Raw genomic sequence first — 40,570 nt, 5'->3', positions numbered from 1 at the left:
CCCCCGCCACGGCGGCGGCCGAGGTCCGCGGGTTCGTCGACGCGCACAGCCACCTGTTCTCCTACGAGGCCTTCGGCGGGCTGCTGATGTGCGGGCGGCCCTTCCACGCGCGGGGCCCGGAGAAGGCCCTGACCGACTGCGCCGACCACCACCCGAACGGCGAGCTGGCCTGGTACGAGAACCTCACCCGCACCGGCTCGCCGGCCGGCACCCACGACCCGGTCGGCTGGCTGGCCCACCTTCCGCGACTGGCCGGCGCATGACTCCCTGACCCACCAGCAGGCGTACCACACGTGGGTGGAACGCGCCTGGCGCGGCGGGCTGCGCATCATGATCAACCACCTGGTCGCCAACCGGCAACTCTGCGTGATCTACCCGTTGAAGCGGACCGCCTGCGACGAGATGGCCTCGATCCGGCGGCAGGCCGAGCGGGCCCGCGGGTTGCAGGACCACATCGACGCCGAGCACGGAGGCCCGGGGCGGGGCTGGTTCCGCATCGTGCGCGACCCCGCCGAGGCCAGGCAGGTCGTCGAGGCCGGCAAGCTCGCCGTCGTCCTCGGCATCGAGACCTCCGAGCCGTTCGGCTGCCGCACCCTGCTCGGCATCCCCCGCTGCACCGAAGCGCAGATCGACCGAGGGCTCGACGAGGTGCACGCGCTCGGCGTGCGCAGCATGTTCGTCTGCCACAAGTACGACAACGCGTTGTGCGGCGTACGCTTCGACTCGGGCATCCAGGGCACCATCGTCAACCTGGGCAACCTGCTCAGCGGCGGCTCGTTCTGGCAGGCCCGCACCTGCACGGGCCCGGCGCACGACAACCCGATCGACCCGGGCGGCGTCCTGCCCGATCCGATCGCCGGCCTGCTCCCGCCCGGCGTCTCCCTGCCGCTCTATCCGCCCGCCCCGCACTGCAACACCAGGGGACTGACCGCGCTCGGCGAGCACATGATCAGGGGCATGATCGAGCGCGGCATGCTGGTCGAGATCGACCACATGAGCGTGAAGGCCACCGGGCGCGCGCTCGACCTGCTCGAAGCCGCCCGGTACCCGGGCGTGATCTCCTCCCACAGCTGGACCGACCCGCACTATTTCGAGCGGGTCTACGCACTCGGCGGCATGATCACCCAGTACGGGCACGACTCCGAGCACTTCGTCGCCGAGTGGGCCCGCACCGAGCCGCTCAGACGGCAGCACGGGATCGCGGGCTACGGCTACGGCCTGGACGTCAACGGGATGGGGCGGCTGTCGGGGCCGAGGGCCGGCAACGCGGCCGACCTCGTGACGTACCCGTTCACGTCTCACGTCCTTCGACGGCGGCGACAGCCTCGACCGGCTGCGCACCGGCGAGCGGGTCTGGGACGTCAACACCGACGGGGTCGCCAACTACGGCCTGGTGCCGGACTGGATCGAGGACATGCGGATCATCGCCGGCGACGAGATCGTGCGGGACATGGCGGCGGGAGCCGAAGCGTACCTGCGGATGTGGGAGGCGGCGAATTCCGGTCGATCAACGACCTGAAATATCAGTACAATCCCGGCCTTATGAGGCTGACACAAGTGTTCACTCCCGTGCTCGCCACGGCGCTCGGCGCCGTGCTCACCGCCGGGTTGGTCACCGGATGCCAGCCCGGGGGGCCATCGTCGCCGCAAGCCGAGAAAGAGAACGCGCCCACCCGGTCCGAGCAGGTCAAGCAGACGACCACGCCGGCCACCGTCCCCCCTGACCAGGTCCTGGCCGGCCGGGAAGGGACACTGGACGGCCACACGTTCAAGGTGGAGATCGTCCAGCTGATCCGCAGGGAGCGGTTCGCCGACCTCACCTTCACCGCCACGGTGACCAAGGACGGCGGCGGACTCGGGTGGCAGGTGAACAACGCCTTCTCGGCCGTTCCCCAGCAGAACCCGACCGTGGACGGCGTCTACCTGGTCGACGTCAAGAACGCCAAGAAGCACCTCGTGGCGAAGGACAGCGAGGACAAGTGCGTGTGCAGCCGGATCGGGGCGCTGTTCCTCAAGCAGGACCAGAGCGCCGTCTTCTCCGCCACGTTCGCCGCGCCGCCCGCGGACGTGGGCTCGGTGGACGTGCACATTCCCAACGTGGGGACCTTGGCGAATGTACCGATCAGCTAGCGCGCTGGCCCTGTCGCTGCTCGTGGCGCTCACACCTGCCCCCTCACCCTCGGCGCCCGTCCAGGTGCCCGTGGAAGGAGGGCAGCCCGCCACCGCGCCGGTGCTCGACATCAGCGGCAAGATCCTCGACATCAGCGGTAAGATCCTCGACATCTCCGAGCGGATCTCCAACCTCGACGAGTCGGTGACCGACGAGACCAGCGGCAGGGAACGTACGATCACGGTGGCCGCCGACGTGCTGTTCGCCTTCGACAAGGCCACGCTGACCGGCAAGGCCGCGAGCCGGCTTGAGCAGGCGGCCGAGCTGCTCAAGGCCGAGGCGGCGGGCGAGCCGGTGACGATCGACGGCTACACCGACGCCAAGGGCTCCGGCTCCTACAACCTGGAGTTGTCGCGCAAGCGGGCGGAGGCGGTGCGCGACGCGCTCGGCAAGCTGGCGCCGGGAACCGGCTTCACCGTGACCGGCCACGGCGAGGCCGACCCGGTCGCACCCAACGCCCTGCCCGACGGGGGCGACAACCCCAAGGGCCGCGCCAAGAACCGCAGGGTGGAGATCGGCTTCACCCGCTGAACCCGGCTCACATCCCCGCGGTGAGCCGGGCCACCACCCGCATCTTGTTCATCGCGTCCAGCGCCGCCACCTTGTACGACTCGGCCAGCGTCGGGTAGTTGAACACCGCGTTGACCAGATAGTCGACCGTGCCGCCGCAGCCCATGACCGTCTGCCCGATGTGCACCAGCTCCGTCGCCCCCGTGCCGAACACGTGCACCCCGAGCAGCCGCCGGTCCTCCGGCGAGACGAGCAGCTTCAGCATGCCGTACGAGTCGCCGATGATCTGGCCCCTGGCCAGCTCGCGGTAGCGGGAGATGCCCACCTCGAACGGCACCTTCTCGCGGGTCAGCTCGTCCTCCGACCTCCCGACGAAGCTGATCTCGGGGATGGTGTAGATCCCGATGGGCGGCAGGTCCTCCATGTCGCCGACCGGCTCGCCGCACGCGTGCTGGGCGGCCAGCCGGCCCTGCTCCATGGACGTGGCCGCGAGGGCGGGGAAGCCGATCACGTCGCCGACCGCGTAGATGTGCGGCACCTCCGTGGCGTAGTCGCCGTCCACCGAGATCCGGCCGCGGTCGTCGGCGGTCAGGCCCGCGGCCTCCAGGCACAGCTCGGCCGTCTTGCCCTGGCGGCCGGCGGAGTACATCACGCAGTCGGCCGGGATCTTCTTGCCGCTCTCCAGCAGGGTGAGCGCGCCGCCGGGACGCCGCTCGACGGCGGCGACGTTCTCGCCGAACCTGAAGGTCACCGCCAGGTCGCGCAGATGGTATTTCAGCGCCTCCACGATCTCCAGGTCGCAGAACTCCAGCATGCGGTCGCGCCGCTCGATCACCGTCACCTTCGTGCCGAGCGCGGCGAACATGGAGGCGTACTCGATGCCGATCACCCCGGCGCCCACCACGACGAGCGTCTCCGGCACCCGGTCGAGGTGGAGGATGGCGTCGGAGTCGATGACCGTCCTGTCGTCGAACTCGACGCTCGACGGCCGGGCCGGCGACGTGCCGGTGGCGATCACGATCTTCTCGGCGGTGATCTTCGTCTCCTTGCCCTCCTCGTGGACGACGCCGATCGTGTGCGCGTCGAGGAAGCGGCCCGTGCCCTGCAGCACCGTCACCTTGTTGCGGGCCAGCTGGCTGCGGATGACCTGGATCTCCCTGCCGATCACGTGCTGCGTGCGCATGCCGAGGTCGGCGACGGTGATCTCCTCCTTGACGCGGTAGCTGGCGCCGTACAGCTCGCGCTGGTTGAGGCCCGTGAGGTAGAGCACCGCCTCGCGCAGCGTCTTCGACGGGATCGTGCCGGTGTTGATGCACACGCCGCCGATCATGTGCCGCTTCTCGACTATCGCTACGTTCTTGCCTAGTTTCGCCGCCGCGATCGCGGCCTTCTGCCCACCCGGCCCGGAACCCAGGACCACCACATCGAAATCCGCCACACCGACCAGTCTGGGGGTGGGGCAGCGGTGGGAAAAGCCCTTCCTGCAAGACTTCGTCGTATGATGCGCGCATTCTGCCAGGTAGACGTCTTCACCGCCGTTCCCTACCGCGGCAATCCGCTGGCCGTGGTGCTCGACGGGGAAGGGCTGAGCACCGAGGAGATGCGGCGCTTCGCCGCGTGGACCAACCTGTCCGAGACCACCTTCCTGCTGCCGCCGGCCGCTCCGGAGGCCGACTACCGGGTACGGATCTTCACCCCGACCGGCGAGCTGCCCTTCGCCGGGCACCCCACGCTCGGCACCTGCCACGCCTGGCTGGAGGCCGGGGGAGTACCGCGCGAGGACGGCGGGATCACGCAGGAGTGCGAAGCGGGGCTCATCCGGTTGCGCAGGACGGACGCCGGGCTCGAATTCCAGGCGCCGCCGCTGCTGCGCTCCGGCCCCGTGGAGGACGAGCTCGTCGAGCGGCTGGCCGAGGCCCTGCGGATCCCCAGGGACGACATGGTCGACGTCGAGTGGGCCGACAACGGACCCGGATGGGTGGCGGTGCTGCTCGCCGACGCCGAGGCCGTCCTCGCGGTCCGGCCCGGCCCGGTGCCGCACGACGTCGGCGTGGTGGGGCCGTACCCGGAGGGCTCGCCGTGCGCCTTCGAGCTACGGGCCTTCACCCCGGTCCACGGCACCACCGTGGAGGACCCCGTCACGGGCAGCCTGAACGCGTCGGTGGCGCAGTGGCTGCTGCGGACCGGCCGGGCCACGGCGCCGTACGTGGCGAGCCAGGGCACCGCGCTCGGACGCGCCGGACGGGTGCACGTCTCCACCGGCGAGCGGGGCGAGGTCTGGGTGGGCGGCGCGGTCGTCACCTGCGTCAGCGGGCGGGTCGTGTTGTGAACCTGACCTCGTCACCCGGCCTCAGCTGCGCGGCCACCGCCAGGTCGGCCGCCGTCACGACGGCGATCACCGGGTAGCCGCCCGTCGGGGGATGGTCGGCGAGGAAGACGATCGGCTGCCCGCTCGGAGGCACCTGCACGGCCCCGGCGACCATGCCCTCGCTCGGCAGCTCGCCCTCCTTGGCGCGTACCAGCTCGGGGCCGTTCAGCCGCACCCCGACGCGGTTGCTGTCCTGGCTCACGACGTACGGCCCCGCACACAGCGCCGCCGGCGCCTCGGGCGTGAACCAGTCGTCGCGCGGCCCCTGCAGCACGCGCAGCACGGCGGGCCTCGGCCCGGGCAGGGGCGCGAGGTCGGCGACGATGCCGCCCTCCGGCGGGCCGACCGGCAGCAGCGTCCCGGCCCGCAGCGGTTCGGGGCCGAGCCCCGACAGCGAGTCGGTCGATCGGCTGCCGAGCACCGGCGCGACGGCGATCCCCCCGCGCACGGCCAGATAGGTGCGCAGCCCCCACGCGGGTGTGCCCAGCCGCAGCTCCGCGCCCGCGGGCACCCAGAACGGCACCCCCATACCGGCCCGCGCGCCGGCCCGCGCGCCCGCACTCCCGGCGTCCTCCCGCCGGCCCGCCGCGGGCCGGCCTGGGGCGACCGTCGCCGTCAGCGGGGCTCCGGCCAGCGCCACCCATCCGCCGTCGTGGAAGCGGACCCATGCCCCGCCGAACGTCAGCTCGATCCCCGCCAGGCCCTCCGCGTTGCCCACGAGCCGGTTGGCCAGCCGCAGGCTCGGCGCGTCGGCCGCCCCCGAGCGGGGCACGCCGAGGTGGGCGTGACCGGGCCGCCCGAGATCCTGCACGGTCGCGTACGGACCGGGCGCCAGCACCTCGATCATCACGTGCCCGTGGCCTCACTCCGTCCGGCGGGCATGGTCGCCATCTGCCACCCTCTTCCTCACCTGGCCCTGGTCGCCGTCCTCCCGCCACCCGTCCTCAGGACGGCGGGGCCTCCTCGCGTACGAACCGCACGCGCATGCCCGGCCGGAACAGCGACGGAGGGTCGGCCGTGACGTCCCACACTCGCACGGACGTGCGCCCGAGCAGCCGCCACCCGCCGGGCGACGCGGTCGGATAGACCGCGGAGTAGGGGCCCGCGATCGCCACGGACCCGGCGGGCACCGACGTGCGCGGCGTGTCGAGCCTGGGCGTCTCCAGTACGGGGTCGAGCCCGGTGAGGTAGGCGAACCCGGGGGCGAACCCCAGCCACCCCACCACCAGCTCGCGCTCGCAGTGCCGGGCGACCACCTCGTCCGTGCCGATGCCGGCCAGCGCCGCCACGGAGCCGAGGTCGGCGCCGTCGTAGACCACGGGGATCGTCACGACGGGCCCCTCGGCCGCCCCGGCGCGGGCCTTGCCGCGTTCCTCGGCGACGACCATGGCCAGCCGGTCGCGCAGCCGCGCCTGATCCGCGCCCGGTGCCACCACGAGCACGGTCGCGGGCCCCGGCACGATCTCCGCCACGCCGGCGGGCCGGTCCGCCCGCAGCGCCGCGTCCAGCCGGTGCGACAACTCCAGCGAGCCCGTCTCCACGAGCAATCCGTGCTCCCCGGCCCTGCGGATCACGTGAACGCCTGCAGGACGACGCCGGCCGCCAGCAGCGCGTCGCGGACTCCCTGGGCCAGACGGACCGCGTCAGGCGTGTCTCCGTGGACACAGATGGAACGGGCGGCCAGCGGGACGGAACTCCCGTCGGAGGCCGTCACCGAGCCCTCCACGGCCATCTGGCGGGCACGGGCCGCCACCACGACCGCGTCGTGGATGACCGCGTCCGGCTCCCTGCGCGGCACCAGCATCCCCGTGGGGGTGTAGGCGCGGTCGGCGAACGCCTCGCTCACCGTCGGCACGCCCGCGACCGCCGCCACGCCGTGCACGACCGAGCCGGGCAGCGTCAGCACCGGCAGCGAGGGGTCGTAGTCGGCCACCGCGTCGATCACCGCCCCGGCCTGCACCTCGTCGCGGCAGATCCGGTTGTAGAGGGCGCCGTGGGGTTTGACGTAGGACACCCGGCCGCCCATCGCCCTGGCGATGCCGTCGACGGCCGCGAGCTGGTAGAGCACCTCGGCGCAGAGCTCCTCCGGCTCGAGGTCCATCTCCCTGCGCCCGAAGTGCGCCCGGTCGCGGTAGGACACCTGTGCCCCGATCGCCACGCCGCGGTCGACGGCCGCCGCGCACGTGCGCCGGATGGTCACCGGGTCACCCGCGTGGAAACCGCAGGCCACGTTGGCGCTCGTGACGATGTCGAGCAGCGCCAGGTCGTCGCCGAGCTGCCAGATGCCGTAGCCCTCGCCGAGATCCGCGTTGAGGTCGATCACCATGGCACCATCATGGCGCTTCACGGCTCGCGCGGTGCGACGAACAAGGTCTGAGTAGCAGTCCCGACCTCGCCATTCTCGTCATAAAGGGTCGAACGGGTCAGCCCGCGACCGGCCGGGCCGAGCACGGTGGCCGACTCCATGCAGATCCACTCCGTTTCGGGCGACCGGAACAGGGAGATCGTCAGGTCCACGTTCACGAACAGGTGCGTGGCGAAGTCGATGGCGAGGCTGATGCCGTTGCCGCTGTCGGCGAACACCGCCAGGCGCTCCAGCGGGGTGATCTCCTCGCCCTCGACCAACGGCACGCCGACCCGGCCCCAGACCGTGGCCGGGCCGGGGGCCAGGGGGCTGCCGGTGACGAAACGCCAGTCGAGCGCCCTGCCGTACCCGAAGCCGGAGGTCAGCCACGAGCGCGCGTGCTCCTGCGAAGGGGGCGGGACCGGCGCCGGCGGTTTGCCCGCAGGCGTGGCGGGCGTGCCGGCCTCCCGGATGCGCCAGGCGCTCGCCCTGGCGAACTCGCGGCCACCGGAGCTGACGCTGGCCGACAGGCACTGCACGCGCTTGCCGTCACGGGCCACCCCTGTCTCGATCCGCAGCTCGGCCACGGGCACGGGCGCGAACACGTCGACCACCAGCCTCGACAGCTGCAGCCCCGGCCGCGGGGCCGTGCGCGCCAGCTCGTGCACGATCAGGGCGGTGACGGGCCCCATGTGCTGGGAGCCGGGATCCCACGGGCCCTGGGTGTGCTCCGAGGCGCGGTAACGGCCTTCGCCGGTGCGGCTGTACATTGCCATAGAACGAAATTCTATGGCGAGCTAGATCTCGTCGGGAATGTCGGCGATGTCGTCGAGAGCCGCCGCGAGCTCCTCCGGGTCGCCGCCGATCCGCTCGGCGATCTCGATCAGCACGTGGAGCACGTCGTGGCGGTCGTGCCCGAGGTCGAGCAGGCGCTGCGCGGCCTCCCACAACTGCGGCGGATCGCCCTCCCACAGCCGGGTGGCGATCTCCTCGTGCCAGGCCAGGTGCTCCTGGTCGATGGTGCCGCCGTGGTCGATCTCGAGCAGCGTGCGGCGGTCGCCCTCGTCGGCGGGGTTGAGGTGGTCGAGGTCGATGTCGCCGTGCGTGCCCTGCAGGAAGGGAAAGGCGAAGACCCGCCTGGCCAGCGCCGACAGGTCGCCGTCCGGCAGCAGGCGCTCCAGCAGCGGCCGGTCGAGGCCGAACGACGTCGGGTCGCGGTAGGCCTCGGGGAACTTGCCGATGGCCTCCCACACCGCGTCGAGCGTGGCCTTCAGCCCCTGCTCGGGCAGCGCCGTGCGCTGGGCGGCGAAGCGCACCCAGGCCGCCAGCACGTGCGGCATCGCCTCCTGCTCCGCCACGCTCAGCATCACCTTGCGCGGCAGCCAGTCGAGCAGGAACGTCTCGCACTTGGTGGGGCTGACCCGCAGCGGCCGGTTGAAGTCCTGCTCGCAGCCGTAGTCGATGATGTGGTCGGCGCAGCGCGAGGCGGCCGAGGGGTCGGACAGGTGCTCGGCCGCGTCGGAGGCCAGGAACTCCGCCGCCAGCATGGCCCGCCGCTCCCTGCTGTAGGGGGCCTCGATGTGCAGTGGCGCCGGCCGTTTGCGCCCGGGCGGCAGCGCCTTCAACCGGGCCCTGGCGAACGCGTGGTAGGCGCTGTAGCTGTCGCTCACCGGCGGCGGGGTCTTCGGCTCCTTCGTGGCCTTCATCGCCGACTCCAGCAGGGCCCTCGCCTGCTCCGGCTGGATCTCCTCGAACAGCAGCATCGGATTGCCCGCCGCCTCGGCCCTGGCCTGCTCAAGCAGCTTGTCGACCTGCGAGGAGACCCAGGCGTCGCGGGTCATGCCGCTCATGTTGTAGTCGACGACCATGACGAGCGCGTGACGGTCGGCCGGGGTCTGGCCGTCGTTCCACCGGTAGGAGAAGGTGCAGATCACCGTGTCCTGGTCGCCGTAGGCGTCGCGGGAGACGTAGCAACCCGCCGGTTTCACCGCGCCCACCCGGTCGGCCCAGCCCGGCCTGGCCACCCCCGACTCCATCATGGCGAGCGCCGCGCCCTCGGCCTTGGCGCCCTGGCGGGCCGTGCCGAGGTAGGCCAGGCACATCAGGAGGGTCAGCGAGGCCGGCGTGCCGGCCTTGGCCGCGTAGTCGACCAGCCCTTCACCGAGAACCTGCTCCACGTCGCCGCCCCTGACCCGCCGGCCCCACCAGGCCCCGATCATGTCGGAGACCATCAGCTCCGCGTCCAGGGGAGTGCGGACGGCCAGCAGCTCCCGAGCCGCCTTCACCATCTCCTTGAACACGTCGTCGGGCGGAGTGCTCTCCCGGGGATCTCGTCGGTGTCGGCGCACGCCCTCACTCTCTCGTATTCCAGGCGCGAACGGTGCGGAGAACACGGCCCGGTGACCTCGATGTTATCGGAGGGTCATGCCGGTGACCCGCCTCCGGCGTCCTGCGGCAACGCCGCAGGACGCTCGCGACGGCACGTCAGCGGGAGTTCCGCGGTGGAGGCGCGGAGTTCACGATCGCGAGCAGGTGCTCGCGGGCGATGCGTTCCACGATCTCCGGGGTCGCGGCGACACCCAGATGCTGCGCACACGCGCACACGTCGGCCACGCAGCGGTCGATCGTGTCCACGGGTACGGTCAGGAACTCTTCGGCCAGCCTGAGACTGACCGGTTCGCGCAGGAACCGTGTGGCCAGAGCGAGCATAGGAGTGAGATTCCTCTGGATGCCCAGGGGCAAACCCCTAGGAACGTCTGCAGGGCGACTTGCGCTCTCATTCCACCCTTTCTCGGACGGGTGTCAAGCCTCCACGACGCCTGTGTTCACTTCACCCGGGGCCCTTTCATGCGAAGCTGTCTCCATGCGCATCCAGCTCGCCCAGCGGAGCGAGGCAGACGAGCTCCTCGGCCGCAGCCCGCTCGCCCTGCTCGTCGGCATGCTGCTCGACCAGCAGGTCCCCATGGAGTGGGCGTTCACGGGGCCCTACACCATCTCGCAGCGGCTCGGGCACGACCTCACCGCCGAGGAGCTCACCTCCTACGATCCGGAGGAGTTCGCCGCGCTGCTGGCGCAGCAGCCGGCCGTGCACCGCTATCCCAAGGCGATGGCCGGGCGCATCCAGCAGCTCGCGGCCCACCTGGTCGAGCACTACGACGGCCGGCCCGAAAGGATCTGGGAAGAGGCCGCCGACGGCAAGGACGTGTTCAAACGACTGAACGCCCTTCCGGGATACGGCAAGCAGAAGGCCCAGATCTTCTTGGCATTGCTGGGCAAGCAGCTGGGGGTGCAGCCGTCAGGCTGGCGGGAGGCGGCCGGGCCCTACGGCGAGGAGGGTGCACAAAGGTCGGTCGCCGACGTGGTCGACGCCGACAGCCTGAGCCGGGTGCGCGCCGCCAAGCAAGAGGCCAAGCGCGCGGCCAAGGCCCGATAGCCGTGGCGGGCAAGTGTCCCGGCGATCGGGCGCGGTAACCTGATCTTGCTGCGCAAAGTGGAGCGACTTTGACAGGATGCGTAGACCCTAGAGGCGACCGGGCACGGGCAGGGGCTTCCGTCCGCGCGTGCCCATCGCCGATGATGTACTGCAGGATCCGGTCGCCCGGAGCTGCGCTACGCCGATACACGACTATGGAGATGTGCCGCGTGGGAGACCCTGGCACGCGACGGAGGTGCGGACCATGAGCGCCGAGACCTCCGTTCCCCGTCCCCGGGAGTCGGATGTGGACATCTCAGACTCCGCCCTCTTCAAGGGCATGCTCTCGGAGGCGGAGTTCGCCTTCGCGTTCTTCGATGCCGACGGCCGCGTCCAGCGGGTCAACGACGTCTTCAGCGACGTCGTCGGCGTGCCCGCGGAGCGCATGGCGGGCCGGCAGCCCGTCGAGGTGCTGGCCGCCGACCTGAGCCAGATCATCACGCACGCCGTGCAGGCCGTCATCGAGGGCGACGCGCCCGTCACCGAGGGCCGCGTACGCGTGCGGTCGGCCGAGGGCGACACCCGGCAGTGGTCGCTGTCGTTCTCGCCGGTCCACGACGACGCCGGCGAGCTGCGGGCGATCGCCCTGATCGGGCTCGACGTGACCGAGAGCCGCCAGACCGAGGAGGCGCTGCGCCGCAGCGAGGAGCGCTACCGCTCGCTGGTCGAGGCGCAGTCCCAGCTGGTGTGGATCACCTCGCCCACGGGCGCGGTCGTCGAGGACGCGCCGCAGTGGCGCGCCATCACCGGCCAGGGCCTGGAGGAATACCTCGCCAACGGCTGGCTGGACGTCGTGCATCCGGACGAGGTCCAGCAGACCGAGGAGGCCTGGAGGGAGGCGCTGCGCGGCCGCACCATGTTCGAGTGGAACTACCGCGTGCGCACCCGGGCCAGCGGCTACCGCCACTTCGAGGTGCGGGCCGTGCCGATCATCCGCCACGGCCGGGTCGTCGAGTGGGTCGGCGCCAACACCGACGTCACGCCGCAGCGCGAGGCCGAGGAGATGCGCGGCAGGCTGACCGACCAGCTCGGCGCGGCCGCCCTGCGCACGGCCCGGCTGCAGGGCGCCACCGCGATACTCGCCGAGGCGCTGACGGTCGAGCAGGTGGTGCAGGTCATCATCGACGTGGGCCGCACCGCCCTGGCCGCCGACCGCTCGGCGGTGGCGCTCCTCGACACCGACAGGGCCGCGCTCAAGCTGATCAACGGTGAGGGCGTGCCCGAGGCGTCCGGCCCGTCCGGCGAGGAGATCCCGCTGTCCAGCTCCAGCGTGATGACCATGGCGGTCAACAGCCGCAGGCCGGTCTTCGCGGAGTCTCCCGAGTCGCTGAGGGCCCAGCTGCTGGAGGCCGGCGGCGACGAGGAAGTCCTCGGCAACTACCTCGCCAACAGCGACGAGCGCGCCTGGGTGGGGCTGCCGCTGCTGGCGGCCGGACGGGCTTTGGGAGCGCTCCGATTCTCCTTCACCAGGCCCCAGAAGATCTCCCAGGAGGACGGCGTCTTCCTGGAGGCCCTGGCCGGCCAGTGCGCGCTCGCGGTCGAGCGGGCCACGCTGTTCGAGCGTGAGCACCGCACCGCCGAGACGCTGCAGCGCAGCCTGCTGCCCGACCGCCTGCCGGTCGTCAAAGGCCTCGTGCTGGCCCAGCGCTTCCGCTCGGGCAGCCGCCACGTCCAGGTCGGCGGCGACTGGTACGACGCGTTCGTGCTGCAGGACGGGCGTGTCGCCGCGGTGGTCGGCGACGTCATGGGCAAGGGCGTCAAAGCAGCCGCCGGCATGGGCCGCATCCGCAACGCCATGCGGGCGCTGGCGCTGACCAACCCGCCGCCCGCGGCCGTGCTCACCGGCCTCGACCGGGTCTTCGAGGCCACGGAAGAGGAGGAGCAGGTCACGACCCTGGCCTACATGGTCGTCGAGCCCGTCACCGGCGAGGGCACGCTGGCCATGGCGGGACATCCGCCGCCCGTGCTGGTTTCGCCACAGGGCACGGCGATCCTGTGCGACGCCGAGCCCGGCACTCCGCTAGGCTGGCCGACCAGCCGCAGGCAGTTCCGGTTCGTGGTGCCGCCCGGCCATACCGCCGTGCTCTACTCCGACGGACTCGTGGAGAACAGGAAGCGCGGGCTGGATGCCGGTCTCGCAGAGATTTGCAGTGTTGTGACCGAAGCGCCGCCTGAGGTCGTGAGCAGTCCGCATATGTTGCTGGACTTCCTGGTTGACCGGATGTTGTCTGGATATGAACAAGATGATGACGTTACCGCGCTAGCAATTCACGTGCCGCCAGCCACGAAGAGTGACTGAATGAATCAGTCATAACGGTTGCTTTCGGGTATCGGTGCCCCGCTTACGTACGCACTACTGTCTCGGTCGGCCTAGGGTGGAGGTCAACCGCCGGGAGGTGGCCGTATGGAGTGCGGGGTCGTGCCACAATGCTGTGCAGGTCCGTCGCGGTCCGCACGGCCTCACCGATCTCCGAGAGAGGCAACAGCCCCCCAGCGGGCATCTGGGTCCATTGTCGCCACGCGTTCGTTCGAGAGGTGTTCGTGTCGCCTGCAAGTTCGACTCGCTCGAAGCCACAAGAGCTGAACGAGCCCGTCATTCAGCGACTGCTCGAGCGTGGGCGCTCGCAGGGTTTCCTCGAGTCTGAGGATGTCCGTCAGGCCTTCGAGGAGGCGGACATCCCCATGTCGCACGCCGCCGCGTTCTTGCGGAACCTCAGCAAAGAGGGCGTGACCGTGGTGGTGACCGCCGCGGATTCGGCTGCGCCGAAGAAGTCTCGTGGTCCAGCAAAGCGCCGCACCGCCGCCCCCGTCAAGACCAAGACGGCGGCGGCCGCCAAAGAGCAGCAGCCCGAGACCGTGACCGCGGTCGTGGGCACCGCTGAAGCCGAGCCGGCCGCCAAGAAGGCGGCCCCTGCCAAGAAGGCCGCTCCGGCGGCGAAGAAGGCCGCGGCCGCCGCCGCCGCCAAGAAGGCCGAGCCGAAGGGCGCTGGGCCTGCCGAGACCAAGCCGAAGGCATCCGACGCCCCGCGGGCCGACGGGGACGACGAGGACATCGAGCTCGACGGCGACGTGGAGCTGGACGAACTCGAGGACATCGAAGTCGACGACGAGGAGATCGTCGCCGAGGGAGACTCCGACGCGGAGGGTGACTCCGACTCCGACGACGAAACCGAGGAGCCCAAGGCCGCCGAGGCCACTGTGGAGAAGACCGAGGAAGAAGTCCTCATCCTCTCCGACGACGACGATGACGCCCCCGTGGCGCAGGTCGCCGCCGCCGGTGCCACCGCCGACCCGGTGAAGGACTACCTCAAGCAGATCGGCAAGGTCCCCCTGCTCAACGCCGAGCAGGAGGTCGAGCTGGCCAAGCGCATCGAGGCCGGCCTGTTCGCCGAGGAGCAGCTCGGCGGCGGCGAGTCCGAAGGGCTGCCCGTCGACGTCAAGGCCGAGCTGGAGTGGATCGCCGAGGACGGCCGTCGCGCCAAGAACCACCTGCTGGAGGCCAACCTCCGGCTCGTGGTCTCGCTGGCCAAGCGCTACACCGGCCGCGGCATGCTGTTCCTCGACCTGATCCAGGAAGGCAACCTGGGCCTGATCAGGGCCGTCGAGAAGTTCGACTACACCAAGGGCTACAAGTTCTCCACCTACGCCACGTGGTGGATCCGGCAGGCGATCACGCGCGCCATGGCCGACCAGGCGCGGACCATCCGCATCCCGGTCCACATGGTCGAAGTGATCAACAAGCTGGCCCGGGTTCAGCGGCAGATGCTGCAGGACCTCGGCCGCGAGCCCACGCCGGAAGAGCTGGCCCGCGAGCTCGACATGACGCCCGAGAAGGTCGTCGAGGTCCAGAAATACGGCCGCGAGCCCATCTCCCTCCACACCCCGCTGGGCGAGGAGGGCGACAGCGAGTTCGGCGACCTCATCGAAGACTCCGAGGCCATCGTCCCGGCCGACGCCGTCAGCTTCACGCTGCTCCAGGAGCAGCTGCACTCCGTTCTCGACACGCTGTCGGAGCGGGAAGCGGGCGTCGTGTCGATGCGCTTCGGGCTCACCGACGGCCAGCCGAAGACCCTCGACGAGATCGGCAAGGTTTACGGGGTCACCCGTGAGCGCATCCGCCAGATCGAGTCGAAGACCATGTCCAAGCTGCGCCACCCGTCACGCTCCCAGGTCCTGCGCGACTACCTGGACTGACGCGACCGCATCCGCACACCCCGCCGCCCCACCCGGACCCGTCCGGGCGGGGCGGCGGCGTTTCCTCGGGGCGTGCGGCCCGCAATCCGAGGGCCCAGGTGTCTCTGAGGTGTGTGGTACGCATCTCCCGGCCGCCCGGCATGCAAGCTTCGTCCGGCCGCTCCATGTGCACGTTGTTAAGCGCCTGGTTCGCCTGGCATGTACACCCCCTAGCACCTGGCCCGGGCCGGCATGCACGTCGTGCAGTCAAGTGGTCGCTCGCTGTACATGCCTTGTGGGCGCTTGGTTCGCCTGGCATGTACATCTTGCAGTCGCCTGGCCGCCCGGTGTGCACACCCCGTAGGCACCGGCCTCCCGGTATACACACCTGTAGGCAACCGGCCCGCCCCGGCATGCACGCCATGTAGTCACGTGGTCGCCGGGCATACACACCCCGTACACATCCGGCCGCCCCGGGTCGGGTCGGGTGGTCGGAGGAGGTGGTCACGTGACGTGCACGTCCAGTGTCCAAGGGCGGCCGGCTCGGGTGGGCGGTACCGCTTCGACGCGGTAGCCGAGCGTGTCGAGCACCTTGGCCAGCTCTTCAGGGCTGGTGGGCGTGGTGCCCTCCCGCAGGAGCGCACGGGCGATCTCGCCTCTGGTCGCCTTGGCCATGTGGCTGACGACCTTGCCGTCCCTGAACACCCGGACCGTCGCCGAACGTCCGCCGGGCTGCCAGGCGCTCGCGTAGGTCGCCGACCGCAGATCCACCACCAGCCCCGGAACGCCGTCCAGCACCTTCGAGATCCGCGGCCGCCAGAACGTGCCCAGACCGCCGAGCGGAGGCAGGTTGACCCCCATGGACAGCCGGTAGGGCGGAATCCGGTCTGTGATCCGTACCACACCCCAGAGGCCGGAGAAGATCAGCACGGACTGCTCAGCCCGGCTCCATGCCTCATCGTCCAGAGTGCGCAGCCCGAGATTGTCGTACAACACGCCGGTGTAGAGGTCGGCGGCGGGCAACGTGGGAGCCGTCCTCAGCGCGAGGTTTCTGGCCAGTTCGCCCGCAAGTCCAGGCGTCAGGCCGAGCACGCCGATGGCGTCACGGCGCTTGGACGCGCGCACGAGCGCGTTCGTCACCCGCTTGCGGGAGCCGTCCAGGGCGGGGAACGACAACTCGCCGACCGGCGGGCCGCTGCCTTCCGCCGCCTTCCCCTCCGACGGCGGCAACAGAATCATCACAGTGCCCAGCCTAGGGGGAGGCTTCATTCTTTACGGCAGGCCAGGCCGCCCCCAGCCGCCGACCGTGGCTGGGCTCCGTCCAGGGAGACGCTCACCAGGTGGAGACGGCTGAGCGCCGCAACGGCGCCTGCTGGGCCGTCCGCTTCGCTGAATCGATGACCGTCGTCCGCCCTGTGGCGGTTGCCTGGAGATCCGTGGTTTTGTCCCGTCCGCGTTCCGGCCCATGTGGGCGGGGGTGGTTAGGCTGCGCGGGTGGAGTTCGACCTGCTGGTGCATGAGGCCTGGCCTGCCTACGAGCAGCGTGTACACGACGGGTGGGTGCTGCGGTACGCCGGGGGCGTGACCAAGCGGGCCAACTCCGTGCTCCCGCTGCACGCCCCTGCCGATCTCGGCGCCGCCATCGAGGCCGCTGAGGCGTTCTACGACACGCGCGGGCAGCGCTGTGTCTTCTCGCTGGGCCTCAAGGCCGCGCCCGGCCTGGACGAGGAGCTGGAGCGGAGAGGATATGAGCCGGCCGACCCTACCGTGATCATGACCGGGACGCCGGGATATGAGCCCGCGTACAAGGTGCGGATCGAGAATCGGCCGTGGCGGGGCTGGCTGGAGACGTGGTGGGCCGTGGACGGGCGTTACGGCGCGGGCCTCGAGGACGCGGAGCGCATCTGCACCGGGGTGCCTGCCTTGTATGCGGCGTACGAGGAGGACGGTGTGGCGCTGTCCGTCGGGCGGGGTGTGCCGCAGGGAGACACGCTGGGCGTCTACTGCATGGCCACGTTGCCCGGCGCCCGGCGGCGGGGGCTGGCGCGGGCGGTGCTGCGGGCCCTGGTGCGGTACGCGGGCACGGGCTCCGCCTACCTCGTCACCACCGCCAGGAACGAGGGAGCGCAGGCCCTGTATCGGGGCGAAGGGTTCGAGATCGCGGGAAGGTATCACTACCGGATGGCCGGAGCACCGGTCCGGCAGCGGACGTGACCGGCCGGTCCGCGCGAACCGTGCGACGACGCGGCCCTGTGAGAGGAGAAGGAGATCACGCTGATGAGGGCCGACGGCTTTCGCGCACTGTCTGTTCGAGCGGGGAGTGCGGCGGATGTGGAGCACCTCGTGAACCTTGACCCGGTCGCGGGATCCGACGGTGGTGAGCGGCACGCCGCCATCCAGCGTTGGTGTCGCGACGGTGCCGTCCTCGTGGCGGAGACGCCGGCCGGGCTCGCCGGCTACTGCGTGGTGGAGTACACCTTCTTCGAGCGGGGTTTCGTGACGATGCTCATGGTGGCCGAGCCCGCCCGGGGCCACGGCGTCGGCGAGCGGCTCCTGCGTGCCGCGGCAGCCTCATGCAGGACGGACAAGCTGTTCACCTCGACGAACCTGTCCAACCATCCCATGCAGCGACTGCTGCAACGGATCGGCTGGCGGTCGGTGGGGATGGTGCACGGTCTCGACGACGGTGATCCTGAGGTGTTCTACCTGTGCACGTCCGCCGGAGCTGCGGAGTAAGCCGGAACAGGTGGCGGCCGTCGCCCGGCTCCTCATGGCCCCGGACAGATCGGTATGGGGGGCACGTACGGATGAGACCGGGTGGGTGGCCGGCGTGGACGAGCATGGGGGGCCGCGATACTCGGCGTCGAGCCCCACCTGACGGCAGACTGGCCGGGAGCGCTGCTGACAGCCGGCAAGGCTGCAACGCCCGCTGGTTCGAGGACGACCCGGCCCTCCGCGGGGTCGCGTTGCTGCGGCCCTCGATGCGCAACGGACCCGGCCGGGCAGGTGAACGCCTGCTCGAACGGGTCCGGCAGGTCGTCGAGCCGGTCGACACCCTTGAAGGACGGCTCGGCCTGGAACGCCACGGCGGACGCCCCGTAGTGGGTGTCTCGTTCCGCGTCGCACAGCGCATCCTGGCCATGGCCGCCGCGATCTGGCACAACCACCGCACCGGCCAGCCCCTCACGCGATCCCTGATCGCATACGGCCATCAGGAATCACTCGTCCAGGCGGCGGCGCCCGCGGCCGTGAACGCAGCGCGGCGACCCCGGGCGTGCCCAGGGTCGCCGCGCTGCTATGCGCTATGTGGTTATCTCATCACGACCAGCGCCGGTCAGCGCTCGTCGTTAGGGGCAACTGTTGGGGTTTCGCTGAGTCGAGCCGACTCGTCCAGGATGTCGGCACCCTTTTCGCGCAGTGCTGCGATGTGCTGACGCCCATGATGGGCGCAGAACAACAGCTCCCCACCCACAGGCAGGGTCGCGCGAATGTAGGCCTGGGCACCGCAGCGGTCGCAGCGGTCGAGGGCCGTCAGCGGCTTAACGGGGGCGAGAGCTCCAGTCACGTATCGCCTTTCGGGTCACCCCCGCCGAAGCGAGGATCTGGCGTCAGTCACTTGGAACAACATCTAACCGGACGTGGACGTTCCCAACCGCCCCCTCTCTACGCCCAGAGCGGAATGTGTCCGAAAGTAATGATGATCAGCCGGTTGGTAACACCAAACGCGGCTCCATGGCAAGCTTGTACGCGCGCGTGCGGGAAGAACGGTAAGCTACGCACACGTGTTCGATCCCTAGACCCGGAGGAGCTGGAGTGACGCTAGTGGAGGCGGGTTACACGGCTCGTCACCTGTCGGTGCTTGAGGGCCTCGAGGCCGTCCGCAAGCGGCCCGGCATGTATATCGGGTCCACCGACAGCCGCGGGCTCATGCACTGCCTCTGGGAGATCGTGGACAACAGCGTCGACGAGGCGCTCGCGGGTCACTGCAACCGGATCGAGGTCGAGCTCTACGCCGACGGCTCCATCGAGGTGCGCGACAACGGCCGCGGCATCCCGGTGGACATCGAGCCCAAGAGCGGCCTGGCCGGCGTGGAGCTCGTCTACACGAAGCTGCACGCGGGCGGGAAGTTCGGCGGCGGCTCCTACGCCGCGTCCGGCGGCCTGCACGGCGTCGGCGCCTCCGTGGTCAACGCCCTGTCCTCACGGCTCGACGTGAAGGTCGACCTCGACGGCAGGGTGCACGAGATCAGCTTCCGCCGCGGTGTCCCCGGTGTCTTCGACGGAGAAGGGCCGACGGCCAAGTTCAAGAAGAAGTCCGGGCTGCGCATCGGCGAGAAGCTGCCGAAGAAGGTCACCGGCACGCGCGTGCGCTTCTGGGCCGACAAGCAGATCTTCCTGCCGGACGCCGAGGTCTCCCTCGACGAGATCCACGTGCGGCTGCGCCAGACCGCGTTCCTGGTGCCGGGGCTGACCCTGGCGGTCTATGACAGCAGGCACGAGGAGCGCATCGAGGAGGAGTTCCGCTTCGACGGCGGCATCTCCGAGTTCACCGAGTTCCTGGCCCGCGACGAGGCCGTCTGCGACGTGCTGCGCCTGCAGGGCTCCGGCCACTTCCACGAGACCGTGCCGGTCCTCGACGACCAGGGCCACATGACGCCCACGCAGGTGGAGCGCGAGCTGCTCGTCGACGTGGCGGTCCGCTGGGGCAAGGGTTACGAGTCGACCGTGCGGTCGTTCGTCAACGTCATCGCCACCCCCAAAGGCGGCACCCACCTGACCGGTTTCGAGCGCGGGCTGGTGCGCACGGTCAACGAGGTGCTGCGCGAGACGCGCCTGCTGAAGAACGGCGACGACCCGGTGACGAAGGACGACATCTCCGAGGGCCTGACCGGGGTGGTCGCCGTCCTCGTCCCCGAGCCCCAGTTCGAGGGCCAGACCAAGGAGGTGCTCGGCACCTCCGCGGCCACCCGCATCGTCTCCCACGTGGTCTCTCGCGAGCTCAGGGAGCTGTTCACCAACCCGCCGCGCGGCTACAAGCAGCCGCTCAGGGCCGTTCTGGAGAAGATCGTCGCGGCGGCCAAGGCCCGCATCGCCGCCCGTGAGCACCGCGACAACCAGCGGCGCAAGAGCGCGCTGGAAAGCTCCGCGCTCCCGGCCAAGCTGGTCGACTGCCGCAGCGACGACGTCGACCGCAGCGAGTTGTTCATCGTCGAGGGCGACTCGGCGCTGGGCACGGCCAAACTGGCCCGCGACTCGGAGTTCCAGGCACTGCTGCCGATCAGAGGCAAGATCCTCAACGTGCAGAAGGCCTCCGTGAGCGACATGCTCAAAAACGCCGAGTGCGCCGCCATCATCCAGGTGGTCGGGGCCGGTTCCGGACGCTCGTTCGACATCGAGGCGGCCCGCTACGGCAAGGTCATCCTGATGGCCGACGCCGACGTCGACGGCGCCCACATCCGCTGCCTGCTGCTGACCCTCTTCCACCGCTACATGCGGCCGATGGTGGAGGCGGGGCGCGTGTTCGCGGCGGTGCCGCCGCTGCACCGCATCGAGCTGACCAACCCCGGCAGGGGCAAGGAGAAATACATCTACTGCTACTCCGACGCCGAGTTGCAGAAGGTGCTGCGCGATCTGGAGCGGCGCGGCAAGCGCTGGAAGGACCCGGTGCAGCGTTACAAGGGTCTGGGCGAGATGGACGCCGACCAGTTGGCCGAGACGACGATGGATCCGCGCCACCGCATCCTGCGGCGGGTCCGCATCGAGGACGCCGAGGGCGCCGAGGGCATCTTCAGCCTGCTGATGGGCAGCGACGTCGCGCCGCGCCGCGAGTTCATCGTCAACAGCGCCGCCGAGGTGGATCGCGACCACATCGACGCATAACGCCCCGCGGCACGTCGGCAGGGGCGCTCGCGACAGGTGACTCGTCGCCGCCGTCGCTGACCGCCCAGCGGAGGATCACCGCTGGGCGGCGGCCGGAAGGAGGTGCGGGCTGCCTGAGGTCCTGCGAGGGCTCGGCTCTGGTCATCCTCTGGTCCGGCTCAAGAGGCACTCCTCGGGTCACGCATGAGGTCGGCTCGACGGGCGAGTGCGCGGTCGGCCGTGTTCGTCGTCGGGCTGCTGCTTCTGGTCCGTGGTGTGGTGGGCGGCGTCGCCTGGTGGGGGGCCGCGGACTGTACGTGCCGGGCTGCGTCGCGGGTCCCGTCCTGATCGTCCTGGTGAGCTTCCGGTCAGGCCGGCTGGGGCGGGAGGCGTTTCTTCGCGCCAATGACGTTCCGAGGCCGGCTGGTTCGAGGCTGACTGACCTCGGAGCGAGCGGCGACCATGGTGCTCCGGCCCGCTCAGGCCTCTGGAAGGGCGCTGGAGCATCGCTGAGAGGCAGAGTGGGGTTCCTGGGGTGTCTGGTGGTGGCGTGGCCGTAGGGACGCTTGGGGCGGCCGAGACCCCGGTGTGTGGGTGACGGCGGCGGTGCCGGGCGACGGCGACGGGTGATGCTGAGGGGGTTACGGCGGCGGCGGTGCCGGGCGACGGCGCGGGTGATGCTGAGGGGGTTACGGGAACGGGGACGGGTGATCGTCAGGCCGCTGTCGGGTGCGGTTTCGGGGCTGGGGTCAGCAGGCCGGTGTGCACGTCGTAGATCGCTCCGGCCACCGGCATGTTGTGCGGCAGGAACGGGGTGCTGCGGATCCGCATGAGGTCGTGGCGTAGCGCCTCGTCCTGGTCGGGCACGGTGTGGAACTCGAGGCTGCGGGTGTCGACTCCCTGTTCGCTGGTGAGCACGTGCACGTCGGAGTCCGTCACCTTGGACATGCCGCAGTCGGTGTGCGGCATCACCAGCACGCGGTCGACGCCCAGCAGGTAGACGGCGAGCACCAGAGTACGCAGCACGTCGTCCGTGACGCGGGCGCCGGCGTTACGCAGGATCTTGGCGTCGCCCGGTTCCAGGCCCAGCAGCCCGAGGGGGTCGATGCGGGAGTCCATGCAGGTCACCACGGCCAGCCCGCGGGCTGCCCGGCCGGTGAGGGTGGAGTTTCCGAACTCCTTGGCGAACTTCGCGTTGGCGGCGTACAGGTCGTCGAACGCTTTCATGACGACAAATATCCCTCACGCCCCGGAAAACATGCGCTCCGGGGGTCAGGAATGGCCCGACTTGGCAAACCTCCCACGAGCGCCCTTCGCTCTGCGTGATGATGTCGTAGCCGTATGTACGGGATCGAAGAAGGTTGCTCGTGAGTAGGTCAGAATCGCTTGCCGCGTTTCTCCGTGTTCAGGCCTGGCGTCGCCTCGACCGCGTGGAGTCCAACGACGACGGTCGCAACGCCAGGAGCGCGCTGGCGCTCCTCGACACCGCCGCCTACGCGGCCGGTCTGCCCGACGACGATCCGCTCATCCTCATGCTGGACGAGGCGGGTTGTTACGGGCCGCTGGGCTGCGAGGGGTTCGACCCGGGGGAGGCGGCCACCCGGCTGATCCGGCGCTGGGAGGGCGGCGAGCCGCACGAGTTGCTGCTCGCCATCCCGTCCGCCATCGCGGCCTCCGGCTGACGGCACGCCCGCGCCCGGGAGGGGGACGAGTGACTTTCAGACGGGGGCGTTGCCCGGCTTCCACTTGATGCCGCATCCGAGTGACGGGCGCTGCTCCTCCGGTACGGGGTCGCCCGCCAGCACGGCGTCGACGGCCGCCCGCAGGGACGCGCCGGTCACCGGCTCGGCGTTGCCCGGCCGGGAGCCGTCGAACTCGCCGCGGTAGGCGAGGCGCAGCTCCGCGTCATACAGGAAGAAGTCGGGTGTGCACGCCGCCCGGTAGGCCTTGGCCACCTCCTGGGTCTCGTCCAGGAGGTAGGGGAACGTGAACCCGGCCCGCTCCGCCTGCTCCGCCAGGTGTGTCGGGTCGTCGTCCGGGTAGTTCACGCTGTCGTTGCTGGAGATGGCGACGATCGACAGTCTCGCGCCGTAGTCGGCGGCCAGGGCGCCGATGCCGTGCTCGATGTGCCGTACGTAAGGGCAGTGGTTGGACAGGAAGATCACGAGCGTGGCGGGTGAGCCTTTGAGGTCTTTCAGAGAGACGCTGCCGCCATCGATGGCGGTCAGGTCGAAGGCCGGCGCGGGAGTGCCGAGCGGAACCATGAACGAGTTGGCAGCCATGGCACCATTCTTGTCTCCGATCGGCCATGCAAAACGGCCGGGAAGGTGAATTGATGAGCGGCATCGCGCAGTTCCGGACCATCGTGTTCGATTGCCCCGACCCCCAAGGACTTGCGCAGTTCTACTCGAACCTCCTCGGGTGGCCGATCACGTCCTCCGCGGAGGACTGGGTGGTGGTCAGCGACGGCGGGCCGCCCAGGCGGCTGGCCTTCCAGCTCGCCCCCGACCACCAGCCGCCCGCCTGGCCCGACCCGCACCACCCGCAGCAGATCCACCTCGACCTCGACACGGACGACATGGACGAGGCCGAGGCACAGGCCGTCAAGATCGGGGCGCGCAAGCACGAGCACCAGCCGTGCGAGGAGGACAGCTTCCGGGTGTTCCTCGACCCGGCCGGGCATCCGTTCTGCCTGTGCAGGCCCTGAACGACGCTCCCGGTCCAGCGACCCCGGCCCAGGTCATGGGGACTGCTCCCCGGGCCGGGCCGCCGGGCCCGGGCGGGGGACCGGCCCCGCCACACCGGGGCCGGTCCCCACGTCAGCGGATCGACCGGGCCAGCAGGTCCACCGCCTTCCGGTACGCTCCCGCGGCCAGCTCGTGGTCGGCCGCCGCCTGCAGGTCGGGCCGCTTGCCCGCGTGCTGCGCGACGTCCCTGGCGACCGACACGAGCGCGTCGGCCTCGGCGTACGAGACGCTGCGTGAACGTTCGAGCAGCGCCGCGGCCGCTTCGAGCGCGCCCAGGACCACCCGTGTGTCGCGGACGGCGCCGTCGGCGTGCCAGTGGCGGCCCGGCAGGGCGGCCGTCAGCAGCAGGGCCGCGGCCTTCGAGCGGGCGTCACCGCGGGCCAGCTCGCGCTGTACGGCCTTGAGCCGGTCGCGGGCACGGTCGGTGCGCAGTCCCCACCCGTACGGGAACAGCGGGTCGTAGGCGGCGTCGCCCACGTTGATCGGCAGCTGCTCCATCGAACGGAACCATGTGAAGGGCAGCCGCCCCGTGTACGGCACCGCACCGAACAGGGGGTCGGCCACCCCGTCGCCCTCGGTGCCGGGCAGCCAGGACGCGACCACGGCCTCGACGCCCGACAGGTCGCCGACCAGCATCGGACGCCCGGAAACCACCAGGACGGCGCACTTCATCGCCCCGCACACCCGGTCGACGGCTGCCCGGTCGGCCGGGGACAGCTCCAGCGTGCGGCCCGCGCGTCCCACGTCGCCCTGGCCCTCGGCGTACGGCGTCTCACCCACCACCACGACGCCCACGTCGTGTCCCGCCAGGCCGGCGGAGGCGTCCCGCGAGTACGTCACGGACCCGGCGCGTGACCGGACCGCCTGCAGGATCGTGGTGCCGGTGGTGATCGGACCGGACGAACCCTGCCAGCTGATCGTCCAGCCGCCCGACTGGTTGCCGATGTCGTCGGCGTTCGAGCCGGCCACGTACACCTTGGCGCCGCGCCGCAGCGGCAGCAGGCCGCCCTCGTTCTTCAGCAGCACCTGCGACTTCGCCGCCGCCGTACGGGCGACCGCGCGGTGCGCCGCCGAGCCCACGTCGCCGAGACGGGAGCGGTCGGCGTACGGACGCTCGAACAACCCCAGCCGGAACTTCTGCGTCAGGATCCTCGCGACCGCGTCGTCCACCCGCGACATCGGCACCCGGCCGGCCTCGACCTCGGCCTTGAGCGCGCCGGTGAACTCCTGGTAGGCGTACGGGACCATGATCATGTCCAGCCCGGCGTTGACCGACGTGCGCACGTCGCTCGGGTAGTCGCCGGGGATCTGGTCGATGGCCTGCCAGTCGCTGACCACGAACCCCTTGAACCCGAGCCTGCCCTTGAGCATGCCGTTGATCAGCTCGTCGTGGGCGTGCATCTTCAGCGGTCCGTCGCCGAAGTCCACGCTGGAGAACGACGGCATCACGGTGGCCACGCCGCGCTCGACCGCCTCGGCGAACGGCGCCAGGTGGAGCGCCGTCAGCTCCCCGCGGCTGGTCCGGGTGACGCCCTGGTCGATGGTGTAGTCGCCGGTGGACGACGAGCCGTACGCGGTGCCGCCGTCGCCCACGTAGTGCTTGGCCGTGGCCAGCACCCCGTTGTCCTGCAGCCCGTCGATGACGGTGGCCATCCGCGTCACCAGGGCAGGGTCCTCGCCGAACGACTCGTACGCCCGGCCCCACCGGTCGTCGCGGGAGACGCACAGGCAGGGGGCGAAGTTCCACGGGATGCCGGTGGCCTTGACCTCCCTGGCGGTGACCTTGCCCGTCCGCTCGACGAGCTCCGGGTCGCGGGCGGCGCCCAGGCCGACGTTGTGAGGGAAGATCGTCGCGCCGACCACGTTGTTGTGCCCGTGCACCGCGTCGACGCCGTAGATCAGCGGCACCTGCAGGCGGGTCTGCCGGGCCTGGAGCTGGAAGGCGTCGATCATGTCGGCCCACCCCTCCGGCGTGTTCGTGGCGGGCGACGACCCGCCGCCCGACAGGAGCGAGCCCAGCCGGTACGCGGCGATGTCGCTCTGCTTGGCCAGCGCGCCGCGCTCGGCCTGCGTCATCTGACCGACCTTCTCCTCCAGCGTCATCCTGCCGAGCAGGTCGGAGACGCGATCCTTGACGGGTTTGCGGGCGTTCAGGTACGGCAGGTCGTGCGCGTTGATGACGATGACCGGCGGCTCGGCCGGTGGCCGCGTGCCCGTGCCCGACAACTCGATCGGGATGGTCTCCGCCACCTCGCTGCGCCGGTCCTTGCCGAGCTCGACGGTGAACGATCGCGCCGAGCCCGAGGCGGTGCCTGCGGGGAACGTCAGCGTGCCCTGGGCCGGCCTGTAGTCGTCTCCGGGGGTCGCGGTGCCCGTACCGGTCCGGTAGTCCACGGCCAGGTCGCCGGGGAGCGGTTCTCCGGTGGCTGTGGTGATCGTGACGCTGACCCGTACCCTGTCCTTCTCGTCCGCCGGGTAGACGGGCCGGTCCGTGGACAGCCGCACGGGGCGCGGGGGAGCGGTCCCGTACACCTGCACCTCGTCCCAGCGCAGGGTGCCCTGCGCGGTGGGCAGGCGCATCCCGTAGCCCCACATGGCGACCAGGTCCAGCTCGCCGTCGGTCGGGGCGCCGCCCGGCTGGTAGTCGGCGCGGCGGGTGAAGCTCTCGAACGGCACCTTCACCTGCCGCCAGCCCGCCGTGTCGTCGGTGAACGACGACTCGAACAGTTCAGAGGTGCCCGGTCCGCCGCCGCCGTCCTTGAGCTCGAAGAAGATCTTCTGGCCGGAGCCGGTGCCGTTCACCCAGAAGGAGAAGCCCTCGTACGCGGACCAGTCCTGGGTGGCGGCCAGGTCGTGGGACCAGCCGCCCCACTGGCTGACGTCGTAGACCGAGGTGAGTACCCGGTTCGTGGCGGGGGCCTCCGGCCGGGTGGCGTCGGGCTCGACGGTGAGCGCCGGGGTCGACGCCGCGTCGTTGCCCCAGGCGTACACGCCGTCGGGCACGCCGTCCGACTCGAAGTCGGTGACGGTGAGCGGCTCGGCGGCGGCCGCGGCGGGTGGGGCGACGATGAGCGAGCCGGCCAGGGCGAGGGCGGCCGCCCATAACGGGGGTCGGGATGGGAACACGGGAGCCTCCAGTCGAAGGTGTGAGAGAGCGCTCTCTCAGACCATCGGAGGCCAGGCCCATTTCATAACATCCACCCACTCGGCCTCGTGAGTTTCGAGTGCGATCCCCGGCCCGTCGACACCCGACCTTCGCCAGCCGCTTCATCCGGCGTCGCGTCTCAGGAACCGCGTACCGTATGGTGCGACATCTCGCGAGCCACTCGGTCGTCGCACTCAACGACCGCCCGGGCGGCGGGGCTCCAAGCGTCCGCAGTACGCCGGCTCGGCGGTGACCACGGCCACGCCTGCGCGAAAGACCGGCCGATCGCCGGGTTGGTCCCGTTGAGCCTGCGCGACGCTGCCCTAGCGACGGGCTCGTCCTTCGCACCTGCGGAGCCGTCGGCGTCGGGACGGCCCGCACCGCCTACCTCCGGCACCGCGAGACCGGCCGCACCGCCCGCCTCCGGCACCGCGGGACGGGGCGCACCGCCCGCCTCCGGCACGCGGCCTCAGGCACGCCCCCACCCTGCGGTGTCGGCGCGGTGTCCCCGGCAGCTCGAGGGTGCCGGGGAGCGTGCAGGGTCGTGCGCCACGGGTCACTCCTCCGGAGGCGTTTCCTCGTCGGCCGGGGCGCCTGGGCCGGAGGCGAGGGCGCCGCCGATGGCGCCGATCGTGTGGGTGAGGCGCACGCCGGAGCCGTCTCGCCGGCCCACTTCTTCAGGCAGCGGCACCGGCTTGCCCACCGTGGAGACCGCTTTGGCGGGAGCCGGTCCGGCCCAGGCCAGCAGGAGTTCGTCCTCGCCCTTCAGGAAGCGCTGGGCCCGGACGCCGCCCGTGGCCCGGCCCTTGGCGGGGAACTCGGCGTAGTCGGACACCTTGCCGCCGCCCACCTGCGTGCCGGGCAGCGCCGTGGAGGAGCCGGCGATCGTGACCACGTGGCCGGGACGTTCCGGGTCGACGGCGCCGAACCAGATCACCCGAGCGTCACCGTCGAGGCGGATGCCCGCCATGCCTCCCGCGGGACGCCCCTGCGGGCGCACCACCGCGGCGGAGTAGCGCAGCAACTGGGCGTCGGAGGAGATGAACACCAGGTCGTGGCTCTCCGACACCAGCTCGACGGCGCCCACCACGCGGTCGCCCTCCTTGAGGGTGATGACCTCGAAGTCGTCGCGGTTGGCCGGATAGTCGGGCACCACCCGTTTGACCACGCCCTGCGCCGTGCCCAGCGCCAGTCCGGGGCCGTCGGGGTCGAGGGCGCCGAGCCCGACGACCTTCTCGTCGGGCTCGAGTGAGACGTATTCGGAGACGGGATGGCCGCCCGACAACGACGGCGGGTTGGCCGAGGGCGGCAGCGTCGGCAGGTCGACGACCTGGACGCGGATCAGCCGGCCGTGCGAGGTGACCACGCCCACCTCACCGCGTACGGAGGTGCGTACGACGGAGACCAGCACGTCGTGCGCGGTGCGCTCGCCCTCGCCCGCCAGCGGCGAGGCGTCGGCGGTGCGGGCCAGCAGGCCGGTCGAGGACAGCAGCGCCAGGCACGGGTCGTCGGCCACCTGGAGCGACTGGATCGGGGTGCGGGCGACGCCCGGCGCCTCCAGCAGCACGGTCCTGCGCGGCGTGCCGTAGCGCTTGGCCACGTCGGCCAGCTCGCCCGAGACCACCTGCCGGAGCCTGGCCGGCGAGGAGAGGATCTCAGTCAGCGCGGCGATCTCGTCGCTCAGCGTCTGCTTCTCGCGGTCGAGCTCCAGCTTGTCGTACTTGGTCAGCCGGCGCAGCGGCGTGTCGAGGATGTAGGCGGCCTGGATCTCGGACAGCTCGAAGACGTCCATCAGGCGGGTGCGCGCCTGGGCGGAGTCGTCGGAGGAACGGATGACCTGGATGACCTCGTCGATGTTGAGCAGCGCGATGATGAGGCCGTCGACCAGGTGCAGGCGTTCCTGACGCTTGCGGCGGCGGAACTCGGACCTGCGGCGGACGACCTCGATGCGGTGGTCGACGTAGACCTGGAGCATCTCGCGCAGCCCGAGCGTGCGGGGCTCGCCGTCGACCAGCGCGACGTTGTTGATGCCGAAGGTCTCCTCCATCGGTGTCAGCCGGTAGAGCTCCTCCAGCACGGCCTCGGGGATGAAGCCGTTCTTGATCTCGATGACCAGACGCAGGCCCTTGTGCCGGTCGGTGAGGTCTTTGAGGTCGGCGATGCCCTGCAGCTTCTTGCTGGTCACCAGCTCTTTGATCTTGGAGACCACGCGCTCGGGGCCGACGTTGTAGGGGAGCTCGGTGACGACGATGCCCTTGCGCCGCGGGGTGATCTGCTCGACCGCGCACGTGGCGCGCATGCGGAACGTGCCACGCCCGCTCTCGTAGGCGTCGCGCACCCCCTGCAGCCCGATGATCGAACCACCGGTCGGCAGGTCAGGCCCCGGCACGTATTTCATCAGCTCGTCGAGCGTCGCCTCGGGCTTCTTGATCAGGTGGCGGGCGGCGGCCACGACCTCGGTGAGGTTGTGCGGGGCCATGTTGGTGGCCATGCCGACCGCGATGCCGCTCGTGCCGTTGACCAGCAGATTGGGGAAGGCCGACGGCATGACCGTGGGCTCGGTCTCCTGGCCGTCGTAGTTGGGCTTGAAGTCGACGGTGTCCTCGTCGAGCGACTCGACCATGAGCATCGCGCCCGGGGCCAGCCTGGCCTCGGTGTAACGCATGGCGGCGGGCGAGTCGTCGGGGGAGCCGAAGTTGCCGTGCCCGTCGACGAGCGGCAGGCGCATGGAGAACGGCTGCGCCAGCCGGACGAGCGCGTCGTAGATGGCGCTGTCGCCGTGGGGGTGCAGCTTGCCCATGACGTCGCCGACGACGCGGGAGGACTTGACGTGGCCGCGGTCAGGGCGCAGGCCCATCTCGCTCATCGAGTAGAGGATGCGCCGCTGCACCGGCTTGAGGCCGTCACGGGCGTCGGGCAGGGCGCGCTGGTAGATCACCGAGTAGGCGTATTCGAGGTAGCTCGTGCGCATCTCGGAGGAGACGTCGATGTCGACGATCCGCTCCTCGAAGTCCTCGGGTGGGGGTGCAGTCGTGCGTCGGGCCATCATGTGCTGCGCGGCTGCCTCGGTCGTCGCGCCGAGGGGAAGCGCATCCTCCTTCTGTCCTTGTGCGGTAACCGTAACCCTCAGCCCGGCGAAGCGGCGTCAGGTCGGCGGGTGGGGCGTCGACGTAAGCTCTCCCGGTCGCGGCGCGATGGCGGCCGAAGGCGCGTGCGGGCACGAGACCGGTGCGGGTGCGACGTTTTCGCCCCTGGAGATGATGGCACGAGCCAGGCGCCCTGTGACGTATCCATGGCGTTGCTCATGCCTGCGCAGGCCCGTGGCGGGGCCGCGCGGGCGGGGGCCGCTGCCGTCAAGACGCCTCCTCCGTGATGATCCGGTGCCGGGGAGTGTGCGGTGCGCGCCTCTCCGGCGTCAAGATGATACGCGATCCGAGCCACTTCTCGTAAACATGTTCGATCGTACGCGATTCTTGACCAAGCAATTGCTTGGGTGTTACGTTCCGGACACGAGGATCCCCGTCGTCTTCGGAGGCGTCATGATCGAGTTTCACCCCGTGACGAAGCACATCGGCGCCGAGGTCACCGGGGTCGATCTGCGTAAGCCGCTCTCCCCGGAAGAGGTCACGACCCTGCGCCAGGGCTGGCTCAGGCACCTCGTGCTGTTCTTCCGCGACCAGCACATCGACGACGAGCAGCACCTCCAGTTCGCCCTCAACTTCGGCACGCTCAACCACCCCGCCTTCAAGAAGGACGCCACCAGCCCCATCCACGTGCTCGACCAGACCTCGCCCAAGGGCGAAGGCGGCGACGAGTGGCACAGCGACAACACCTTCGAGCCGACCCCGCCGATGGGCTCGCTGCTGCGGTGCGTACAACTGCCCAGCGTGGGCGGTGACACGTGCTGGGCCAACACCTGCCTGGCGTACGAGGCCCTCTCACCATCGCTGCAGCGGTTGTGCGACGAACTGAGCGCCGTGCATGACATCACGATGTCGATGAAGAAGGCCATCTCCAAAGGGCACCCGTTCGACCTGGCCGAGATCCAGGCCAAGTGGCCGCCGATCGAGCGCCCGGTCGTCCGCGTACACGCCGAGACCGGACGCAAGGCCCTCTTCGTCAACCGCGCCTCGACCACCCGCTTGGTGGGGCTGAGCGACAGGGAGAACGAGGCGCTCCTGCCCTTCCTCATCGACCACATCCGCTCGCCCGAGTTCCAGCTGCGGCTGCGGTGGCGGCCGGGGACGCTGGCCTTCTGGGACAACCGCCCCACCCAGCACTACGCGGTCGCCGACTACACCGAACGCCGCCGCATGCACCGCGTCACCATCAACGCCTTCCCTGAGCACGCCGACGCATAGCCCTCAACGCCGGGCCACAACGGGCCGGCGATTCCTGCGGTTGCGGTGAATGCGCGGCCGATATGACGGTCGGCGGTCCATTCCGTCGTGCGGACCTGGTAACAAGGGAGGCATGATTGACGCCCCCGATGCCGGGATGCTACGGGAAGAGGCCGAGACGCGGCTGCGGGCGCTGGCGGGCGAGCACGCCGTGCTCCGCGACGACCAGTGGGCCGCCATAGAGGCGCTCGTGATCGACCGCCGCAGGGTGCTCGTCGTGCAGCGCACCGGATGGGGCAAGTCGGCGGTCTACTTCGTGGCCACCGCGCTCCTGCGCGAGCTCGGCGAGGGCCCCACCGTCATCGTCTCCCCGCTGCTGGCCCTCATGCGCAACCAGATCGCCGCCGCCGAGCGCGCCGGCATCAGGGCCGTCACGATCAACTCCGCGAACCCGGAGGCGTGGGAGGAGATCTACGGGCAGGTCGCCGACGGCATGGTCGACGTGCTGCTGGTCAGCCCCGAGCGGCTCAACAACCCCGACTTCCGCGACAACGTCCTGCCCGAGCTGGCCGAGAGCGCCGGGCTGGTCGTCGTCGACGAGGCTCACTGCATCTCCGACTGGGGCCACGACTTCAGGCCCGACTACCGCAGGCTGGCGACGTTGTTCGGCGACCTGCCGCCGGGCATCCCGGTGCTCGCCACCACCGCGACCGCCAACGCGCGCGTCACCCGCGACGTGGCCGAGCAGCTGCGTCTCCCGCCGGAGCTGCGGCCCGAGGGCGGCGACGACACGCTCGTGCTGCGCGGGCCACTGGAACGCGAGAGCCTGCACCTGAGCGTCGTACGCCTGCCGTCCGCCGAGCAGCGGCTGGCCTGGCTGGCTCAGACGCTGCGCGAGCTGCCCGGCTCCGGCATCGTCTACACCCTCACCGTGGCCGCCGCCCACGAGATCTCCGGCTACCTGCGCGAGCAGGGGCTGGAGGTGGCCGCCTACTCCGGCCAGACCGAGCCGGCCGAGCGGCTGGCGGCCGAGGACGCGCTGCTGCGCAACGAGATCAAGGCGCTGGTGGCGACGAGCGCGCTCGGGATGGGGTTCGACAAGCCCGATCTCGGGTTCGTGGTGCACGTGGGGGCGCCGCAGTCGCCCGTCGCCTACTACCAGCAGGTCGGCCGGGCCGGGCGCGGCGTCGAACGGGCCGAGGTCATCCTGCTGCCCGGCACGGAAGACCGCGACATCTGGGCCTATTTCGCGTCCCTGGCCTTTCCTCCCGAGCCCGTCGTACGCACCACCCTCCAGACCCTCGAGGAGCGCGGCGTCATGTCCACCCCCGCGCTCGAAACGGCCGTCGACCTGAGCCGGGGCCGGTTGGAGATGATGCTCAAGGTCCTCGACGTGGACGGCGCGGTACGCCGGGTCAAAGGCGGCTGGGAGGCCACCGGCCGGCCCTGGGACTACGACGCAGAGCGCTACTCCCGCATCGCGGCGGAGCGCAAGGCCGAGCAGGACGCCATGCTCGCCTACCTGACCACCTCCGAGTGCCGGGAGCAGTTCCTGCGCAGGCACCTCGACGACGAGACGGCCACGCCGTGCGGCCGCTGCGACAACTGCAGCGGCACACACCGCTCGACGGAGATCGGCACGCAGGCCGTCGAGGGCGCCCGCGAGCGGCTGAGCAGGCCCGGCGTCGAGATCCTGGCCCGCAGGCAGTGGCCGACCGGCCTGCCCGACCTGTCCGGACGCATCAAGGCCGAACTCGGCGCGGAGCCCGGCAGGGCGCTGGGGCGGCTGACCGACATCGGGTGGGGCAACCGGCTGCGCGAGATGTTCAACGCCGGCGACGGGCCGATGGCCGACGACATGTTCGCGGCCGTGGTGAAGGTGTTGTCCGCGTGGGACTGGCGCGAGCGCCCGGTGGCCGTGGTGAACGTGCCGTCCGCGACGCGGCCCAAGCTGGTGCGCACGTTCGCCGAGCGCCTGGCCCAGGTCGGGCGGCTGACATACCTGGGAGAGCTGGGCTACCGCGCGGGCTCGCCCGGTCAGCAGTTCAACAGCGCCAAACGGGTGCAGGCCATCAGGGGCACGCTCGCCATGCCGAAGGACGTGGGCGCCGCGATCGCGCAGTGCGGCGGCCCGGTCCTGCTCATCGACGACCGCGTCGACACGGGGTGGACGATGACGCTGGGCGCGGCCATGGTTCGCCACGCCGGGGCCCCCGCCGTGCTCCCGCTCGCGCTGGCCACCACGTCCTGAGGGACGCCGCCCCGGCCGCCCTCGCTGAGCAGCCCGGTACGAGCCGGCCGACGGCATCCGGACGCAACGGATGCGCGCCTGGAGCGGGAGGCGATTCCGGCACCAGGGCCACCGGTGTGCCCCCTCGGCGTCGAGCCGGTGGTCCGCCCAGACGTGGTTGTAAGGGGCCGGGCATCCGGCAGCCGGCGAAAACCCGCGATCAGCGACGGGCATGCGGGTGAACGTGCCTGATGCGGCACTAGAACGGGGGACGTGCTCCCAGGTGCACGATGGCCTTGGCCGCCAGGCGGCAGCCCGACGCCAGCGCCTCCGCAGGCGGCTTGCCTTCGAGCCACGGCGGCAGGAACCCGGCGGAGAACGCGTCACCCGCGCCCGTGCCGTCGACGATCTTGTCGACGGGCTCGGCGGCGACCCGGACCGGATCGGGGCGGCCGTTGGTGTACCACAGTGCGCCCTCGGCGCTCATCTTGATCACGACCTGCGGGAACCACGCCGTCAGCACCTTGGCGGCGGCCTCGGGCTCGTCGCGGCCCGTCAGGACCTTGGCCTGGTCGATGTTGGCGAACAGCAGCTTGGCGCCGTTGGTCCACTCGAGGAACGGCTCGGCACCCGTGCGTTCGAGCGGCGCGGACGAGGCACAGTCGACCGAGATCGACATGCCGGTGCGCCTGGCCATGTCGAGCGCCGCCAGACCCGCGTCGCGCGAACCCTCGTTGATCAACGTGTAGCCGGAAAGATGCAGGTGGGTGCCCTGACCGAACAGGTCGCGCGGGAGGTCCTCCGGCGACAGGGCCGCGTTGGCACCCGGGTCGGACAACATCGTGCGCTCGCCCTTGTGCGTGACCAGCACCACGCAGGTGCCGGTCGGCCGCTCAGGATCCATGACCAGCCGGGCGTCGACGCCGTAGCCCATGAGCTCCATGTCACGGTTTCGCCCCGTGATGTCGGCGCCTCTGCGGCCGATGAAGGCCACCTCGGCGCCTTCGACGGCCAGCCACGAGGCGATGTTCGCCCCCGAGCCCCCGCCGTGCATGGTCACGATCGCCGGGGTGTCGCTCGCCCTGGCGAGCGCATAACGGGCGCGCGCGACCGCGTCGGTCATGAGATCGCCCACCACGACGACCCGCGTCATGATGTCACCACCTTGCTGCCTTCGGAACGAGCCTGGCCACGGCAAAACTAACAGCTTCCGGGCTGCTCGTGGGACGGACCCATCACACACGGCAGCAGTCGATGCACAAGCGTTGCCCAACTGGGGCCCCGGGTCTTGGCATGTGGGATGCGGGTTTACGCTCAGGACTGTGGAGGAACACTATCCGGCTCACTGGGAGGCGGATGTCGTCCTGGCCGACGGCGGCACCGCCCACGTCAGGCCGATCAGACCCGCCGACGCCGACCGTCTCCGTTCCTTCTACTCCCGTCTGTCCGACGAGTCCATCTATTTTCGCTTCTTCGGGCCCCGGCCGCGCCTGTCCGACAAGGAAGTCGAACGCTTCACCAACGTCGACTACGTCACCAGGGTCGCGCTGATCGCCACCATCGGCGACGAGATGGTCGCCGTGATCCGCTATGACCGCACCGGCCCGGGCGAGGCCGAGGTCGCCTTCCTCGTCGAGGACGCCCACCAGGGCAGGGGAGTGGCCTCCGTGCTGCTGGAGCACCTGGCCGCCACGGCCCGCGAACGCGGCATCGAACGCTTCGTCGCCGACGTCCTGCCCGCCAACATGCGGATGACGGGTCTGCTGCGACAGGCGGGCTACACGGCCCAGAGCCAGTTCGCCGACGGCGTCGTACGCATGACGCTCGACCTCACCCCCACCGACACCTCGGCCGAGGTGACGGCGGCCCGCGAGCACCGCGCCGAGGCCAGGTCCATCGCCAGGCTGCTCACCCCCGGCTCGGTCGCGGTCATCGGCGCGTCGCGCGAGCCGGGAGGCGTCGGCCAGAGCGTCCTGCGCAACCTGCTGGCCGCCGAGTTCACCGGCCCCGTCTATCCGGTGCACCGCGAGGTGCGGGCGGTGCACGGCGTACGCGCCTACCCGAGCGTGACGGCGATCGACGACGAGGTCGACCTGGCCGTGGTGGCCGTGCCCGCCGAGAGCGTGATCGACGTGGTCAAGGAGTGCGCGGAGAAGGGCGTGCACGGGCTGGTGGTGGTCTCGTCGGGGTTCGGTGAGACGGGCCCGCGGGGCCGCGCCAGGCAGGACGAACTGGCGCGCATGGCCCGCTCCTACGGCCTGCGCGTCGTCGGCCCCAACTGCCTCGGCATCGCCAACACCGACCCGGCCGTCAAGCTCAACGCCACCCTCGCACCCACCGTGCCCGGCCGGGGCGAGGTGGGGTTCTTCAGCCAGTCGGGAGCGCTCGGCACCGCGCTGCTCCAGCGGGTGGCGCAGCGCGGCATGGGCATCTCGTCGTTCGTCTCCGCGGGAAACCGGGCCGACGTGTCGGGCAACGACCTGCTGCAATATTGGGAGGAAGACGACTCCACCGATGTGATCCTGCTTTATCTGGAGTCGCTCGGTAATCCGCGCAAGTTCACCCGGCTGGCCCGGCGCATCGCCCGCCGCAAGCCCATCGTGGTGGTCAAGAGCGGCGGCACTCCCGCGGGACACTCGGCGCAGGAGCTCGGGCTGTCCGACCCGGCGATCAGCTCGCTGTTCGAGCAGGCGGGGCTGATCAGGGTCGACGATCTCATCCAGCTGTTCGACGTGGGACAGGTGCTGGCCTACCAGCCGCTGCCCGCCGGTCCCAGGGTCGCGCTCGTGACCAACTCCGACGCGCTCGGCCTGCTCGCCGCCGACGCCTGCCTCGCCGCGGGGCTCGAGCCCCGCCCGCCCGTCAACGTCGGTCCCGCCGCGGGTCCGCCGGAGTTCGGCACGGCCCTCGCCGGCGAACTGGCCTCCCCCGACGTGGACGCCGCCGTCGTGATCGACATGCCGCCCGTCCCGGGCGCGTCCGACGAGGTGGCCGCCGAGCTGCTGCGCGTCTCCAAGGACGTCGCCAAGCCGGTGGTGGCCACGTTCCACGGGCATCTCGGCATGCACCCCGCGCTGCGCGCCGGGACCGGCTCCGACGCGACGCCCGGACGGGGCTCCATCCCCTCGTACGCGGCGCCCGAGGAGGCGGTGCGGGCGCTGGCGCACGTGGTGCGGTACGCGAGATGGCGGGCACATCCGGCGGTCCCGCCACCGGAACTCGACGACATCGACACCGCCCGCGCCCGGTCCCTGGCCCGGACCATCCTGTCCGCGACGGAGACCGGCGCCACGCCGGACGGGCCGCCCAGTGAGCCGGCCAGTGAGCCGGCCGGTGAGCCGGCCGGTGAGCCGTCCGGTGAGGCAGTGGGTGCGCCACCGGCAGAGACCCCCGCCCCCCATCCGGGGATGGCCTCCGAGACGCCGGACCCGGCACCGGACACCGGGCGGCCCGGTCCGTCGGGCGTGTTCGCCGAACCGGGGCCGCCCGTCGAGCTCGACGCCACCGAACTGCTGTCCTGCTACGGCCTGACCGTGTGGCCCGCCGAGGTGGTGCGTTCGCCCGACGAGGCCGTGGCGGCGGCCGGACGACTGGGCTGGCCCGTGGTGGTCAAGGTCGCCGATCCCGGTGCGTCACGCAGGGCCGGGACGGTACGCCTGGGGCTGACGGGCCCGGAGCTGGTCCGCAACGCCTACACGGAGTTCGCCGAGCAACTGGGCGAAGGGGCGGAGCTCGCGGTCCAGCGGATGGCTCCGCAGCCCGCCGTGCCGACCGTCGTGGGCGTCGTCGACGATCCCGCGTTCGGGCCGGTCGTGTCGTTCGGGCTGGGCGAGGTGACCGCCCGGCTGCTGCAGGACCAGGGCTTCCGCCTGGCGCCGCTCACCGGCGAGGACGCCGCCTCCCTGGTGCGGTCCGTACGCGCGGCGCCGCTCCTGTTCGGCCAGTACGGCTACCCGCCCGTGGCGGTCGACGCCCTGGAAGACCTGCTCGTACGCGTCGGCCGGCTGGCCAACGACCTGCCCGAGCTGGCCCGGCTGGACCTCGACCAGGTGCTCGTCGGGGAGTCGCACGTCATGATCCTCGGAGCCCGCGCCACCCTGCGCACCCCGGCGGGGCCGCGTCTGGACGGCGGACCGCGCCGGCTGTCCTGATGCGCCTTGAGCGAATGCGGAGAACACAGCGCCCGATGTTGCCTGAATACAGACCGTTATAGAGCGTTATATCCGGCGGGTGAGTGCACTGCCCGGTCCTGGCAGGATGGACCCATGAGGGAAACCCGAGTCTCCGCCGCGGGCCTGCGCGAAGCGATCGAGCGCAGCGGCTATTATCCCGACCTCGTCACCGACGCGGTTCAGTCCGCGCTGGGCAAGGAGGTCGTGACCGCGTTCGTGGTGCACCACGAGGCGACCTTCGATCCCGCCATGGAAGTGCGCAGGCACGTCACGGTCCTGGTGCTGACGACGACGCGGCTGCTGGTCTGCCACACCGACGAGCACCCGGCGGTGGAGGGCGTCTCCGCGTCCCACGCCTCCACCACCACTGAGGCCGTGCGCCTGAGCCGGGTCCAGTCGGTGGCCGTCACCCGCGTGGTGCCCGACCCCGCCGCCTACGCTCCCGGTGTCCCGCCCACGGAAGTGACCCTCACGATCGGCTGGGGCGCCATCTCCCACGTCGACCTCGAGCCGGCGACGTGCGGCGACGAGAACTGCGAGGCCGACCACGGCTACACCGGCGCGATCACCGCCGACGACCTCTCGCTGCGGGTCAGCGAGGCGGCCGACGGCCCCGAGGCGGTCTCCCACGTCCTCGCGTTCGCCAAGTCCCTCTCCGAGGCCACCGCCCACGCCACCACCTGACGTCAACGCCGCCACCGGACACCCCGCCCCCCTCAACGCCGGTGCACTCCATCCCGGTGCGGAACACAGCACAGAACCCCGGGCACCGCCCGACGGGACCTGGCTCCCACCCCGGCATACAGAGCAACGATCCCTCACGAACACACGGCCGACGACGCGCCTCGACAGGCCCACCGGCCGCGGATCAGCCGTAGAACCCGGCCCACAGGACGCTCGTAACGGCGCGTGCCCCGTGAGCCTTCACGACCGGCCATGACAGGGGGATCCGGCGTCGGCGCGTGCGGGCAAGCCGGCTTGCCGTAACAGATGAAAACCAGAATGCTCATGACGGCGAGTGAGCCCACGACCGGCCATGAGAAACGGATCGGCGTTAGGGTGGGCGCATGGTGCCGGGGTATGGCGGTGGGGCGCTGGCGGATCTGCCGGATTCGTTGCTGGCCGTGTTGGGCATGCGCGCGCCGAACACGCTCGCCCTGGAGCCCGCGGAGCGCGTCTGCCTGTTCCTGGTCGACGGCCTGGGTGCCGAGTTGCTGCGCGCCCACGCCGATGCCGCCCCGTTCCTGGCGGGCCTGCGCGGCAGGACGCTCACCGCGGGGTTCCCCACCACGACCGTGACGAGCCTGTGCTCGCTGGGCACGGGGCTGACGCCGGGCGAGCACGGCATGCTCGGCCTGACGCTGGCCGTGCCGGGCGCCGGGCACCTGTTCAACTGCCTGCGCTGGACGTTGCCCGACGGCCGGACGATGGACCCGTACGCGTGGCAGCCCGCCGAGACCGTCTACGAGCGCGCCACCCGCGCCGGCATCGACTCCGTCTACGTCGCGCCCGCGGAGTTCGAGGGCACGGGGCTGACCACGGCCGTCTACCGCGGCGTCCGCTATGCCGCCGCCGAGAGCGCCGACGAGCGCGTCGCCCGCGTGCACGAGGCGATGCGGCGGCGTCCCGCCCACGTCACCGTCTATTACGGCGATCTCGACGCGGCCGGCCACATGAAGGGCTGGGGCAGTGAGGAGTGGCTGCACCAGCTCGGCGTCGTCGACGGCATGGCCCAGCGCATCGCCGAGGGGCTGCCGCCCGGGTCCGCCTTCTACGTCACCGCCGACCACGGCATGGTCAACGCCGGTGAGAAGGTCGACGCGGAGAGCGTCCCCGAGCTGACGGAGGGGGTGGCGATGCTCGGCGGCGAGGCCAGGGCCAGGCACGTCTACGCCGAGCCGGGCGCGGCCGGTCAGGTGCTGGAGGCGTGGCGCGGGATCTTCGAGGGGAAGGCCTGGGTAGCCTCGAGGGAGGAGGCGGTCGAGTCGGGCTGGTTCGGGCCCCGCGTGCGTGACGCGTGGCTGGAGCGCATCGGCGACGTCGTGGCCGTCCCCCACACCGACCTGGCCATCACCGCCCCGTCGAACCATCCGGTCGAGGCGATCTTCACCGGTTACCACGGTTCGCTGACGGCGGCCGAGCTGAACGTCCCGCTCCTGGAGGTACGTACGTGACGAGCCCGCTCATCACACCCGCCGGACTCGCCGCGCTCGACGGCGTGACGGTGCTCGACGTCCGCTGGCGGCTCGGCGGCCCGCCAGGAGAAGCGCTCTATCGCGAGGGGCACATCCCGGACGCCGTCTACTGCGACCTCGACTCCGATCTCGCGGCGCCTCCCGGCGACGGCGGCCGGCATCCGCTGCCGGAGCCCGCCGCGTTCCAGGACGCCATGCGCCGGCTCGGCGTGTCGGACCATCGGCCGGTCGTGGTCTATGACGACGCGGGTTCCACGGTGGCGGCCAGGGCGTGGTGGGCGCTGCGCTACTTCGGCCACCGGGACGTCCGCGTGCTCGACGGCGGGTTCGCCGCGTGGACCGGTGCCGGGCTGCCGGCCACGAAGGAGGCCCCGGGTTCCGTCACCCCCGGCGACTTCACGGCGCGGCCGGGCGGGATGCCGATGCTGACGGCCGGCGACGCGGCCGCGCTGGCCGCGAAGGGCGTGCTGCTCGACGCCCGGGCCGCCGAACGTTACCGGGGCGAGGTGGAGCCGGTCGACCCCGTGGCGGGGCACATCCCCGGAGCCGTCAACGCGCCCACGACCGAGAACGTGGGCCCTGACGGCAGGTTCCTCGCCGCTGACACGCTGCGGGCGCGCTTCGCCGCTCTCGGGATCGACGCAGGGGCGCAGCCGGGCGCCTACTGCGGATCCGGCGTGACGGCCGCCCATGAGGTGCTGGCGCTCGAGGTGGCGGGCCTGCCCACGGCCGCGCTGTATGTCGGCTCCTGGTCCGGCTGGGTCGCCGACCCCTCAAGGCCCGTGGCGACCGGCCCCTGACGCGGGAACCAGCACAGCCCCCGCCCTGGGGACCAGCACAAACCC

The 40,570-nt window shown here is 71.1% G+C and carries 31 protein-coding genes and 2 pseudogenes; 19 read left to right on the top strand and 14 right to left on the bottom strand.

The features are described from left to right. The 3 genes and pseudogenes from E1295_RS50260 to E1295_RS27330 form a co-directional block, all read left to right on the top strand. Nucleotides 1-263: pseudogene (locus tag E1295_RS50260) on the top strand (hypothetical protein); the annotation flags it as partial. 34 nt (nucleotides 264-297) lie between these two features. Continuing rightward, nucleotides 298-2,130: an amidohydrolase family protein gene (locus E1295_RS50255; protein ID WP_220448910.1), complete on the top strand. Its 1,833-nt coding sequence runs from the start codon at nucleotides 298-300 to the stop codon at nucleotides 2,128-2,130. After that, the gene (locus E1295_RS27330; RefSeq protein WP_132634072.1) at nucleotides 2,114-2,701 is read left to right on the top strand and encodes an OmpA family protein; all 588 of its coding nucleotides are present in this window, start codon (nucleotides 2,114-2,116) and stop codon (nucleotides 2,699-2,701) included. Before E1295_RS50255 ends, E1295_RS27330 begins: the two co-directional genes overlap by 17 nt. Before the next feature lie 7 nt (nucleotides 2,702-2,708). On the opposite strand, the gene sthA is transcribed toward E1295_RS27330, so the two are convergent. Beyond that, nucleotides 2,709-4,118, bottom strand: a complete 1,410-nt coding sequence (gene sthA, locus E1295_RS27325; protein WP_132634070.1) for a Si-specific NAD(P)(+) transhydrogenase — start codon at nucleotides 4,116-4,118, stop codon at nucleotides 2,709-2,711. A gap of 60 nt (nucleotides 4,119-4,178) precedes the next feature. Here sthA and E1295_RS27320 point away from each other — a divergent pair, with 60 nt between their 5' ends. After that, nucleotides 4,179-5,009, top strand: a complete 831-nt coding sequence (locus E1295_RS27320; protein ID WP_132634068.1) for a PhzF family phenazine biosynthesis protein — start codon at nucleotides 4,179-4,181, stop codon at nucleotides 5,007-5,009. On the opposite strand, the gene E1295_RS27315 is transcribed toward E1295_RS27320, so the two are convergent. From E1295_RS27315 to E1295_RS27290, 6 genes are all read right to left on the bottom strand, one after another. Then, nucleotides 4,987-5,895: a 5-oxoprolinase subunit C family protein gene (locus tag E1295_RS27315; protein WP_132634088.1), complete on the bottom strand. Its 909-nt coding sequence runs from the start codon at nucleotides 5,893-5,895 to the stop codon at nucleotides 4,987-4,989. The genes E1295_RS27320 and E1295_RS27315 overlap by 23 nt on opposite strands. Before the next feature lie 97 nt (nucleotides 5,896-5,992). Continuing rightward, nucleotides 5,993-6,622 (bottom strand): 5-oxoprolinase subunit B family protein, encoded by a 630-nt coding sequence (locus tag E1295_RS27310; protein ID WP_132634066.1) that lies wholly within the window; start codon nucleotides 6,620-6,622, stop codon nucleotides 5,993-5,995. Then, complete coding sequence (locus E1295_RS27305) at nucleotides 6,619-7,374, bottom strand: LamB/YcsF family protein (protein ID WP_132634064.1); 756 nt, start codon at nucleotides 7,372-7,374, stop codon at nucleotides 6,619-6,621. The genes E1295_RS27310 and E1295_RS27305 overlap by 4 nt, the downstream gene beginning before the upstream one ends. A gap of 17 nt (nucleotides 7,375-7,391) precedes the next feature. Continuing rightward, nucleotides 7,392-8,168: a thioesterase family protein gene (locus E1295_RS27300; protein WP_132634062.1), complete on the bottom strand. Its 777-nt coding sequence runs from the start codon at nucleotides 8,166-8,168 to the stop codon at nucleotides 7,392-7,394. Nucleotides 8,169-8,189: 21 nt separating this feature from the next. Continuing rightward, nucleotides 8,190-9,680, bottom strand: a complete 1,491-nt coding sequence (locus tag E1295_RS27295) for a hypothetical protein (RefSeq protein WP_246080404.1) — start codon at nucleotides 9,678-9,680, stop codon at nucleotides 8,190-8,192. A 196-nt stretch (nucleotides 9,681-9,876) separates the two neighbouring features. Next, nucleotides 9,877-10,101: a hypothetical protein gene (locus tag E1295_RS27290; protein ID WP_132634060.1), complete on the bottom strand. Its 225-nt coding sequence runs from the start codon at nucleotides 10,099-10,101 to the stop codon at nucleotides 9,877-9,879. Nucleotides 10,102-10,255: 154 nt separating this feature from the next. Here E1295_RS27290 and E1295_RS27285 point away from each other — a divergent pair, with 154 nt between their 5' ends. The 3 genes from E1295_RS27285 to E1295_RS27275 all read left to right on the top strand — a co-directional run bounded on the left by E1295_RS27285 (nucleotide 10,256) and on the right by E1295_RS27275 (nucleotide 15,058). Next, nucleotides 10,256-10,825: an HhH-GPD-type base excision DNA repair protein gene (locus tag E1295_RS27285; RefSeq protein WP_132634058.1), complete on the top strand. Its 570-nt coding sequence runs from the start codon at nucleotides 10,256-10,258 to the stop codon at nucleotides 10,823-10,825. Nucleotides 10,826-11,069: 244 nt separating this feature from the next. Continuing rightward, a complete protein-coding gene (locus E1295_RS27280; RefSeq protein WP_132634056.1) occupies nucleotides 11,070-13,163 on the top strand; it encodes a SpoIIE family protein phosphatase in 2,094 nt (697 codons plus the stop codon). Nucleotides 13,164-13,405: 242 nt separating this feature from the next. Continuing rightward, a complete protein-coding gene (locus tag E1295_RS27275; RefSeq protein WP_132634054.1) occupies nucleotides 13,406-15,058 on the top strand; it encodes an RNA polymerase sigma factor in 1,653 nt (550 codons plus the stop codon). Between the two features lie 483 nt (nucleotides 15,059-15,541). Here the strand turns inward: E1295_RS27275 and E1295_RS27270 are convergent, their stop codons facing one another. Then, on the bottom strand, nucleotides 15,542-16,279 hold the full coding sequence (locus E1295_RS27270) for a YaaA family protein (protein WP_166427435.1): 738 nt from the start codon (nucleotides 16,277-16,279) through the stop codon (nucleotides 15,542-15,544). A gap of 252 nt (nucleotides 16,280-16,531) precedes the next feature. Here E1295_RS27270 and E1295_RS27265 point away from each other — a divergent pair, with 252 nt between their 5' ends. The 3 genes and pseudogenes from E1295_RS27265 to E1295_RS52540 all read left to right on the top strand — a co-directional run. Beyond that, nucleotides 16,532-17,251 carry a GNAT family N-acetyltransferase gene (locus tag E1295_RS27265; protein ID WP_132634052.1) on the top strand — a complete coding sequence of 240 codons (720 nt, stop codon included), beginning with the start codon at nucleotides 16,532-16,534 and terminating at the stop codon, nucleotides 17,249-17,251. A 129-nt stretch (nucleotides 17,252-17,380) separates the two neighbouring features. Next, a complete protein-coding gene (locus tag E1295_RS27260) occupies nucleotides 17,381-17,773 on the top strand; it encodes a GNAT family N-acetyltransferase (RefSeq protein WP_220448909.1) in 393 nt (130 codons plus the stop codon). A gap of 114 nt (nucleotides 17,774-17,887) precedes the next feature. Then, nucleotides 17,888-18,249, top strand: a pseudogene (locus tag E1295_RS52540) (IS982 family transposase); the annotation flags it as partial. A gap of 122 nt (nucleotides 18,250-18,371) precedes the next feature. Here the strand turns inward: E1295_RS52540 and E1295_RS51145 are convergent. Beyond that, entirely contained in the window at nucleotides 18,372-18,602 is a 231-nt protein-coding gene (locus tag E1295_RS51145; RefSeq protein WP_132342023.1) for a DUF7455 domain-containing protein, read from the bottom strand. Nucleotides 18,603-18,850: 248 nt separating this feature from the next. On the opposite strand from E1295_RS51145, the gene E1295_RS27250 reads away from it, so the two are divergent. Next, a complete protein-coding gene (locus tag E1295_RS27250; RefSeq protein WP_132634048.1) occupies nucleotides 18,851-20,917 on the top strand; it encodes a DNA gyrase/topoisomerase IV subunit B in 2,067 nt (688 codons plus the stop codon). Between the two features lie 693 nt (nucleotides 20,918-21,610). Here E1295_RS27250 and E1295_RS27245 read toward each other — a convergent pair. Further along, nucleotides 21,611-22,123 carry a beta-class carbonic anhydrase gene (locus E1295_RS27245; protein WP_132634046.1) on the bottom strand — a complete coding sequence of 171 codons (513 nt, stop codon included), beginning with the start codon at nucleotides 22,121-22,123 and terminating at the stop codon, nucleotides 21,611-21,613. Nucleotides 22,124-22,326: 203 nt separating this feature from the next. Between E1295_RS27245 and E1295_RS27240 the strand changes: the two genes are divergently transcribed. After that, nucleotides 22,327-22,578 (top strand): hypothetical protein, encoded by a 252-nt coding sequence (locus E1295_RS27240; RefSeq protein WP_246080402.1) that lies wholly within the window; start codon nucleotides 22,327-22,329, stop codon nucleotides 22,576-22,578. Nucleotides 22,579-22,614: 36 nt separating this feature from the next. On the opposite strand, the gene E1295_RS27235 is transcribed toward E1295_RS27240, so the two are convergent. Beyond that, a complete protein-coding gene (locus E1295_RS27235; RefSeq protein WP_132634042.1) occupies nucleotides 22,615-23,178 on the bottom strand; it encodes a thioredoxin family protein in 564 nt (187 codons plus the stop codon). A 53-nt stretch (nucleotides 23,179-23,231) separates the two neighbouring features. Between E1295_RS27235 and E1295_RS27230 the strand changes: the two genes are divergently transcribed. Further along, nucleotides 23,232-23,603 (top strand): VOC family protein, encoded by a 372-nt coding sequence (locus tag E1295_RS27230; RefSeq protein WP_132634040.1) that lies wholly within the window; start codon nucleotides 23,232-23,234, stop codon nucleotides 23,601-23,603. A gap of 112 nt (nucleotides 23,604-23,715) precedes the next feature. Here E1295_RS27230 and E1295_RS27225 read toward each other — a convergent pair whose 3' ends face one another. Both E1295_RS27225 and E1295_RS27220 read right to left on the bottom strand, forming a co-directional pair. After that, a complete protein-coding gene (locus tag E1295_RS27225) occupies nucleotides 23,716-26,769 on the bottom strand; it encodes a glycoside hydrolase family 3 N-terminal domain-containing protein (RefSeq protein ID WP_166427434.1) in 3,054 nt (1,017 codons plus the stop codon). A gap of 575 nt (nucleotides 26,770-27,344) precedes the next feature. Further along, the gene (locus E1295_RS27220) at nucleotides 27,345-29,834 is read right to left on the bottom strand and encodes a DNA gyrase/topoisomerase IV subunit A (protein WP_132634080.1); all 2,490 of its coding nucleotides are present in this window, start codon (nucleotides 29,832-29,834) and stop codon (nucleotides 27,345-27,347) included. A gap of 493 nt (nucleotides 29,835-30,327) precedes the next feature. Between E1295_RS27220 and E1295_RS27215 the strand changes: the two genes are divergently transcribed. Together E1295_RS27215 and E1295_RS27210 are read left to right on the top strand one after the other, a co-directional pair. Further along, nucleotides 30,328-31,149, top strand: a complete 822-nt coding sequence (locus E1295_RS27215; RefSeq protein WP_132634038.1) for a TauD/TfdA dioxygenase family protein — start codon at nucleotides 30,328-30,330, stop codon at nucleotides 31,147-31,149. Nucleotides 31,150-31,261: 112 nt separating this feature from the next. Then, nucleotides 31,262-33,379 (top strand): RecQ family ATP-dependent DNA helicase, encoded by a 2,118-nt coding sequence (locus E1295_RS27210; protein ID WP_246080400.1) that lies wholly within the window; start codon nucleotides 31,262-31,264, stop codon nucleotides 33,377-33,379. A gap of 238 nt (nucleotides 33,380-33,617) precedes the next feature. Here the strand turns inward: E1295_RS27210 and E1295_RS27205 are convergent, their stop codons facing one another. Beyond that, nucleotides 33,618-34,511 (bottom strand): carbohydrate kinase family protein, encoded by an 894-nt coding sequence (locus E1295_RS27205; protein WP_132337618.1) that lies wholly within the window; start codon nucleotides 34,509-34,511, stop codon nucleotides 33,618-33,620. A gap of 169 nt (nucleotides 34,512-34,680) precedes the next feature. Between E1295_RS27205 and E1295_RS27200 the strand changes: the two genes are divergently transcribed. From E1295_RS27200 to E1295_RS27185, 4 genes are all read left to right on the top strand, one after another. Continuing rightward, nucleotides 34,681-37,509 (top strand): bifunctional acetate--CoA ligase family protein/GNAT family N-acetyltransferase, encoded by a 2,829-nt coding sequence (locus E1295_RS27200; RefSeq protein WP_246080398.1) that lies wholly within the window; start codon nucleotides 34,681-34,683, stop codon nucleotides 37,507-37,509. 114 nt (nucleotides 37,510-37,623) lie between these two features. Then, complete coding sequence (locus E1295_RS27195; RefSeq protein ID WP_132337616.1) at nucleotides 37,624-38,214, top strand: DUF5998 family protein; 591 nt, start codon at nucleotides 37,624-37,626, stop codon at nucleotides 38,212-38,214. A 383-nt stretch (nucleotides 38,215-38,597) separates the two neighbouring features. Continuing rightward, the gene (locus E1295_RS27190; RefSeq protein WP_132634036.1) at nucleotides 38,598-39,704 is read left to right on the top strand and encodes an alkaline phosphatase family protein; all 1,107 of its coding nucleotides are present in this window, start codon (nucleotides 38,598-38,600) and stop codon (nucleotides 39,702-39,704) included. Then, nucleotides 39,701-40,525: a sulfurtransferase gene (locus E1295_RS27185; RefSeq protein ID WP_132634034.1), complete on the top strand. Its 825-nt coding sequence runs from the start codon at nucleotides 39,701-39,703 to the stop codon at nucleotides 40,523-40,525. Before E1295_RS27190 ends, E1295_RS27185 begins: the two co-directional genes overlap by 4 nt. Nucleotides 40,526-40,570 lie beyond the last annotated feature (45 nt).

Source organism: Nonomuraea mesophila (genome assembly GCF_004352805.1).
Classification (GTDB): domain Bacteria; phylum Actinomycetota; class Actinomycetes; order Streptosporangiales; family Streptosporangiaceae; genus Nonomuraea; species Nonomuraea longispora.
This window is presented reverse-complemented; position numbering and strand designations above follow the sequence as displayed.

Excerpts from the sequence above, each read along its gene's own strand:
- E1295_RS27330 (WP_132634072.1), top strand. The coding sequence starts at position 2,114 with ATGTACCGATCAGCTAGCGCGCTGGCCCTGTCGCTGCTCGTGGCGCTC.
- E1295_RS27320 (WP_132634068.1), top strand. The coding sequence starts at position 4,179 with ATGATGCGCGCATTCTGCCAGGTAGACGTCTTCACCGCCGTTCCCTAC.
- E1295_RS27315 (WP_132634088.1), bottom strand. The coding sequence starts at position 5,895 with ATGATCGAGGTGCTGGCGCCCGGTCCGTACGCGACCGTGCAGGATCTC.
- E1295_RS27305 (WP_132634064.1), bottom strand. The coding sequence starts at position 7,374 with ATGGTGATCGACCTCAACGCGGATCTCGGCGAGGGCTACGGCATCTGG.
- E1295_RS27300 (WP_132634062.1), bottom strand. The coding sequence starts at position 8,168 with ATGGCAATGTACAGCCGCACCGGCGAAGGCCGTTACCGCGCCTCGGAG.
- E1295_RS27295 (WP_246080404.1), bottom strand. The coding sequence starts at position 9,680 with ATGGTGAAGGCGGCTCGGGAGCTGCTGGCCGTCCGCACTCCCCTGGAC.
- E1295_RS27290 (WP_132634060.1), bottom strand. The coding sequence starts at position 10,101 with ATGCTCGCTCTGGCCACACGGTTCCTGCGCGAACCGGTCAGTCTCAGG.
- E1295_RS27285 (WP_132634058.1), top strand. The coding sequence starts at position 10,256 with ATGCGCATCCAGCTCGCCCAGCGGAGCGAGGCAGACGAGCTCCTCGGC.
- E1295_RS27280 (WP_132634056.1), top strand. The coding sequence starts at position 11,070 with ATGAGCGCCGAGACCTCCGTTCCCCGTCCCCGGGAGTCGGATGTGGAC.
- E1295_RS27245 (WP_132634046.1), bottom strand. The coding sequence starts at position 22,123 with ATGAAAGCGTTCGACGACCTGTACGCCGCCAACGCGAAGTTCGCCAAG.
- E1295_RS27235 (WP_132634042.1), bottom strand. The coding sequence starts at position 23,178 with ATGGCTGCCAACTCGTTCATGGTTCCGCTCGGCACTCCCGCGCCGGCC.
- E1295_RS27230 (WP_132634040.1), top strand. The coding sequence starts at position 23,232 with ATGAGCGGCATCGCGCAGTTCCGGACCATCGTGTTCGATTGCCCCGAC.
- E1295_RS27220 (WP_132634080.1), bottom strand. The coding sequence starts at position 29,834 with ATGGCCCGACGCACGACTGCACCCCCACCCGAGGACTTCGAGGAGCGG.
- E1295_RS27215 (WP_132634038.1), top strand. The coding sequence starts at position 30,328 with ATGATCGAGTTTCACCCCGTGACGAAGCACATCGGCGCCGAGGTCACC.
- E1295_RS27210 (WP_246080400.1), top strand. The coding sequence starts at position 31,262 with ATGATTGACGCCCCCGATGCCGGGATGCTACGGGAAGAGGCCGAGACG.
- E1295_RS27205 (WP_132337618.1), bottom strand. The coding sequence starts at position 34,511 with ATGACGCGGGTCGTCGTGGTGGGCGATCTCATGACCGACGCGGTCGCG.
- E1295_RS27195 (WP_132337616.1), top strand. The coding sequence starts at position 37,624 with ATGAGGGAAACCCGAGTCTCCGCCGCGGGCCTGCGCGAAGCGATCGAG.
- E1295_RS27190 (WP_132634036.1), top strand. The coding sequence starts at position 38,598 with ATGGTGCCGGGGTATGGCGGTGGGGCGCTGGCGGATCTGCCGGATTCG.